Source organism: Kitasatospora sp. NPDC088351, from assembly GCF_040685575.1.
In the GTDB taxonomy this organism is placed as follows: Bacteria; Actinomycetota; Actinomycetes; order Streptomycetales; family Streptomycetaceae; genus Kitasatospora.
On the sequence record NZ_JBFBIL010000064.1, the window covers coordinates 1 to 40,952 of the forward strand.

Sequence of the window (40,952 nt, forward strand, 5' to 3'; positions counted from 1 at the left end):
TCCCTCAAACCCGAAAGATCATCGCGTCCAACAGCCACGGCCCTCGCAACTCCCACAGATCGCGGGTGTTGCGAGGACCGTTAGAACCCAAGGTCACCTGGCGGGGCCTCTGTTCGCTCGCGTTACAGCGTGATCGACGCTCTGCTACCGCGTCCAGGCGAAGCGTTGTGGCAGCCCCCCACACAGCGGGGCAGGGATGCGCTCGGATTGCGAGACAGGATCCGGACCGTAAGCCCCACGAAACAACGGGACTGACAAATCGAATCAAAAGTCCGGATAGGTGTTCACATATTCAGAGTTTAGGAATTCCGTAAAAGATCCCCAATGGCTCATTGGAGCGGCCTCCCCTTCCATGTAGAGGGACACGGGAGGATCTTGCAGGGATGTCGACTCCATCCAATAGACCTGATACCCCTGATGCATGGCAAATACAACAGCACCATCAGGCAGATCTATCCCTCCAGGATTATCGGAGAAAAAATCATCGCCAGCTCGCCGCATGTCGAGGATTACGGGGAAGAAGGCATCGGTTCCACGGAGGATCCCGCCAGCACCACGCCCCATCAGGGACAGGAACTCCCCATACTGTTCAGGGACCCTCCGAATGCCCCACAGGTCGCGAACGCGGTCAATTTCCGCATTGGTCATCCCTGCGACGGAATCAGGGGCAATCCGCCTTACGGTCGCAGCGATATCCGGGATAGAAAGCATCAGCCAACTCCCGTAGAAATATTAATCTGGATTCCAGGAAACGCCTTACTGAACTGACCTATTAGGCCCTCGCAGCTCGGGCAGACGATGCGCTCTGAGTACAGATCTATCGTGCCCTTGGATTCAGGAGTAAGGCGCTGCGCCAACGTTTCGAAAATGTGAGTCTCCGAATCATAAGGTCGAGTGCCGGGGTCAAACCTTCGCGTGACAGGCATGCCAGTCTCTCCAGGGTTTACATGCTTCCCGCTCGTCGCCGTCATGAAATCATTCGACCCATCGACCCGCACCCGCGCCACGGCGATATTCTTGTCCGCCTTAACGCCGAGGCCGTTATTTGCGTTGACCCGGTGATCAGCCGCCATTTCGGCAAGATCGCAGTTGTGGACGAGGACCGGCGTGGCCCCTGCCAGCACATAGTACGTGTGGAGCAGGCTGACGGTGAGGTTGTGGGTGGTGACGGCGTAGGGGTAGTTGCGGACGGACTGGATGGTGAGGGTGGTGCCGTCGGGCTGGCGGAGGTGCTCGCCGGGGGTGAGTTCGCCGGCGTCGACCCACTGCTGGCGGGTCTCGCTCCAGTAGGGGTGGTGGTGGGTGGAGGTGATCTTTGCCGGGTTGTCGGCGGGCGGGCCGCGGGGGCTGGCCTCGTCGGTGAGGGCGAGGTCGGTGAAGTCCTTGTCGTCGGGGGTGGTGATGGTCGCGGTGACGGTCTCGGGGTGGGTTTCGCCGGTCTGCGGGTCGGTGGCCATGACGACGTCGCCATCATGGATGTCGCTGATGGCCTTGATGGTGCCGTCCGCCATCAGCACCCGGGTCTCGGCCGGGAAGCTGTTGCAGGCTGTCGGCGTGGCCGGCGCATCCGCTTCGGCCTTGGTGGGCTTCGGATCAGTGCCTGGGGCATCAACAGCCGCTTCCTTGGCCGCCTTTTCTTCGGCGGCCTTGGCGGCGGCTCTCTCCGCTGCCCGCGCTTCGGCTGCGGCCGTATTGGCCCGGACGATGGCCTTCTCGGCGTCCGCCATGGCGCGTTCGCCGGAGCGGATCATGTCGTAGGCCTTGTCGATCTCCTTGTAGATCTTGAAGGCCTTGATACCGACCTTGACGGCCTTGAAGAGCTTGCCCCAGGGAACCGCGTTCAGAGCCGTGTTGACGCAGGCCATCACGTCGCCCTTGGTGAAGCAGTCACGGGCGTCGTTGAAGCCGATCAGGTCACCGATCAGGTCGACGACCTGGTGCACGATCTCGTCGCGCTTGCGCTTTCCCTCGTTCCTGACCTTCTCCGCCCCGGCCTTCTGCTCCTGGGCCTTCTGCTGGTCTGCGGTAGGCGGAGGGGTGGGCGCCGTCGAGGCCGGAGGACTGTAGATGAACACCGCATCAACAGCCTGGCCGTTGCTACGGACGTAATCGTGGTTGTTACTGCACTCGGCCGCGAAGTCACAACCGACCTTCAGGCCATTGGCGTCGGACTTGTTGACGGGGCTGTTGTTGGCGTACGCGTAGGCATTCCACTGCTGCGGGTCACCCGCGTCGGTGACGGGATCGGGGCTGATGAAACGGCCCGTCCTGGGGTCGTACTCCCTCGCACCGAGGAGGGTCAGGCCGGTGGCCGTCTCCTTGGTGCCGCCGACGAAGCCCTTGTCGCCGGCCCAGACGCCGGTACCCGGCTGGGCGCCGCGCTCGTTGCCGAAGGGGTCGGTGGGGCGGCGGACCTGAGCGAGGTTGTAGGCGTCGAACTGGACACCGTTGGTGCCGTGCGGGTCCGAGGCCTGATAGGCCAGGGTCGAGTTGCCATTGATGACGGTGCGGGTGATGGAGAGACCGTTGGGCGCCGCGTAGCTGCGGACGCCGGTGACCGCCTGGGTGTTGGTGTCCAGCGTGATCTGGTCGGCCCCGAGGTTGAGCGTGGTCTTGCCCGGGTCGCGGCGAATCAGCTGGTTGCCGGAAACGTCGTACAGGTAACTGGTGCCGGCACTCTGACCGGTACCGGTGATCTGGTCGAGCTTGCCCTGGGCGTTCCAGGTCAGTGTCCTGGTGCCCGGGGTGTCGGTGATGGAGGTCGTATTGCCCGCGGCGTCATAGGTGTACGAGGTCACCGCCGGGCCGGCCGGGCCGGCCCTGGTGGACTTCATCAGCGCGTGCGGGCCACCGGTGCCGCCACCGGTCTTCGGGTCGGAGGACGGGGTGTTCGGACCGCTGCCGAACGTCTGGGTGGTGGTGACGTCCTTGCTGGTGTCGCCGTTGACGTCCTTCTGGACCAGCTTCGTCCGGTTGCCGATCAGGTCGTACTCGTACTGCTGCCAGTACGGAGCCGGACCGCCGACACTCGGCTTGCCCGCGCTCACGGCCGGGCCGTTGGCGTTGGTGCAGGCACCGATGCCCGGGACGCTCGGCTGCGGGGCCGTCGTCTGGGTGCCGGTGTCCGTCCACGCCTGGGTGAGCCGGCCGAGGTAGTCGTGGTTGAAGCACTGCAGGTCTGCGACCAGGCCGTCCTGGGCGTTGCGGGCCGAGGTGACCTGGCCGAGGGCGTTGTAGGTGTAGTCGGTGGCGTCGACGTGGGCGGTCGGCGCGTTCTCCTTGTCCAGGATCGAGCGGGTGACCCGGCCGGTGGCGTCGTCGATCACCATGGTGGAGACGACGTTCGCTCCGGCTCCGCCGATCGTGGTGCGGATTGGGCTGCCGTAGGGGCTGTACCGAATATCGGCGATGAAGGTGGTTGACGGGTCGAAGCCGAAGACACTGGTCAGGCCGGCAAGTTGGCCAACGTTGTCGGTAGTGAAGGTCAGCTTCTCGCGGCCCATACCGGCCACCGCCGGCAACAGGCTGCTCGCCAACCGACCTGCCTGGTCGTAGGTGTTCTCGGTCAGATAGGTGCCCGCAAGCTTGCCCTCGACCGCAGGGATCGTGGTCTTGGAGCCGAGCTCACGGTAGCCGATGTCGTAGCCGGTGATCTCCGACTTGTAGGCCGCGCCGTTCGCACCGCCGACGTACCGGGTCGCGGACGTCGGCTTGCCCAGGACGAGGCTGTCGTAGGTCCAGCCCGCGACCTGCTTCGCCGGGTCGACCGCAGTCCCCTCATAGGCGGCGACGGTGCGGCCGAGCAGGTCGGAGACGCTGGTCGCGCTCTTGCCCCGCGAGTCCGTGACCGTGACGAGGTTCTTGCTGTCGTCGTAGACGGAGGTGCCGGTGCCCGAGTCCGGGTCGGTGCCCTTCACCGAGCGGCCCAGCAGGTCGTACTCGTACGTCCAGCGGTTGCCGGCCGCGTCCTTGCGCCAGGCCTCCTTGCCCTCGGGCGTGTAGCCGTAGGTGGTCTCGTCGTACGGGCCGGTGGGGGTGTTGGACTTGTACTGGCGCAGGGCAAGGGTGTTCCCGCGGCCGTCCATGATGGTCGCCGTGGCATACCCGCCGGCCGGCGGGATGGAGCGGATCTCGTCGGCGCCCGCGTACTCGGTACGGCTGCGCCACTGTTCGACGCCGTAGGACTGGAAGATCGAGTCCGTCACGCGACCCATGCCGTCGTACTTCCGCACCGCCTGCGCGGGGATCTTGCTGTCCGGGGTCACCCCGCCGTTGGGCAGGAACACCTGCCCGCTGGGCGCCCCCTGGTCGTTGTAGTACGCGGCACTGGTCTTGATCTGCCAGTTGTGCGAGTCGAACAGGGCGTCGGTGATCATACGGCCGGTGGCACCCGACGGGGTACTGGCCTGGGTCTGGCGGACCCGGCCGAGGCCGTCGTAGATGGTGTAGCTGGAGGTGTAGGTCTTCAGGTCGCCCATCAGCGCCTGGGTGAGCACCTGCGAGGGCGCGTTGGTGCCGTTGACCGCGTAGGAGAACTTCCGGTTCGGAAAGTTGGGGTTCTTGCTGCGCTCGTTGCCCGGGCTCCAGCCGGCGACGGAACGGCCGAGGGCGTCGAAGTCCTGCTCGGCGACGCGCCCGTTCTCGTCCTTGATCTTGAGCGGCGAACCGCGGCCGACATCCAGGGTGGAGACGGTCTGCCAGCCCAGTGGGTTGGTGTGGGTGACCTGGGTGGGCAGCTGACCGGTGGCCGGCGAGTAGGCGGTCCTGGTCTCCGCACCGGTGGGGTGGGTGGCGTCGGTGCGGCTCGGGTTGACGGTGCTGATCACGCGGCCGTAGACGTCGAAGCTCGCACGGGCCGTGGTCCGGTAGACCGGCTGGCCGGAGGCGTTGTAGCTCTCCAGCACCTCGGTGGAGGTCTGTTCGGCCTTCGCGCCCGACTGGCCGAACGGCAGACCGTCGAAGTACGACCTGGTGTCGGCGACCGTGTTGTCCTTGGTGGCCGTCTGGCCGCAGGCGCCCTTGAGAACGAGGGTGCGCGAGGCCAGCTGCGTCACCGCGCCGTTGGGGCCGGTGGCGTAGGTGAAGGAGGTGCAGAGCAGTTGCTCGGGGTGGGCCAGGTCGCCGTTGTCGTAGACGACGGTCGGACGGGCGACCAGCGTGGTGTCGTACTGGGTGGAGCTCTCGCTGGTGCGCCAGCCGCTGACCAGCTTCTCCTTCGAAGTGACCTTGGCGGTGTTGACGGCCTGCGCCGTGATCGGGGGCATGCCGCCGGACTGGTTGCGGGTGGCCGTGACGGCCCCCAGCCACGGGTCCGACACCACGGTGGAGACGGCGTTTCCGTTCTCGGCGTCGTAGTTCACCGTGTCCCGGATGTAGCCGGCGAGGACGTTCTCGTCCTTGATGGTGCCGCCGTGCACATCGGCGACGGTCACCTGGCGCTTGGCGGTGCCGTTGGCCAGAACGTCGCCGTCCATGCCGCGCAGGAAGGTGGAGACCGTCTTGGTGCGCGGCGCCTCGATGTCGCCGCCGCCGCCGGAGATGGTGGTCACCGTGGCGTAGCCGCGGTACTGGTCCCAGGTGCGGCTCTTCGGGTCGGCCATCTCGGAGTCGTTGCGGTGCCAGGCCGCGCCGCCGCCGTACTCGTAGGTGGTGACGACGTTGGTCGCCCCGGCCACCTTGTCCTGCTGGGTGACGGACTGAACGATGATCTTGTTGAACCAGTCGTTCACCGGATCCGGCGCCGACTGCCCGGGCAGGTACCACTTGACCGGCATGCAGGCCATCGTGTTGCCGTCCTCGGAGGACGGCATCCGGCCGGCGGTGCGCGAGCACTCGGCAGGCTTGTAGACGACGTTGATCAGCCCACCGGTCTCGGTGGTGATCTTCTGGATGCGCGGACGGTTGAACGGTTCGATCGACGCCGAGGTGCCGTCCGGCCGGACGATCTTGCCATCGACGCGGTTGGAGATCTGCAGCGGCTGGAAGGAGACCGGCGGAAGCTCGATCGGCGTCTTGCCGTTGGTGCCGGTGCGCCGGACGGAATCCAGCCAGAGGGAAGGCGAGGTGCCGTCACCCGGGTCCTGGAAGGACTGGTTGAGGGCGAAGGAGTCGACCGGGCGGAACTTCGCGCCGTCCCAGACCTCGGTGTCGATCTTCGTCAGACGCTTGGTGGTCCAGAAGGTGGGCGAGTAGACGGTGCACTCACCGGTCGCATCGCAGTTCTGGTCGATCGGGGTGTCCGGCCACGACTTCGCGTTGGCCTTGGTCCGCTGGGACGGGTCGCAGGTGATCGAGCCGTTCGGCAGGCAGCGCTCGGCCGTACGGAACCACACCTGGGCGGCCGGGTTGGCCTTGCCCTTGGCGGCGATCTGGTCGGGCAGGCGCTGGCCGTAGCCCACCCAGACCGGATAGCTGCCGCGCTGGTACTTGGTGCGGGGGCCGCTGCCGTTGTTCTGACCGCCGCCCTGGACGTAGTAGTTGTCCTCCTGCTCGTAGCGGTACGAGATCAGGTTCTGGTGCGGGTCGACTACGTAGTCCAGCGACCACTGCCAGCCCATCTGCGACCAGGAGTTGGTGGCCGGGGAACCGGACTTCAGGCACGGGTCCTGCCCGCCCGGCCAGTAGATCGGCACGGTGGAGACCGACTTGCTGGCCTCGTCAGTGCCGTCACCGCCGGGCAGGTGGTTGGCACCGAAGTAGAACTGGCTTCCGTCGAGGGTGGTGATCCGCCAGGCCTCGCCGTTCCAGGCGCCGTTGCTCTGGTTGGTCAGGCGCTCGACCTTGGTGCCGTCCTCGCCCTGGAGGTGCCACTCGCAGGACTTGTCGTCACGGACCAGCTGGCCCGCGTGGCCGGCCAGTGAGAGCTGGAGCAGGTCGCCGCCCCAGCACTGGTCGCCCGAGTTCTCGACACCGGCGTCCTTGCAGCCCTTGTAGCCGCGGGTGATGGAACCCGGGTGCCACTCCCAGCCCTCGCCGATCCAGGACGGCTGCGCGTTGGTGGAGGCGGTCTTGCCGTCCACGGCGGCGGAGTCGTAGCCGAGCGAGACGCTGGGCGCCGCCCCGGCGAGCGCGGAGGGCAGCTCGACGGTGTAGCCGTAGGTGAAGTTGCCCGCGTTGGCGCCGGCCTGCCAGGAGGCCGAGGGGGTCAGCGCGGAGGCGGCGAAGTCGCCGCCGCTGCCGGAGGCGCCGGCCTCCACCGCCAGCGCGACGGCCGGAGCGGCCGACTGCGGACTGGCGAACGCGCTGGACGAGAGCGACCTGGCCGCGCCGGAGGCGGCCTGCGGGACCTCCACCTCGGCCACCAGCCGGCCCGACTGGTCGTCACGGTGGGAGGGGACGGGCGTGCGCGTGGTGCAGCCCGGCGCTCCGGGCGTGGTCAGCGCACAACCGGGCAACTGCACGAAGCGCGCCCGGGACGACCAGTTGGCGCCGGCGTTCTTCGCCCAGGACGTCGGGTCGACCGCGACCTGGACCCGGCCGGCCGCACTGCCCTCCCCCGTGTCGGTGAGCGCGACCAGAGCACCGTTCACGCCAGCCGCGCTGGTCAGGTCCTGGTCGGCCACGTCAACCTGGAGCTGGACAGGGCCGCCCTTGGCCGGGGCGAGGGGTGTGGCCTTCGCAACAGCCTTCGGCGCCTGCGTCTGGGCGATCCAGACCGGCAGCGAACCGGCCTGCACCGGTGATCCCACCGAGTCGGCCGGGGCGGCGGCCTCGGCGGCCGACCGCGACAGCGCCGCCTGCGCGGCCGCGCCGCCCAGGACGGCGGCGCCTCTACCGGACGGTGGACTGGAGTCCGCGGGTGGCAGCCACTTCACACCGGGATCCGCCCGGTGGCCCTCCACCGTGGCGTTGGACCCCTTCACCGGCTGCGTCTGCGGCAGCGGGGTGTTCGGAGGCACCCAGATCTTCTCGTCCACCGCGTTGGCGACGGCCTCGGCCGAGGGAATCGTCACCACCGACATGAGGACTGCCAGCGCTGCGGCCGCCGCCATACGTGAGCGGCGTTGGCGCGTGAACAAGCGGGAACGGCGAGACAACTGACTCCCCCACAGAGTTCTGAACTCGGTACGGCCACGAATCGGCCCAGGTCACGGGGCACCCTACGGGTCAGGGATCAACTCAAGGTAGGGAAAAATTAAAAGTTCATTATGTGATCAAAATCACTCCATTGACCAATCTGCCACCAGGTGCGACAACTCGGACACCTTGTCGATAAAACGCTTTGACAGTGAAGTGGACGCGACGGCAGCGTGCGACTGACCTCTGCTCATGTCAGATCACACGACAGGTACTTCATGTCCGGAGCACAACCCACCGCCTCCCCGCCCCGCAGACGAACCACCGCAAGCCGGGCGTTCGGCGCGGCGCTTCTCCCCCTCGCCTGCACCGCGGTCCTCTCGCTCGGCGCCGGTCTGTTGACCGCGCCCGGCGTCGCGGCGGCCGCGCCCGCCGACCGTAACCACGGGCCGGCCGACCCCTCCTGGCCCACGCCACCGGCCAAGCCCTCCCAGTCCGCCGAGACCCAGGCCGTCCAGGCAGCCAAGGCCAAGGCCAAGAGCACCGGAAAGCCCGTCGTCATCGACGCGTTGACCACCGCGGGCAGCCTGACCTCGGCCAACCCCGACGGCACGCTCAGCACCGAGTCCAGCCCAGTGGCGGAACGGGTCAAGAACGCCGACGGCACCTGGCGGAACGTCGACGCGGCCCTGCGCGCCAACCCCGACGGGACACTGGCGCCGACGGCCGTCCCGTCCTCGCTGACGCTCTCCGGCGGCGGCAGCGGCCCGATGGCGACCATGACGACCTCGGACGGCAAGAAGCTCGCGGTCAAGGCGCCGTTCGCCCTCCCCAAGCCGGAACTCGACGGCGACAGCGCCCTCTACCGGTCCGTCCTGCCCGACGTCGACCTGCAGTTGAGCGCCACCGCGGCCGGCGGCTGGCGTCAGGTGCTGATCGTCCGTACGACACAGGCCGCAGCCGATCCCGCGATCAAGAAGCTGCACCTGGACGTCACCGGCGACGGACTGACCGTCAAGTCGGACGCGCACGGCAACCTCTCGGCCGAGGACGACTCGGGCAAGGCCCGCTTCACCGCGCCGGCTCCCGTCATGTGGGACTCCACACCGGCGCCGGCCGGCGCCTCGGCACTCGCACAGCCGAAGACCCGCGGCAAGTCCGCCGAAGCGGCGCCTCCCGACAGCGCGCTGGAGCCGGTCGTGTCCAGCGCCAACGCACCCGGTGACTACGCCAAGGTCACGCCGATCGCGACCACCGCAAACGGCACCGGCATCGACCTGGTACCCGACGCCTCGGCGCTCGGCCAGGGCACCGGACCGTGGTACATCGACCCGGGCTGGAACCCGAGCGTCGACAACGGCACCCAGGCCTGGGCTCAGGTCCAGGAGGCCTACCCCGAGACCATGGAGTACAACGGCACCCAGTACGACCAGGACAAGCCCGCCGCCGGCTACTGCGGTTACGTGGACGCGGCGAACCCCTGCGAGAAGGTGGGGCGCACCCGCGCCTACTTCCAGATCGGCCTCAACTCGCAGTTCTGGAACTCCACCGTGCTGAGCGCCAGGCTCTACGCCAACGTGGTGCGCTCGTCCAGCCCCTCGACGTCCACCCCGATGGGCCTGTACTCGACCGGGTCGGGGAACAGCAACCCGATCAACCAGTGGACCCGGTGGAACGCCCAGCCCTGCCAGACCGGCGCCGTCATGCAGAACTGCGGCAAGGTCGGCATGACCTTGAGCAAGGGCACCGGCGGTATCGAGTTCGACGTGTACAGCCAGATGACCCAGGCCGCGCGCGAGCACTGGGGCGGCTGGACCTTCGGCTTCGCACCCGACGACGAGTCGAACAAGTACTACCGTCAGCGGTTCGCCAACAACCCGCACGTCGTGGTCGTCTACGACATCGCACCGTACGTCGGGTCACCGGCCACCAGCCCGACGCCGGGCTTCGCCTCCAACAGCGACTACAACAACCCGTGCAGGACCCCCGGCACCACCAACCCGTGGGACAACCCCGGCTGGATCGGGGCCAACACGGACATCAATCTGAGCGTCGACACCCGGTCCCCCACCAATGAGCAGCTCTGGACCACGTTCAAGATCTGGGACGACGACAACGGCGGCTCGGCCGCGTTCTCCGAGACCGGCTGGGCTGCCAGCTCGGGCAGGGTCACCAGGAGCGTCGGTTCGCTGATCGACGGCCACCAGTACGGATGGTTCGCCGTCACCGACGACGGAACGCTGCACAGCGACTACAGCGACATGTGCTTCATGCGCATCGACCGGACGCCGCCGACCGCCCAGGTCACGTCGACGGACTTCCCGGAGTCCGGCACCCTCGGTGGCCACCCGAAGGCCGTCGGCGAGGAGGGCAGCTTCGTCCTCACCGGCACCGACCCGGCCCCGGCCGCTGGCGGCCGCTCCTCAGGGCTGGCCTGCGCCCGCTGGACCGCAGACCCCGTCCAGGCGGCCGCCACCGGGTGGAACTGCAACGACGGCGGCAACGTCGTCAAAATGAACGCGAACGGCAAGTACGTCCTGAAGGTCAAGCCAGACCGCTGGGGCACCCACTTCCTCTACCTACAGACTCAGGACAATGCCGGCAACATGTCCCAGCCGGTCGTCTACACCTACTACGTGCCGAGCAACCCGAACGCGCCCGCGCCGATCATGGGTGACATCGACGGCGACAAGAAGGCTGACGTACTGCTGCCCGACGGCGCCGGCAACCTCCGTCTGGTCGGCGCCAACGCCGATCCGTTCGCGGCACCGAACGCCAAGCCGGAGTCCGCTCCCAACACGACAAGTTGGGGCAACGTCCAGGTCACCCACCGGGGCTCGTTCAGTAGCCGCAACGTCGACGACATGATCGCGCACGCACCCGGTGCTGCGGAGCTCTATCTGTACGCCAACGACGAGACAGCCGCTCACCTCGACGGCCAATCCTCAGTGCAGCAACCGAAGTCGAGGCAATGCGCCCTGCCTGACACCACGCCGATCACATGCGCAGACTACGGCAACATGAACGACTGGTCCGCCGTCACCCAGATCTCGGCGTTCGGCTCTCCGTCCGGTGACAGTCCTGAGCCCACAGGCACCGGGCTTCCCCGTCTGCCACGCTCGTCCATGCTCTTCATCGAGAACGGCAGGCTCTGGCTCGCCATGTCGTCGAGCGTCAAGCAGCTCGACGGCCCGGCCGTCCTGCTTTCCCAGAACAACCAGGACTGGAACTCCTACGACCTGATCACCCCCGGCCCGGCCAAGGGAACGGACATGCCCACCGTGTGGGCTCGTTCCAAGAACGACGGATCCATCCACGCCTACCAGCTGAGCAGGAACGCATCGGGCTTCGACACCGCCGCGTTCGCCGACCCCACCAAGGGCTGGCTCGCCAACGGCGTCGACCCCAAGCTGTACCCGAAGGTCGGCTCCAACGGCGACCTCACCGGCGACGGTGTCCCCGACCTCTGGGCCGTGGACAACAATCAGCAGTTGGTCGCTTGGGCCGGTATCGGCACCAAGGCCCCCGGCACCGACAAGAGCGGCCCCACCGTGACCGGTCTGGCCTCGGCCCCGGTGGTCCTCGGCAACCTCAACCGCCCGGTCGGCAACTGGCTGGCCGCGCCGAACGGCGGCAACAGCGTCGTGGACGGCCAGGGCAAGGCCAACGGCACTGCCTCCGGCGTCGGCTGGGTCGCGGACACCGTGGGCGGCAGGCCCACCACCGTCGCGGCGTTCAGCCCAGGCAACGGCTCGAACATCACCATGACCGGCCCCGTGGTCGACACCCGCAGGAGCTTCACCGTCTCCGCCTGGGCCAAGTCCGGCCCCGCCGGAGGTGTCATAGCGAGCCAGAACACCGGCCGCGCCAGCAGCTTCATGCTGTACAGCGACGCCGGACGGACCTGGACGTTCGCGCTGGCCAAGGGGGACGACGACGGCTGGCCGTACGACTGGACGAACACGGTCAACACCAACGCGGCGGTCCGGACCGGCGTCTGGACCCAGCTCAGCGCCTCCTACAACGCGGACACCGGGCTGATGTCCCTGTACGTCGACGGCGTGCTCGCAGCAACGGGCTACCACAAGAAGTCCGTCAGCCCGCCGTCGTCGGGACCATTCGTGCTGGGCCGCTACCAGTACCAGGGCAAGCCGAGTTCCGCCTTCGACGGCAGCGTGAGCAGCACCGCCGTCTACCCGTTCGCGGTGAGCCCGGCGGCGCCCGGCACCAGCGGCCTCATCCGCTCCGGTGTGGATCAGGGGATGTGCGCCGACGACAACGGTTTCGGCACCGCCGACGGCACCGCGATCCAGCTCTGGACCTGCCACGGGGACACCTCGCAGCAGTTCTCACTGGGCAACGACGGCTCCGTCCGGGTGCTCGGCGGCTGCCTGACGCCGGTGAGTGCCGGGCGCGACAACGGCACGAAGATGGAGTACCGCACCTGCAACGGCACGGAGTCGCAGAAGTGGATTCCGCTCGCCAACAACGCGCTCTTCCACCCGGACTCCGGCCGCTGCCTGGACCTGCCGGCCTGGAGCGCGGTCAACGGCAACCGGCTGCAGCTCTGGGACTGCCACTTCGGGGCGTCCCAGCAGTGGGTCACCTCGACCCTGCGGACGGCCGTCCTCCCTGCTCCGCCGCGCTCGTGACGGCCGAGCCACGACCGGGAGCCTGACGGTTCACCCCGGGCCCGCGACGCCGGTCGGTGTCGCGGGCCCGGGGCGTGTTCGGGGGCGGTCTTTACAGATGATCAAATAGGACAAACTTGGCATAGCCGTCGGTGACATTGACACCGGAACACCCAGCTGGTGGGCTTTGGCCGCGATGTGGTTCCAGCCCGGCGAGGAGGCTCCTGTGCAAGCCCGAGTATCCGTCTTCGCCGGGCGGCGGCTGCGGCAGCAGGTGGAGCAGAGTGCCGCGCTGCGGGATGTGCTCCAGCATCCGGCGGCGGTCTCGGCGCGGCAGGTGACGGCGCGGACCTGCCGCCAGCTGGCGCCGCGGACGGCGGACCGGCTGATCGCGGATCTCAAGGGGACGGAGCCGTTGCTGGCCTCGGTGCGCGCCGAGCGGGCGGCGGCCGACCGGCCGGGGGCGCCGGGCCGGCGGACGCTGCGGCTCGCGGCGACGCTGTCGGCGGCGGCCGTGGTCGGCGGGCTGCTGGCGGGGTCCGTGCCGTCGGTGGCGTACGCGGCGGCGCCGGGGCCGGATGTGGTGAGCAGCGCGCCGCAGACCCCGCTGGGCAGTGTGAGCAACCCTCAGGTGTTCCCGCGGCCGCAGGAGCAGAGTGTGGCCGGGAAGCCGGTCGCGGTGCCGGCGGCGGTGACGCTGGTGGTCGCGCCGAAGGCGGACCACGGTGCGGTGGACGCCGTCCGGGAGGTGCTGGAGATCGCCGGGGCGACCTCGGTGACGCCGCAGGAGGAGGCCGACGCGCCGGCCGCCGGTTCGCTGGTGGTGTACGTCGGCGGGCCCGCCGAGGGCGCGGGCGGCGCGGTGGACAGGGTGCTGCGCGGGCTGACCGCGGCGGCCGGCGGCAAGGACGTCGCCGCGCCCTCGCCCGACGGGCTGCCGGCCGGCGGGTACGTGCTGTCGGCCGGTCAGCTGCCGGCCCAGGGCGGCGGGACGTACGGCGCGGTGGTGCTGGCCGGCACGGACGCGGCCGGGACGTTCTACGCCGCGCAGAGCCTGCGCCAGCTGCTCGCGGCGGTGCCGGCCGGGCAGGGGCAGGCGCCGGGTGCGGCCGGTCTCGGCCTGCCGGGCATCACGCTGCGCGACTGGCCCTCGGGCGCGCCGGTGCGGGGCACCGCCGAGGCGTTCTACGGCACCCCGTGGAGCCAGCAGCAGCGGCTGGACCAGCTGGACTTCCTCGGCCGTTCCAAGCAGAACTTCTACCTCTACGCCCCGGGCGACGACCCGTACCGGCTCTCCCGCTGGCGCACCGCCTACCCGCAGGCGCAGACCGAGGAGCTGCGCGCGCTGGGCGCCCGGGCCTGGCGCAACCACGTCACCCTCGGGTACTCGATCGACCCCGGGCAGTCGTTCTGCTACAGCTCGGGCCGGGACGCGGACGCGCTGGTGGCCAAGCTGGACGGGCTGCGCAAGCTCGGCTTCACCGCCTTCCAGCTGCAGTTCCTGGACGTCAGCTACGACGAGTGGCACTGCGGCGACGACCGCTCCAGGTACGGCACCGGGCCGGCCGCCGCCGCCAAGGCGCAGGCCGAGCTGGTGGCCAAGGTGCAGGACCGGCTGATCGCGAAGAACCCCGGGCTGGCGCCGCTCACCGTGGTGCCCACCGAGTACCACCAGCAGGGCACCACGCCCTACCGCAAGGCGCTGGCGGCCGCGCTGCCGGCCGGGGTACAGGTCGCCTGGAGCGGTGTCGGGGTGATCCCGGAGAAGATCACGGGCGCTCAGGCCGCCGAGACCGGGGACCTGTACGGGCACCCGCTGGTCACCATGGACAACTACCCGGTCAACGACGCCACCCCGGACCGGCTCTTCCTCGGCGCCTACACCGGGCGCGACCCCGGGGTCGCCACCCGCTCCGCGGCGATGCTCACCGGCGCGATGCGGCAGCCGGTCGCCTCCCGGATCGCGCTCGCCACCGCGGGCGACTTCGCCTGGAACCCGTCCGGTTACAAGCCGGACGAGTCCTGGCAGGCCGCGCTGCGCTCGCTGGCCGGCCCGACCGGCGGCGGCGCCACGCCCGCCGGGGCGGCGCTCGCCGCCGTCACCGCGCTGGCCGGCAACAGCTCGTCCTCGCCGCTGTCCAAGCAGGAGTCCGGCTACCTCACGCCGCTGCTGGAGCGGTTCTGGGCCACCGCCGAGCCGAACGCCGGCGCCGCCCCCGACCTCGCCAAGCTGATACAGGCGGCGGCCCCGCTGCGGGAGGCCTTCGCCGCTATGGCGGACGCCCGGCAGACCCTGGCCGCCACCCAGGCCACCGCCCCGCTGGCCGCCGAGGCCGCCCCCTGGCTGGCCCCGCTGCACGACTACGGCCTGGCCGGGCAGGCCGCACTGGACATGCTGCTGGCCCAGCACGGCGGCGACGGCCCGGCCGCCTGGAAGGCCCGGGTCGAGCTCAACAAGTTGCGCGAACAGCTCGGGCAGAGCCCGGCGACGGTCGGCGCGGGCGTGCTCGACCCGTTCCTGGAGCGCGCCGTCGCGGCCGCCGACACCTGGGCCGGTGTGGCCGGTGGCGGCGTCACGCCGACCACCACCCTGGGCACCGCGCACGACCACCTGCCGGCCCTGATGACCGACGGCGTCGCCGACACCTTCTACTGGAGCTCGGCGCCCCCGCAGCCCGGCGACTCGGTGGGCCTGGACCTCGGTGGCGGCCGCCCGGTCGGCAGCGTCACCGTGCTGATGGGCTCCTGGGGCAGCGGCCCGGACGGCGCCAGCGCGATCGACGACTACATCCGCGACGGCGTCCTGGAGTACTCCACCGGCGAGGGCGGCTGGAAGCAGCTCGCCCAGGTGAAGAACCAGAAGAGCGTCACCGCGCAGCTGCCCGCCGGGACGGTCGTCCGGGCCGTGCGGCTGCGCGCCACCGCCGCGCAGAAGACCGCCGTGGCGGTGCGCGAGTTCTCCGTCACCGCGCCGGACGACGCCCCGGCCAGCGTCTCCGGCGGCCCCGGCGCCCTGCCCGGCTCCTCGCCGTCCGCCGTGCTGGACGGCAACCCGGACACCGCCTACCGGGCGGCCACCGCGCCGACCGCGACGGACGAGCCGCTCACCGTCGAGCTGGGCGCGGCCCGCCCGCTGGACCGGCTCACCGTGCTCACCGACCCGGGTGTGCGGGCCACCGCCGCCGTCTCGGTGCGCCATGCCGACGGCACCTGGGTGCAGATCGGCACCGTCCAGCCGGGCTACAACGAGCTGTCGGCCGGCGGCCAGGTCGCGGACGCGTTCCGGCTGGCCTGGAAGCCCGGCGGGGAGCCTCCGGTGGTCAACCAGGTGATCCCCTGGTACGCGGACGCCCCGGCGGCCCGGCTGAGCCTCTCCGACCCCGCGCTGGACGTGGTGACCGGCGCGGCCGCCCCCACCCAGACCCGGGTGACGGTCGAGGCGGGCCGCCCGGAGGGGACCGCCGGCGAGCTGCGGACCGAGGTGCCGGCCGCGGCCAAGGGCCTCACGGTGGCCCCGGCGGCCGGGCTGACCGTGCCGCGCGGGGGCCGGGTGGGCGTGCCGCTGCTGGTCACGGCCGCGCCGGGGACGCCGTCCGGGACGTACCAGGTGCCGGTGCTGTTCGTGGCCGGCGCGACCACCGTGCGGCAGGTGCTCCAGGTGCACGTGGTGCCGCCGACCGGCGGCCCGGACCTGGCCGTCGGCGCGCAGGCGACCTCCTCGGGCGACGAGACCTCGTCCTTCCCCGCCTCGGCGGTGGCCGACGGCGACCCGAAGACCCGCTGGTCCTCGCCGGCCCGGGACGACGCCTGGGTGCGGCTGGAGCTGCCGCAGGCCGCCCACCTGGGGGCGGCGGTGCTGCACTGGCAGGCCGCGTACGCCTCCGCGTACAAGATCCAGACCTCGCCGGACGGCGTCACCTGGACCACGGTGGCGACGGTGGACGACGGCAAGGGCGGTGACGAGACGGTGCGCTTCGACGCGCCGGGGGCGAGGTTCCTGCGGGTGCAGGGCGTGGCCAGGGCCACCAAGTACGGCTACTCGCTCTGGGGCGTCGAGCTGTTCGCCGTCACTCCGGAGGCCCCGCCGGCCGGTCAGCCGAACCAGCCCGGTACGCCGGGTGCGCCCGGCACCCCCGCCCAGCCGGTGACGCCGCCGGTGGCGCCCGGCACCCCGCCGCAGAAGCCGTAGCGGAGTCCGCGGCGCAGTCCGTCGCGGAGTCCGCGGCAGGCCCCGGACGGCGGGCCGCCGCGCTCCCCGGGGCGGGGTGCGCGGCGGCCCATGAGGCGTACCGGAGATATGACGGGCAAGCCCTTGTGGAGCGGGATCAGGCGGAGAGCGGTTCGGGATGCTCACCGCGGCGGACGGGGGGCTGGTGGGCGGAGTGCGCCCGGCCGAGGGGCACGGGGTGCGCGGCCTCGGTATGGTCGTGGTGCTCGTACTCGCCCCACTGCGGGGCGCGCATCAGGTCGCCGCCGCCGTAGGGCTCCAGATAGGGCCGCCAGCGCGGGTCCTTGATCCCGGTGCCGATGATGCGCCAGGCCAGCCCGCTGGGCGGGGCCGGTGGGCGCTTCATCCGCCAGCCGAGTTCGGTGAGGTGGCGGTCGGCCTTGGTGTGGTTGCAGCGGCGGCAGGCGGCCACCACGTTGTCCCACCGGTGCTGGCCGCCCCGGCTGCGCGGGATGACGTGGTCGACGCTGGTGGCGGCGGCCCCGCAGTAGACACAACGGCCGTGGTCACGGGCGAACAGCGCCCGGCGGGTGAGCGGGACGGGCCCGCAGAACGGGACCCGGACGAAGCGGGTCAGACGGACGACGGACGGCGCCGGAAGGGCGCTGGTGGCGCTGTGCAGAGTGACTCCCGAGTCCTCCAGGCTGACCGCCTTGTGGTTGAGGACCAGGATGAGTGCGCGGCGCATCGATACGACGCCGAGTGGCTCGTAGGACGCGTTGAGGACCAGGACATGCGGCACGGATGCCTCCTTGGACGCCTGCGGCGCGTGGCTCGCGCCGGGACGAGCGGTTGGATCACACAGCGGGTGCGTGATCTCCCCCAGTGTCGCCTTACGCCTTTGTACGGCGCCACCACTCCTGTGTAACGGACCTGACGTGAACTCCGGGTGTGGCTTCTGTCATACCCGGTATGCCCGGGCGAAGGACGGGTTGCACCCGGGCGCCCTCCCGGGGGACGGCTCGGCCGGTCGGAGCAGCGGCGTGACCGCCGCCGACGGGGTGGTGTGGGGGGCGCGACGGTGCGTTGACGGGGCGTCCGGGCCTGGTCCGCGCGCCGTCGGCGTGTCCGACGGGTGGTTCGGCGGCGGATAGGCTAAGGCGGACGGTCCGCAGGCCCCGGGGCGACCACCGCCACTGCCGGCGGGCCCGCCACGCTCCCTGCAGGAAGGTCCCGCACGTGTCCTGGTCCGGTGCCGCCGGCCTCCTCGCCGACGCGTCCACGAAGCTCACGGCCGCGGCGCTCTCGGCGACCACAGCCTCGTCCACGACGCCGAGCCCGTCCCCGAGCCCCACGGCGCCCGAGCTGCCGCAGCTCGACCTCAGAATCCCCACCAGCGCGCAGGAGGTCAGCGACACCACCAGGCAGGCGGCCGGCTGGCTCGACTCGCACTGGCAGGACTGGCTGGCCGGCGGGGTGCGGATCGTCTTCATCATCGTGCTGGCCCTGGTGCTGCGGGCCGTGGTGCGCAAGCTGATCACCCAGCTGATCGCCCGGATGATCAAGCCGGGCGAGGCCGACGACGAGCCGGGCCGGCTCGGCGGGCTGCTGGCCAACACTGGGGTGGTCAACCCGGAGCGCCGGCAGCAGCGCTCGGAGGCGATCGGTTCGGTGCTGCGCAGCGTGGCGTCGTTCTCCATCCTGGGCACGGCGGCGCTGATGGTGCTCTCGGCGCTCGGGGTCAATCTGGCACCGCTGCTGGCCAGCGCCGGTGTGGCCGGTGTGGCGATCGGTTTCGGCGCGCGCAACCTGGTGACGGACTTCCTCTCCGGGGTCTTCATGATCATGGAGGACCAGTACGGCGTCGGCGACGAGATCGACACCGGGGTGGCCTCCGGCACGGTGCTGGAGGTCGGCCTGCGGGTGACCAAGCTGCGCGGCGCGAACGGCGAGATCTGGTACATCCGCAACGGCGAGGTGAAGCGGATCGCCAATATGAGCCAGGGCTGGTCGACGGCCTCGGTGGACGTGCAGGTCGGCTACCGGGAGGACCTCGTCCAGGTCGAGGCGCTGATCCAGGAGACGGCGGAGGCGCTGGCCAAGGAGGCGCCGTTCGACGAGCTGGTCTGGGCGCCGGTCTCGATCCTGGGCGTGGAGTCGGTGGCGGTGGACTCGGTGGTGCTGCGGGTCGAGGCCAGGACGGCGCCGGGCAAGGCGCCGATGGTGGCGCGGGCGCTGCGGCAGCGGCTGAAGACGGCCTTCGACCTGGCCGGGATCAAGGTCAAGGAGGAGGTCCCGGCGGCGGCCGCCGACACCGGAGCGGCCACCGGCACGGCCGCCGCCGCGGTGGTGCTGACGACCGCCTCGGCGACCACGCCCGCCGATGCCGCGCCGCCGTCCGCGCTGGCGGACCCGGCGTCGCCGCGCTCCCTGGCGACGGCGCCGATACCGGCACCGGTGCGGCCCGCCGAGGACGGCGCCAAGGCGCCCTGACCGGCCGCCCGGCTCCGGGCCGGGTCCGTTCGTACACCGCCGAGCCCCGCCCCCCTTCGCCCAGGGGGAGCGGGGCTCTCGCGTGTGCGGGCACGGCGGACCGGGGCGGGGCGCGAGCAGGCCCCGCGTGCGCGGGCTCACGCTTCGACGCGCCCGGGTAACGGTCCCGCGCGCCCGGGTAACGCTTCGGCATCCACCGGCCGGAGGGCCATTGACACCCCTCTGGCGGGGTCATACGGTCCTGTCACAAGCGAACTGGAAAGTTTCCTAACAGTTCGCCCGACGGTTCGTCCCGGGCACCGGCGCGTCACTCGACCGCGCCCCCCGGACACCCGCCACCACCGGCCGAAAGAGGAGGATCGAGGCGTGACCAGGACCATCGGCTCCGCCCGAACCCCCCTCGCCGGCACCCCCAGCCTGCTGCGCGCCATCAACGACCGCGCCGCCCTCGAACTGCTGCTGGAGAACGGGCCGCTCTCCCGTACCCAGATCGGCACCCTGACCGGCCTCTCCAAGCCCACCGCCTCCCAGCTGCTGGCCCGCCTGGAGGCGGCCGGGCTGGTGCTGCCGGTGGGCACCACCGCGGGCGGCCCCGGCCCCAACGCGCAGCTGTACCAGGTGAATCCGGCCGCCGGCTACGTCGCCGGACTGGACGTCACCACCAGCCATGTCCGGATAGCGGTCGCCGACATCACCGGCACCACCCTCGCCGAGCACGTGGTGCCCACCAAGGGCTGGCCCGCGGCCGGCGTCGTCCCCCGGGTCGCCGAGGCGGTCGCCGGGACCGTCCACGCCGCCGGGCTCGCCGAGGACAGCCTGCGCGCCGTGGTGATCGGCGTCGGCGGCGCCCCCGACCCGGTCACCGGCAAGCTCCGCTACGCCTCCCACCTGCCCGGCTGGCACTCGCCGAGACTCGTCCAGGAGCTCTCGGAGGCGATCGGCGCGCCGGTGTCGATCGAGAACGACGTGAACCTCGCCGCCGTCGCCGAGCAGGCCTCCGGTGCGGCGCTGGGCTTCGAGGACTTCGTCCTGCTCTGGGCCGGCGAGGGCACCGGCGCCGCGATCGTGATCGCCGGCCGGCTGCACCGCGGGTTCACCGGCGGCGCCGGGGAGGTCGGCTACATGCCGGTGCCCGGCTCACCGGTCGTGCGGGACGTGCGCCGCCGCAACTCCGGCGGGTTCCAGGAACTGGTCGGCGCACCCGCCGTCCGGGCGCTGGCCCGGGAGCACGGGCTCGGCGCGCCCACCGCGGAGGAGTCGCTCGCGCGGGCCCTGGAGACCCCGGGCGCCGGCGACGAGTTCCTCGCCGCCCTGGCCGGCCGGCTCGCCGTCGGACTGGCCGTGATCGTCGCCGTCGTGGACCCCCAGCTCGTGGTGGTCTCCGGCGGTGTGCCGAGTGCGGGCGGCGAACGGCTGCGCGCGCTCGTCGAGGAGGAGCTGGCCCGGATCTCGATCGCCCGGCCGGAAGTCCGCAGCAGCGCCCTGCCGGGCTCGCCCGTCCTGCTCGGCGCGCTGCAACGCGCGCTGGCGGCCGCCCGCGAGGCGGTCTTCTCCACTCACTGACCCGCCCACTGGTCCACCTGCCGACCCACCCTCTGATCCGCCCACCGACGCTCCCGCCCGCACCAGGCACCACCGGCACCACGCACCACCCGGCACCACCCGGCACCGCCTCGCACCACCACCAGCACTGCACCTGAAACCTCTCCCCCAACCCCCGAACGCGGGACCCGAGGCAATGACGCCTGCCCGCGCACCCCCAGGAGGACCTCGAAGTGCACACCACCTCCCGCAGAGGACGCCGTACGTTCGCCGCCGTCGCCGGCAGCGCCGTGCTGGCCCTGCTCGCCACCGCCTGCACCGGCAGCAACGACGACGGCGGCAACGACGACTCCGCCAGCGGCAAGGACGTCACCATCACCTTCTGGCACGGCTGGAGCCAGGACTCCGAGGTGAAGGCGATCAACGACAACATCGCCGCCTTCGAGAAGGCCCACCCGAACATCCACGTCAAGGCCGTCCCCAACATCGCCGACGACAAGGTCAACCAGGCCCTGCGGGCCGGCGGTGACGAGGCCCCGGACGTGGTCTCCTCCTTCACCACCAACAACGTCGGCATGTTCTGCTCGACGAAGGCCTTCGCCGACCTGAAGCCCTTCCTCGACAAGGACAAGATCGACACCGCGAAGACCTTCCCGGCCGCGATGCTCAACTACACGCAGTTCCAGGGCAACCAGTGCTCCCTGCCGCTGCTCGGTGACGCCTTCGGCCTGTACTACAACAAGGCCGCGTTCACCAAGGCCGGCATCACCACGCCGCCGAAGACCTTCAGCGAGTTCGCCGACGCCGCCGTCAGGCTGACCATCGCCGACGGCGACGGCTTCAAGCAGCTCGGCTTCATGCCGACCTACCACGGCTACGAGACCACCGTCGAGCACTTCCTCGGCCAGTACGGCCCGACGTACTTCGGCACCGACGGCAAGTCCAGCATCGCCACCGACCCGAAGGTCGCCACGATGCTCAACTGGCAGAAGGGCCTGGTCGACAAGCTCGGCGGCTTCGACAAGCTGGAGAAGTACCGCTCCACCTTCGGCGAGGAGTTCAGCGCCAAGAACCCCTTCCACACCGGCCAGGTCGCGATGGCCCTGGACGGCGAGTGGCGCACCGCCTCGCTGGCCGCCGACAAGCCGGACTTCGAGTGGGCCACCGCGCCGTTCCCGGTGCCGGACGACCAGGCCGACAGCTGGGGCCGCGGCTACCAGACCGGCACCATCGTCGGCATCGCCAGCAGCAGCAAGAAGCAGGCCGCCGCCTGGGAGCTCGTCAAGTACCTGACCACCGACACCGACGCGGTGGTCAGCTTCGCCAACGCGATCCACAACGTGCCGAGCACCTTCGCCGCGCTCGACTCGCCGAAGCTGATCAGCGACGCCAACTTCAAGACCTTCCTCGACATCGCCAAGAACGCGCACTCGGGCACCACCCCGGCGAGCGTCAACGGCGGCGGCTACATCGTGTCGCTGCAGAACCTCGGCTACGCGTACGAGTCCGGCAAGCAGAGCGACCTCCAGGCCGGCCTCACCGCCACCGCCAAGGAGATCGACGCCGCCATCGCCCAGGCCAAGTAAGGGCCGGACGGAGCTCCCATGTCACTCGCGTTCGGCACCCGCAAGGGCACCGGACCGACCGACCCGGCGGCGCTCTCCTCGCAGCACCTGCTGCGCCGGAAGCGCCGCCGGGAGGCGGCCCGCACCCTCGCCTTCCTCTCCCCCTGGCTGATCGGCTTCTGCGTCTTCTTCCTGTACCCGCTGATCTCCACCGTCTACTTCTCCTTCATGAAGTACAACGGTTTCGGGGCCCCCACCTTCAACGGCCTGAAGAACTGGGACTACGTCTTCAACGACTACCCGTTCTTCTGGCAGGGCCTGCGCAACACCCTCTGGCTCGTCGTCATCATGGTCTCCCTGCGGGTGGTGTTCGGCCTCGGCATCGGGCTGCTCATCACCAAGGTGAAGACCGGCGCCGGCTTCTTCCGCACCGCGTTCTACCTGCCGTACCTGGCCCCGCCGGTGGCCGCCACGGTGGCCTTCGCCTTCCTGCTCAACCCCGGCACCGGCCCGGTCAACCACTTCCTCGGCGAACTGGGGCTGCCGCAGCCCGGCTGGTTCGCCGACCCCGACTGGTCGAAGCCCGCGCTCACCATGCTCGCCATGTGGGGCATCGGCGACCTGATGGTCATCTTCATGGCGTCCCTGCTGGACGTCCCCAGGGAGCAGTACGAGGCGGCCGAACTCGACGGCGCCGGACCGTTCCAGCGCTTCCGCTACGTCACGCTGCCGAACATCTCGCCGATCATCATGTTCTCGGTGGTCACCGGCGTCATCCAGAGCATGCAGTACTACACCCAGGCGATCGTCGCGGGGAAGGTCGCCGGCGGCATCGCGGGCAACTCCGGGCAGCAGTTCGAGCCCGGCTTCCCGCAGGGCTCCACCTGGACCCTGCCGCAGATGGTCTACAACCTCGGCTTCCAGCGCTTCAACAACGGCGCGGCCTGCGTGGTCGCCCTCGTGCTGTTCGCCATCGCGATGGCCGTCACCTCGCTCCTGCTGCGCCGCAAGTCCGGCTTCATGGCGAGCGACGACTAGCGGACCAGTGAGGACCCCACCATGACTCTCAGCACCACGCTCACCAAGCCCCGTACACCGTCTGGCACTTCGGGCACCTCAGGCCCGCGCGGCGCCGCCGCCCGGGCCGCCCGCCGCCGCGCGGCGCTCAACTGGGTCGCCGTCCACTCGCTGGCCATCGCCGCCACGCTGTTCTTCCTGCTGCCGTTCGTCTTCGCCTTTCTCACCTCGGTGATGACGGACAGTCAGGCGCTCACCACCAACTACTGGCCCACCTCCTGGGAGTGGGGCAACTACCGCACGGTATGGGAGACCCCCGGCTTCCTCACCTGGTGGCGCAACACCCTGCTGTACGCCGGTCTCGGCACCGTCCTGACCATCGTCTCCAGCCTCCCGGTGGCGTACGCGCTCGCCAAGTTCCGTTTCAGGGGCCGCAATCTGGCCCTGATGGCCGTCATCTCGATGATGATGCTGCCGCCGCAGGTCACCATCATCCCGATGTACCTGTTCTGGTCGAAGCAGATGCACCTCACCGGCACCCTCTGGCCGCTGATCATCCCGATGGCCTTCGGCGACGCCTTCTCGATCTTCCTGCTGCGCCAGTTCCTGCTGACCATCCCCAAGGAGTACATCGAGGCGGCCCGGATCGACGGCTGCGGCGACCTGCGCACCCTGCTCAAGGTCGTGCTGCCGATGGCCAAGCCGGCCATCGCCGCCGTGGCGCTGTTCCAGTTCTTCTACGCCTGGAACGACTACTTCGGCCCGCAGATCTACGCCAGCAACAAGCCCAGCGCCTGGACGCTCTCCTACGGGCTGGAGTCCTTCAAGAGCGCCCACCACACCAACTGGAACCTCACCATGGCCGCCACCCTGCTGGTGATGGCACCGGTGATCATCCTCTTCTTCTTCGCACAGAAGGCCTTCATCGAAGGCGTGACACTGACAGGGGTCAAGGGCTGATGTCCGCACTCAAGCTGGCCATCGTAGGCGGCGGATCGACGTACACCCCGGAGCTGATCGACGGCTTCGCCCGGTTGCGCGACACCCTGCCGATCGGCGAACTCGTCCTGATCGACCCGGCCGCCGACCGGCTGGAGCTGATCGGCGGGCTGGCCCGGCGGATCTTCGCCAAGCAGGGCCACGGCGCGGTCGTGACGACCACCACCGACGTCGAGGCCGGTGTCGCCGACGCCGACGCGGTGCTGCTCCAGCTGCGGGTCGGCGGACAGGCCGCCCGCAACCGGGACGAGACCTGGCCGCTGGAGTGCGGCTGCGTCGGCCAGGAGACCACCGGGGCCGGCGGCCTGGCGAAGGCGCTGCGCACCGTCCCGGTGGTGCTGGACATCGCCGAGAAGGTCCGCCGCACCAACCCCGACGCCTGGATCGTCGACTTCACCAACCCCGTCGGCATCGTCACCCGGGCCCTGCGGAACGCCGGGCACAAGGCCGTCGGCCTCTGCAACGTGGCGATCGGCTTCCAGCGCCGCTTCGCCGGACACCTCGGCGTCGACCCCGAGCTGATCCGCCTGGACCACGTCGGCCTCAACCACCTGACCTGGGAGCGCGGCGTCACCCTGCTCGACGCCCCGGGCGCGTCCACCGGGCGCGAGGTGCTGCCCGAGCTGCTGGGCACGTACGGCAAGGAGATCGCGGCCGACCTGCACCTGCCGCAGCCCGTCATCGAACGGCTCGGCGTCGTCCCGTCCTACTACCTGCGCTACTTCTACCAGCACGACGTGGTGGTCCAGGAGCTCAAGGAGAAGGGCTCGCGGGCGGCCGAGGTCGCCGAGATCGAGCGGCAGCTGCTGGAGATGTACGCCGACCCGGCCCTGGACACCAAGCCGGAGCTGCTGGGCAAGCGCGGCGGCGCGTTCTACTCCGAGGCCGCGGTGCAGCTGATCGCCTCCCTGCTGGGCACCGACGGCCGGACCTCCGTCCAGGTCGTCAACACCCGCAACGACGGCGTGCTGCCGTTCCTGCCCGACGACGCCGTCATCGAGGTGCCGGCCGAGGTGGACGCGGCCGGTGTGCGCCCGCTGCCCCAGCGGGCCGTCGAGCCGCTGTACGCCGGCCTGATCGCCGCCGTGACCTGCTACGAGCACCTCGCGCTCGACGCCGCCCTGCGCGGCGGTCGCGACCGGGTCTTCGACGCCCTGCTCGCCCACCCGCTGGTCGGCCAGATCGAACTCGCCGACCAGCTGACGGACCGGCTGCTCGCGCACAACCGCGAGCACCTCGCCTGGGCCTGAGGCGCCCGCGTGCCCGGCCCGCGCCCCCACCGGGGCCACGGGCCGGGCCGCGAGGAGACCGACCACCCCCGGCCGGGGACAACGGCCGGGCCACGTACGAGCCGCGGGGACCTGATGACCCACCAGCCCGAACCACTTCTGCCCGGCGTTCTCGCCATCGACGCGGGCAACTCCAAGACCGACGTCGCCCTGATCGGCGCCGACGGCACCGTCCACGGCTCCGCCCGGGGCGGCGGCTTCACACCGCAGAAGACCGGCGGCGCGGCGGCCGTGGCCGGTCTCGCACCGCTGGTCGAGGAGGCGGCCGCCGCGGCCGGGCTCTCCCTGAACGGCATCCTGACCACCCACGTCAGCGCCTGCCTCGCCAACGCCGACCTCCCGGTGGAGGAGGAGGCGCTGCGCACCGCCCTGGAGTCGCACCCCTGGGGCGTCAGCAACACCGTCGCCAACGACACCTTCGGCCTGCTGCGGGCCGGCACCGACGGCCCGCGCGGCGTCGCCGTCGTCTGCGGCGCCGGCATCAACTGCGTCGGCCTGCTCCCCGACGGCCGCACCGCCCGCTTCCCCGCCCTCGGCGAACTCACCGGCGACTGGGGCGGCGGCGCCGGCCTCGCCGTCAGCAGCATGTGGCACGCCGTCCGCGCCGAGGACGGCCGCGGCGGCCCGACCGCGCTCGCCCGGGCCATCGCCGAGCACTTCGGCCTGCCGAGCACGGGCACGGTCGCCGAGGCCATCCACCTCGGACACCTGCCGTCGGCGCGGATGCACGAGATCGTCCGGGTGCTGTTCGCGGTCGCCGAGGAGGGCGACCCGGTGGCGCTGGAGCTGATCGACCGGCAGGCCGACGAGATCACCCGGCTGGCCGTCGTCGCGCTGCGGCGGCTCGACCTGCTGGACTCGCCCACGCCGCTGGTGCTGGGCGGCGGCGTGCTCGCCTCCCGGCAGCCGCTGCTGCTCGACAACCTGACGGCCCGGCTGGCCGCCGCCGCCCCGCTGGCCGAGCCGCGGGTCGTGGTCGCTCCGCCCGTCCTGGGCGCGGCGCTGCTGGGCCTGGACCACCTGGGCGCCGGCGCCGGGGCGCAGTCCCGGCTCCGCGAGGCGTACGACACCGCACGGCCCGTCGCGGCGTAACGCCCGTCCGGACACTCCGCCCCCGACCGGTCCGCACACCCGTCGGGGGCGGCCCGCGTGGAACCGCGGCCGGGGCGGGCGTCGTGTACGGAGGTGCCGAATCCGGTCACGCCCCAGGGAGACTTGCGTCATGACCGCGCCCCGTCTGCTGCTCGCCGCCCTGCTGCTCTGTACGGCCGCCCTCTGCCTCTCCGCCTGCACCCCGGTGGACGAGGACCCGACGGTGGCCGCCGCCGGCGAGTTCGACGACGGTGACGACGACGGCGACGGTGCCGACGGTCCGGCCGTCGCCCTGGTCTCCCCCGCGGCCGCCGCCTGCACCACCGCCGCCGAACGCCCCGGCCACCGCGTCCTCCAGGTGGTCACCGTGGCCCGCGACCAGCTCACCGCCCGCCCCACCCGGTTCGTCTGCGGCCCGGACATCCCCGACGACGGCTACTACGAGCCCACCGGCTCCCCCGCCCGCTACACCTTCGCCGCCACCGCGACCGCCACCCTGGTCGATCTGGAACACGCCGAACCGGCGAGGCCGGTACCGGTGCCGGAGCTGGTCGACCACCTCGACGACTGCCTCGCGGACCGCGAACCCGAGCCCCCGTACGGCTGCTACGGCAGCGACTACGACGTGGTGCTGGACTCACGCGGCCGGATCATGCGGATCGGGGAGCTGTACCACCCCTGAGGGCTCATGAGGTCCTGCCCCGGGGACGGCGTCCCGGGCCGGTGGAGCGGTGGGCTTCTCCCCATGGTGCGACCGGTGGTGATGCCCGATCAGTGACGCCGGCCAATGATCATCTCGCCGGGCGGCTTTGTATCGTTGGTGGACGGAACGTGTCGTAATCGATCCCATCGCGCGCCGCGTGAGGGAGGACGGAGATCGCCGATGACCACCGACGCCACTCGAAGGATCATTGTGGTCCGTCATGCGCGGGCCGAGCGGGAGACACAGGTCGACCACGAGCGCCACCTGGACGACCAGGGCCGCACGGACGCGCCGCTCGCCGGGCGGTGGCTCGCCGGGTCCGGCCTCACGCCCGGTCTGGCGCGTGTCTCCGACGCCGTCCGCACCAGGGAGACCTGGGAGTTGATGGCCCAGGAGTTTCCGGAGAAGCCCGCGGCCGGCTACGAGGAGGCGCTCTACACGCCCGGCCACGACGAGGGCGGGCTCGGCGGGCTGATCGCGCTCGTGAACGGGACCTCCGACGAGGTGAACGACCTGCTCGTGGTCGGCCACAATCCCGAGATGCACGCGCTGGCCGACACCCTCGCCGGGGAGGCGGAGGGAGACCTGCGCGCCCGCATGGAGCGGTCGGAGTTCCCCACCGCCGCCGTCGCCGTCCTGGCGTTCAGCGGCTCCTGGAAGAGCCTCGGGCCCGGCAGCGCGCGGCTCGTCGGCTACTGGACCCCGCAGGGCTGACGCCCAGCGGCCCTTGCCGGGTACGGAGTCGGGCCGGCGGTGCTACACCGCTGCCGCCGTGCGCGGGCAGGGGCCGAAGACCAGGCGGTCGCGGGCGGTCGCGGGCGGTCCGGTCGGCCTGGGCTCGGGCCGGGGTCGCCGACCGCCTCGGTACCCAGGACGCGGCGGCCTGCCGCTCGTCCGGCACGGGGGCGTGCGGGGAGAACGGCATGCCGCCGGGGCCCGGGTGCGGGTCAGTGCCCGGTCGTGGTCGTGAAGCCCTCCGGCGCGCGGAGGTCGATCGCCCCGGTGTGGTCGGTCGACACCTCGATCGGCAGGCCCGCCACCGTCAGACCGGTCACGCGCAGTGCCTCGTACCCGGGCGTGATGTGGGAGCGGACCCGCAGCCGCCGGTTGGGCGCGTCGGCCTCCAGGCCGAGCAGTGCCTGGAGGACCAGCACGGAGGAGGCCGCGGCCCAGGCCTGGGGCCGGCAGGACGCCGGGTACGGGACCGGTCGGGCGTACTGGCCGCGGGGGTGGCCGGCGAACAGCTCGGGGAGCCGCTGGTCGAAGGCCGCCGCGGCGCGGACCAGACCGGCGGCCAGCGGCGCGGCGGCGTCGTGCAGGCCCGCGCGGGCCAGGCCGTGGACGGCGATGGCGCTGTCGTGCGGCCAGACCGAACCGGTGTGGTAGCCGAGCGGGTTGAAGCCGGCCGCGTCGGCGTCGAGGGTGCGCAGGCCGAAGCCGCTGTCCATGCCCGGGGCGGTGAGCCGCCGGGCGACCAGCGCGCTCTCCTCCTCGTCGAGCAGGCCGGTGCCGAGGAGGTGCCCCATGTTGGAGGCGATGGAGTCGACCTTCCGCTTGTCCCGGTCGAGGGCGACGACCGGGTACGGGCCGTGGGCGTCCTCGGCCCAGAAGTGGGCGCGGAAGCGCAGCCGCAGGTCCTCCGCCCACTGCCGCCAGCGGTCGGCGCCCGGCCGGCCGAAGGCGTCCAGCAGCGTGGCCGCCGCGACGGCGGCCTCGTGGGCGTAGCCCTGCACCTCGCTGAGCGCGATGGGCGCGTCGGCGATCCGGCCGTCGCGGAAGCGGATGCTGTCGGAGGAGTCCTTCCAGCCCTGGTTGGACAGGCCGGTGCCGGAGGTGTCCACGTACTCCAGGAAGCCGTCGCCGTCGGCGTCGGCGTGGTGCTCCAGCCAGGTCAGCGCGGATTCGGCGTACGGCAGCAGTTCCTCGACCTGGTCCCCGGGCAGGCCCCAGCGCCAGGCGTCGTGCAGCAGGGTGATCCAGAGCGGGGTGGCGTCGGCGGTTCCGTAGTAGCAGGGCGGCAGTTGGGAGCCGGCGTCGAGGTGCTGCTCCTCGCGGCGGACCTCGTGGAGGATCTTGCCGGGCTGCTCCTCGGTCGCCGGGTCGACGGCCCGCCCCTGCCGGCGGGCCAGGGTGCGCAGCGTCCCGGCGGCGAGGTCGGTGCCGAACGGGAGCATCATCCGGGCCGCCCAGAGGGGGTCCCGGCCGAACAGGGTGAGGAACCAGGGTGCTCCGGCGCCGAGGAAGTGGTCCTCGGGCCGCAGCGGGTCGGAGAGCAGGAGTCCGCGCAGGTCGCGGTGGGAGCGGTCGATCCAGTGGGCGAGGTGGTGGTCCCGTCCGGTCACCTCGGGGGTGTTCCACGGGGCGGCGCCGGCGGAGGGCGCGGGGAAGAGGTCGCCGTCGCGGTGTTCGGCGGTGCACTCCAGGACGGCCTGCCAGCTGGCGCCGGGCGCGAGTTCGAGGTCGAAGCCCAGGACACCGGTGTCGGTGGCGCGGTGGTCGGGTGCCGGTGAGACGGTGAGGGTGGCGGTGAGCGGTCCTTCGGACCAGCGGAGGCCGTCCTGGTGGGCGGCGGGCGCGGTGGCGGGGACGTCGCGGCCGGCCTTGACCTCGTCCATGGCGGCGAAGTCGCTCTCCGCGCGCAGGTCGAGGCGGAGCCGGGCGGTGAGGCCGCCCGCGTTGCGGACGGTGTAGCGCTCGGTGAGGCGGCCGGGCCGGAGCTCGCGGCGGCGTTCCAGGGTGACGGCCGGGTCGGCGGTCAGCTCGGCGAGGCCGCGCAGCACGGTGACGAAGGTGGTCTGTCCGTCGTCGCCCTGCGCGGTGGCGACGGGTGCGTTGGGAACGCCCGGGACGCCGATCTCCAGGCGCGAGAGGAACCGTCGGTCGCCGTGGTAGAAGCCGTCCGCGCCGCCGCCGACCTGGCCGTCCGAGCGCGAGGCGCAGAAGCTCGGGGCGGCCACCGAGAGCTGGGCGTCGTGCAGAAACGGCTGCAGGCTGATCTCTGACATGGCCTCGGCATCCTCGTTTTGGGGCTTGACAGTTGCTTCCATCCGGGCGCAACCTTTCTGTCATTGGAGCGTTCCAAAACACTAACCCCCCTGGTGGGGCTAATGGAACACCGTCTTGGAACGCTCCAAGTAATTCGCCGAACGAGACCGAACCCCGGGACCACCGCCATGCCTGCAAGCTCCTCCCCCGCGCCGAAGGCGGGCTCGTCGGTGACGCTCGAGATGGTCGCCGCCCGGGCGGGCGTGGCCCGTCAGACGGTCTCCAACGCCATCAACTCCCCCGAACTGCTCCGCCCGCAGACGCTGGAGCGGGTCCAGCGCGCGATCGACGAGCTCGGCTACCGGCCGCACCGGGCCGCCCAGGCGCTGCGGACCAGGGCCAGCAAGCTCATCGGCTACGGCATCCGGCCGAGCCTGGCGGGCGCCCCGACCCCGGTGCTCGACCAGTTCCTGCACTCCCTCTCCGAGGCCGCCGACCAGGCGGGCTACCGGGTGGTGCTGTTCGCCGCCACCCCCGGGGACGACGAACTGGGCTGCTACCAGCGGCTACTGGACGAGCACGGGGCCGACGGATTCGTCCTGAGCGGCACCGATCGCGGCGACCGGCGTCAGGGCTGGCTGCACGACCGCGGCGTCCCGTTCGTCGCCTTCGGCCGTACCTGGTCCGGCCGGGACGTCGGCGACTGGGTCGACGTCGACGGTGCGGCCGGCACCGCGGCGTCCGTCCGCCGACTGGCCGGGCAGGGCCACGAGAAGATCGGCTTCCTCGGCTGGCCGAAGGGCTCCGGCGTCGGTGACGACCGTGCCCGCGGCTGGCAGACCACCATGCGCGAGCTGGGCCTCTCCGTCCGGGGCCGCCGGGTCGAGAGCCTGGACGACCCCGCGAGCGCCACCGAGGCCGCCGAGCGGCTGCTCGCGGGCGGTGCGACCGCCGCGGTGGCGGCGAGCGACACCCTCGCCGTCGGCTGGTACCAGGCGCTCCGCCGCAGCGGCCGCACGCCCGGCCCGGACGCGGCCGTCATCGGCTTCGACGACTCCCCCATCGCCCCGGCGCTCTTCCCCGCGCTGTCCAGCCTCGCCCAGCCGCTCGACGCGGTGGGCCGCGAGTGCATGCGGCTGCTCCTGGAACGCCTCGGCGACGCCCGGCGCCCGACCGAGCACGTGCTGCTCGCTCCCACGCTGGTCCTCCGCGACAGCGTCTGACCGCCCGGCCCGGTCCGCTTCGCCCTCCATCCCCCCTCCAAGCACCCCCCACCCTCGCAAGGAGAACCTGCATGGCCACCACTCGCACCCTCGCCGCGGCCATCTGCGCGGTCGTCGCCCTCGGCGCCGTCACCGGCTGCTCCTCCTCCGGCGGCTTCAGCGACTCACCGGCCACGCAGGCCTCCGGCGAAGGCCAGAGCCTGAACGTGCTGATAGCCACCTCCGGCGACGCCGAGACCGCCGCGGTCAAGGCCGCCACCGCCGACTGGGCCAAGCAGACCGGCAACACCGTCACGGTGCAGATCGCCAGCGACATCAACCAGCAGCTCGGCCAGGCGTTCGCCGGCGGCAACCCGCCGGACCTCTTCTACGTCAACTCCGACCAGTTCGCGAACTACGCCAAGGGCGGCTCGCTGTACGCCTACGGGGACCAGATCCCCGACGCCTCGGACTTCTCCGAGCAGCTGCGCAAGGCGTTCAGCTACGACGGCAAGCTCACCTGCCTGCCCAAGGACAGCTCCACCCTCGCGCTGGCGATCAACACCACGCTCTGGCAGCAGGCCGGGCTGACCGAGGCCGACTACCCCACCAGCTGGCAGCAGCTCTCCGACGACGCCGCCAAGCTGACCAAGGACGGGACGACCGGTCTGGTCGTCGCCCCGGACTACCAGCGGCTCGGCGCGCTGATGAAGCAGGCCGGCGGCTGGATCACCAACCCCGAGCAGACCACGATGACCGCCGACAGCCCGGCCAACAAGCAGGCCCTGGAGTACGTGCAGTCCATGATGAAGGCCGGCTCGGCCAAGTACGTGGCCGAGGTGGACGCCGGCTGGGGCGGCGAGGCGCTCGGCAAGGGCAAGGCCGCGATGACCATCGAGGGCAACTGGCTCAAGGGCGCGATGGCCGCCGACTACCCGGACCTCTCCTACAAGGTGCTCCCGCTGCCCGCCGGCCCGGCGGGCCAGGGCACCCTCGCGTTCAGCAACTGCTGGGGCATCGCCGCCAAGAGCCAGCACCAGGCCGCCGGCGTCGACCTGGTCAAGCACCTGACCTCGGCGAACCAGCAGATGAACTTCGCCGACGCCTTCGGCGTGATGCCCTCGCGCACCAGCGCGCTGGCCACCTACGCCGAGAAGTACCCACAGTCCAAGGCCTGGGTCGACGGGGTCGCCCACTCCCAGGCGCCGGTGACCATCCCCGGCTTCAACCAGGTGCTCACGCAGTTCAACACCGATCTGCAGTCGCTGAAGACCGGCGACCCGGCGACCATCCTCGCCAACCTCCAGCGCAACGGCGAGCAGGCCCTGAAGAATGCCAAGTAACAGCACGCCGGGCCGACGAAGCCTGCGTGAGGGAGCATGGGGCTGGCTGTTCGTCAGCCCCATGGTCCTGGTCCTCGGCCTGTTCCTCGTCCTGCCGATCCTGATGGCGCTCTGGGTGAGCCTGCTGCACTGGGACGGCCAGTCCAACCCGTTCAGCGGCCAGGCCGACTTCGTCGGACTGCAGAACTACCGCAACCTGTTCACCGAGGACGGGCTGGACCGCGCCCTCTTCGCCACCTCGATGCGCAACACGCTGTACTACGTGGTGCTCACGGTGCCGCTCCAGACGGTGCTGGCGCTCTTCCTCGCCATCATGGTCAACCAGCGGATGCTGCGCGGCAAGGGAGCGCTGCGGACGGTCTTCTACTTCCCCTCGGTCACCAGCTCGATCGCGATCTCGACGGTCTTCCTCTTCCTCTTCCAGGGCAGCGGCGCCGTCAACCGGATGCTGGGCTGGCTGGGCGTGAAGGGCCCGAACTGGTTCGCCGATCCACGTGGCATCGTCTGGGTCGTCCTCGGCTGGTTCGGCGTCTCCGGCCCCGCGCAGGGCGGGGGTTCGGCGGGCCACGGCCCGCTGGGCCTCTCCTGGTCGGAGTGGTTCTCCGGTCCGTCGGTGGCGATGTGCACCCTCATCCTGATGGCCGTCTGGACGACCTCCGGCACCTTCATGCTGATCTTCCTCGCGGCCCTGCAGAACATCCCCCGCGAACTGGAGGAGGCCGCCGCGCTGGACGGCGTCAACCGGCGCCAGCTGCTGCGCCACGTCACGCTGCCCGCGCTGCGGCCGGTGCTCTTCCTGGTCCTCACCCTCGGGCTGATCTCCACCTGGCAGGTCTTCGACCAGGTCTATGTGATGGGCAAGGGCGCCCCCGGCAACACCACGCTGACGCCCGCGTACCTGTCCTACTCGGCCGGCTTCGACAACGCCGACTACGGGCAGGGCGCCGCCATCGCGTTCGTCCTGCTCGCCATCATCCTGCTGCTCACGGCCCTGCAGCGCTGGGTCCTGCGCGAGCGGGACGCCAAGCCGAAGCGGCAGCCGAAGGGAGCCGGCCGTGCCACACGCTGACAAGCCCGAACAGGAGCAGCCGGTCCTCGGCCGCTTCCCGAGGCCGGTACGGATCCTGGGCTACACGGCCCTGGCCGGGTTCGCGCTGCTCTATCTGCTGCCGTTCCTCCTCCAGCTGGCGAACAGCTTCAAGACCGACCCGGAGGCGGCCGCCAACCCGATGTCGCTGTTCCCGGGCGACGGGACGCTCGCCGCGTACCGGCGGCTCTTCGGTCTGGCGGACGGCGTCGCGAACGTCCCGTTCCTGACCTGGCTGGGCAACTCCACGGTGATCGCCGTCCTGGTCACGGCCGGGCGGGTGCTGTTCGACTCGATGGCGGGCTACGCCCTGGCCCGGCTCCGGTTCCCCGGCCGCCGGCTGCTGTTCGCCTTCGTGCTCGCGGTGATGGCCGTCCCGGGCGTCGTGCTGCTGATCCCGAAGTTCCTGGTGCTGAAGAGCTTCGGCATGTTCGACACCTACAGCGGCATGATCCTGCCGCTGCTCGTCGACGCCGCGGGCATCTTCATCATGAAGCAGTTCTTCGAGTCGGTGCCGCGCGAGATCGAGGAGGCCGCCCGCATCGACGGCGCCGGTGTCCTGCGCGTCTTCTGGTCCGTCGTCCTGCCGATGTCCCGCCCCTCGCTGATCACGCTCACCGTGCTCTCCTTCCAGGGCTCGTGGAACGAGTTCACGCACTTCCTGGTCTCCACCCAGTCCAGCGAGCACGACACCCTGACCACCGGTCTGGCGCACTTCGTCTCCGGCGGGCTCGGCTCCGGGACGCAGTACCCGCTCAAGCTGGCGGCGGCGCTGGTCTCCACCATCCCCGTCGCGATCCTCTTCTTCTGCTTCCAGCGCTACTTCGTGCGCGGCGCCAACTCGGGCTCGCTCAAGGAGTGAACCCGGCCGCCCGTCCGCCGTACCGACCGACCCCTGAACCATCCTGGAGAACCACGTGGCCGCCCGTATCGAGGACTACGCGCTGATCGGCGACATGCAGACCGCCGCCCTGGTCGGCCGGGACGGCTCGGTCGACTGGCTCTGCCTGCCCCGCTTCGACTCCCCCGCCGTCTTCGCCGGCCTCCTGGGGACGGACGAGCACGGCTTCTGGCGGATCGGCCCGGCCGGCGCGCCGTCGGCCGACGCACCGCCCGCCGGCCGGCGCCGCTACCGGGGCGACTCGCTGGTGCTGGAGCAGGAGTGGGACACCGCCGAAGGCACCGTCCGGGTGGTCGACTTCATGCCGCCGCGCGGCACCGCCCCGCAGCTGATCCGGATCGTCGAGGGCGTGGCCGGCACCGTCCGGATGCGCTCGGCGCTGCGGATGCGGTTCAGCTACGGCCGGATCGTGCCCTGGGTGCGCAAGGTCTCGGACGGTGACCAGACCCGTACGGTCGCCGTCGCCGGGCCCGACTCGGTGTGGCTGGACGGCGAGGCCGAGACCTACGGCCAGGACCTCACCACCTACGCCGACTTCACCGTCACCGCCGGTGAGCGGATCGCCTTCGCGCTCACCTGGCAGGCCTCCCACCTGGACGCGCCGAAGGCCCCGGACGCCGAGGAGGCGCTGGCCGTCACCGAGGAGTTCTGGCGCGACTGGGCCGGCCAGTGCACCTACCAGGGCCCCTACCGCGAGGCCGTGATCCGCTCGCTGATCACCCTCAAGGCCCTCACCTACGCCCCGACTGGTGGCATCGTCGCCGCCCCCACCACCTCACTGCCCGAGTCCATCGGCGGCGTCCGCAACTGGGACTACCGCTACACCTGGCTGCGCGACGCCACCATCACCCTCTCCTCACTGCTGCGCACCGGCTACCGCGACGAGGCCCGCGCCTGGCGCGAGTGGCTGCTGCGCGCGGTGGCCGGGGACCCGGAGAACCTGCAGATCATGTACGGCATCGCCGGGGAAAGGGAGTTGGCCGAGTCCGAGCTCGACTGGCTGCCGGGCTACGAGGGCTCCCGGCCCGTCCGGGTCGGCAACGGCGCGGCCGGGCAGCTCCAGCTCGACGTCTACGGCGAGGTCGTCGAGGCCCTGCACCTCGCCCACAGCACCGGACTGGCCCGCGACGACCACGCCCACCTGCTGCAACTCCGGCTGATCTCCTGGCTGGAGGAGCACTGGCGCGAGCCGGACGAGGGCATCTGGGAGGTGCGCGGCCCGCGCCGCCACTTCGTCCACTCCAAGGTGATGGCCTGGGTCGCCGTCGACCGCACCATCAAGCTGCTGGAACAGACGCCCCACGAGGGCCCGTTGGAGCGCTGGCGCACGCTGCGCGACACCATCCACCAGGACGTCTGCACCCACGGCTACGACGCGGAGCGCAACACCTTCACCCAGTCCTACGGTTCGCGGGAGCTGGACGCCTCGCTGCTGCTGATCCCCCAGGTCGGCTTCCTCCCGCCGGACGACAAGCGCGTCATCGGCACCGTCGAGGCGATCCAGCGCGAACTCTCCACCCCGGACGGCTTCGTGCTCCGCTACCCCACCAGCGGGGGCGTGGACGGCCTGCCCGGCGACGAGGGCGCCTTCCTGGCCTGCTCGTTCTGGCTGGCCGACGCCCTGGCGATGATCGGGCGGGCCGACGAGGCACACGAGCTCTTCGACAAGCTGCTGGCCATCCGCAACGACCTCGGCCTGCTCGCCGAGGAGTGGGACCCGCGCGAGAAGCGCCAGGTCGGCAACTTCCCGCAGGCGTTCAGCCACGTCCCGCTGATCGACACCGCCCTGCGGCTCAGCTGAGCCCGGCCTGGAACGAGCGCGCGGAAGGGGAAGTCGGCCGGTCCGACTTCCCCTTCCGCGTTTCCGGCGGAGTCCGGGGGTGTCAGGCCGACGGGTCCACCAGTCCGGCGCGGTAGGCGGTGATCACCAGTTGGACGCGGTCCCGGGCGGCGAGCTTGGCCAGCAGGTGCCCGACATGGGTCTTGACCGTGCCGGTGCTGACGTACAGCTCCTCGGCGATCTCGGTGTTGGTCAGCCCGCGCCCGATCAGCGTCAGCACCTCCGCCTCCCGCCCGGTGATCACCCGCAGCAGCCGCTCCTGTTCACCGCCCCGGGCACCGGCCGGCGACGGCGTGGGCCGGGTGGCGAACTCGCGGATCAGTCGGCGGGTGACGCTGGGGGCGAGCAGGGCCTCACCGGCGGCGACCACCCGGATCGCGGCCAGCAGGTCCTCCGGCGGGGTGGACTTGAGCAGGAAGCCGGAGGCCCCGGCGCGCAGCGCGCCGTAGATGTACTCGTCGAGGTCGAAGGTGGTGAGGATCAGGATGCGCACGCCGCTGTCGGCGGTGATCAGCCGGGTGGCCTCCAGACCGTCCGTGCCGGGCATCCGGATGTCCATCAGCACCACGTCCGGGTGCTCGACGCGGGCCAGCCGGACGGCCTGGGCGCCGTCGGCGGCCTCGCCGACGACCTCGAAGCCGTCGGCGGCGGCGACGATCCCGCTCAGGCCGACGCGCACCAGGGTCTGGTCGTCGGCGACGACGACGCGGATCGGCGGACCGTCGCTCATGCCGCATCCGCCCCGGGCGCACCGGCCGGCCCGGTCAGCGGGAGGACGGCGCGGACCCGGAACCCGCCGCCGGGCAGCGGACCGGCGTCCAGCGTGCCCTCGTACAGCCCGACCCGCTCGGCCATCCCGGCCAGGCCGTGCCCGCCGGCCTCGACCGGCCCGCCGCGCCCGGCGTCGGTCACCTCCAGCGCCAGCGCCTCCTCCCCGTAGTCGACGTTCACCCGGGCCGACGCGGCGTGTGCGTGCTTGACGACGTTGGTCAGCGTCTCCTGGACGATCCGGAACGCGGACAGCTCCACCCCCGCAGACAGCTCCCGGACTTGGCCGCGCACCCGCAGCTCGACCTTCAGCCCGGCCTCGGCGCAGCTCGCCACCAGCCGGTCCAGGTCGGCCAGGCGGGGCGCGGGGGGCGGCACGGCGGCCTCGGCACCGGCGTCGCGCAGGACGGTCAGCAGTCCGCGCATCTCCACCATGGCGTCCCGGCTCACCGCCTGGATCGCGGCCAGCGCCTGCTCGGCCTGTGCCGGGTCCCGGCCGATGACGAAACGGCCGTAGCCGGCCTGGACGTTGACCACGCTCATGCTGTGCGCGATGACGTCGTGCAGCTCCCTGGCCAACTGGATCCGCTCCTGGGCGAGTTCGGCCTTGGCGACGTCGGCCTGGTGCTCGCGCAGCGCGGCACTGTACGAGCGGTAGCGGGCCAGCGCGGAGCCGAGCGACCAGGCCGTGACCACCGCCAGCGCGGCCAGCACCAGGTTGTTCCACAGCTCCCGCGAGCCGAACTCGCTCAGCCCGGCGCCGACCAGGCCGAGCACCATGACGGCGGCGCCGAGGCGCGGCGGGCGGGTCGCCGCCACCAGGTAGACGGTCGTCATCGCGGCGATCTCCACCTGGAAGCCGGCCAGGTTGGCGATGGTCAGCTGCCCGGCCACCACGACGACGACCGCCCACGCGGCGAAGACCGCCCCGGCCGCGAACAGCGGGCCGAGCCGGCGCAGCCCCATGGCCACGCCCACCGCCACCACGCACCCCAGCACCGTCACCAGCTCGGCCGGGGCCGGCTTCGGGTATCCCCGGTGGTGCGGGTCGAACACCCGGTAGGCGTCCAGCACCCGCACCCAGGTGATCAGGGTCAGGACCAGGGAGAACATCACGTCGATCGCCACCCACTGGCCGCGACGCAGCCTCTTGGTCACCGGCGGGTGCGGGGCGTTGGACATTTCCCCAGGCTATCGGCGGGCCCGCGGTCGCGGCATCCCCTGGCAGGCCTATGACCACGGGCAGAGGCCGGGCCCCGCGGGAGGCGGCGGTTCCGCCCGCGGTGGGACGACCGGGCCGGGCGTGGACGGGAGCGTGGAGCCGTCAGGGGAGCCACGTCAGTGGAACCACGTCGACGGAAAGGCACGACGATGATCGAGGTACGCGACCTCACCAAGCGCTACGGGGACGCCGTCGCGGTGGACGGGCTGTCCTTCACCGTCCGGCCGGGGCGGGTCACCGGATTCCTCGGGCCGAACGGCGCGGGCAAGTCCACGACGCTGCGGATGATCCTGGGCCTGGATGCCCCGACCCGAGGTCGGGCACTCGTCAACGACCGGCCGTACGCCTCGATGCGGTACCCGCTGCGCGAGGTCGGGGCGCTGCTGGACGCCGGCGCCGTCCACCCGTCCCGCTCGGCCTACCACCACCTGCTCGGGATCGCCGTCACCAACGGCATCGGCGCCCGCCGGGTCCGCGAGGTGCTGGCCCGTACCGGTCTGGAGCAGGTGGCCCGACGCGGGGTCGGGCGGTTCTCCCTGGGCATGAAGCAGCGCCTCGGCATCGCCGGCGCCCTGCTCGGCGATCCGCCGGTCCTGCTGTTCGACGAGCCGGTCAACGGCCTCGACCCCGAGGGCGTCCACTGGATCCGCGGCCTGATGAAGGACCTGGCCGCCGAGGGCCGGACGGTCCTGATCTCCAGCCACCTGATGAGCGAGATGGCCGTCACCGCCGACCACCTGGTCATCATCGGCCGCGGGCGGCTCGTCGCCGACCAGCCCACCGCCGAGTTCCTCGGCGACAACGCGCGCACCGACGTCCTGGTCCGCACCTCGCAGCCGGCCGCGCTGGCCGGGCTGCTGCGCGGGGCCGGGGCGGCCGTGGCGGAGGAGCCCGGCGGAGCGCTGGCCGTCAGCGGACTGGAACCGGCGTCGATCGGCGACCTGGCCGCCACGCACCGCCTCGGCGTCCACGAACTCACCGTCCGGCACGCCTCCTTGGAGCAGGCGTTCATGGACGTCACCGGCGACGCGGTCGACTACCGCGCCGCCCGGACCGGCGCCGCCGCGATGTTCAGGAGGAAGCAGACATGACCGCCCCGACCACCCGTGGCGCCCTGGCCGGAGAGTGGGTCAAACTGCGCAGCGTCCGCGCGACCTACCTGTCCGCGCTCGTCGCGCTGGCCGCCGCACTGTTCATCGGCCTGATCGACTACGGCAGCGCCGCCGACAACTGGGACGCCTGGACCGCCGAGCAGCGCGCCCGCTTCGACCCGGTCCGGTACGGCTTCTCCGGCGGCTTCTACGTCGCCGTCCTGGCGATCGGCACCCTGGGGACCCTGGCCGCCTCCAGCGAGTACACCACCGGCCAGATCCGCACCACCCTGGCGGCCGTGCCCCGGCGCGGCCAGGTGCTCGCCGCCAAGGCCCTGGTCGTCGGCGGCGCGTCCACGCTGCTCGGACAGGTCCTGGCGTTCCTGACCTTCCTGCTCGGTCAGCGGGCCATCGACGGCAAGCACCTCGCGGTGTCGCTCTCCGCCCCCGGCGTGCTGCGCGCGGTCGTCGGCTGCGGGGTGTTCCTGTCGGCGTTCGCCCTCATCGGCCTCGCGCTCGGCTTCGTCATCCGGCACACCGCCGGCGCGGTCGCGGCGCTGTTCGGCCTCTTCTTCCTGTCGCCGATGCTGCTCGCGCCGTTCGGTGACGGCGTTTCGAGGTTCGGCCTGCAGAGCGCCTTCGAGGGTCTGGGCACCACCGTCGCCTCGGCCGGCGGCGACACCCGGCTCGGCGCGGCCGGCTGCTTCGCGGCCCTCGCCGCCTACCTCGCCGCCGCCCTCACCGCGGCCGCCCTCACCCTCAGCCGTCGCGACGCGTAGCCGGCCGGCCGGCTGCTGCCTGGAGGGGCCCCGAACGGGAAGTCGGACCCGCCGACTTCCCGTTCCGCGTTTCAGACGGCTCGCCGGCCGTGGGGGCGGAGGAGTTCAGCCCTGGCCGGCCTGTCGCTCATGGAGCAGGCCCTTTCGCAGGAGTTCGGTGATCCGCAGGACCTGGGAGGTACGGGCCGAGCCGAGGTTGATCAGGTAGGCACCGGTCAA

24 protein-coding genes are annotated in these 40,952 nt (G+C 71.5%); 18 read left to right on the forward strand and 6 right to left on the reverse strand.

Features of this window, described 5'->3' with window-relative positions:
• Positions 1–264: 264 nt before the first annotated feature.
• Both AB0P06_RS31125 and AB0P06_RS31130 read right to left on the reverse strand, forming a co-directional pair.
• Positions 265–648, reverse strand: coding sequence for an SMI1/KNR4 family protein (locus tag AB0P06_RS31125; RefSeq protein WP_363613232.1), 384 nt, complete (start codon positions 646–648; stop codon positions 265–267).
• A gap of 62 nt (positions 649–710) precedes the next feature.
• Positions 711–7,952 carry an RHS repeat-associated core domain-containing protein gene (locus tag AB0P06_RS31130; RefSeq protein WP_363613234.1) on the reverse strand — a complete coding sequence of 2,414 codons (7,242 nt, stop codon included), beginning with the start codon at positions 7,950–7,952 and terminating at the stop codon, positions 711–713.
• 342 nt (positions 7,953–8,294) lie between these two features.
• Between AB0P06_RS31130 and AB0P06_RS31135 the strand changes: the two genes are divergently transcribed.
• Entirely contained in the window at positions 8,295–12,668 is a 4,374-nt protein-coding gene (locus AB0P06_RS31135; protein WP_363613237.1) for a ricin-type beta-trefoil lectin domain protein, read from the forward strand.
• Between the two features lie 205 nt (positions 12,669–12,873).
• Positions 12,874–16,836 carry a beta-N-acetylglucosaminidase domain-containing protein gene (locus AB0P06_RS31140; protein WP_363613239.1) on the forward strand — a complete coding sequence of 1,321 codons (3,963 nt, stop codon included), beginning with the start codon at positions 12,874–12,876 and terminating at the stop codon, positions 16,834–16,836.
• Between the two features lie 136 nt (positions 16,837–16,972).
• Here the strand turns inward: AB0P06_RS31140 and AB0P06_RS31145 are convergent, their stop codons facing one another.
• Positions 16,973–17,617, reverse strand: coding sequence for an HNH endonuclease (locus AB0P06_RS31145; RefSeq protein WP_363613241.1), 645 nt, complete (start codon positions 17,615–17,617; stop codon positions 16,973–16,975).
• A 437-nt stretch (positions 17,618–18,054) separates the two neighbouring features.
• On the opposite strand from AB0P06_RS31145, the gene AB0P06_RS31150 reads away from it, so the two are divergent.
• The 9 genes from AB0P06_RS31150 to AB0P06_RS31190 all read left to right on the forward strand — a co-directional run bounded on the left by AB0P06_RS31150 (position 18,055) and on the right by AB0P06_RS31190 (position 28,229).
• The gene (locus AB0P06_RS31150) at positions 18,055–19,308 is read left to right on the forward strand and encodes a mechanosensitive ion channel family protein (RefSeq protein ID WP_363613243.1); all 1,254 of its coding nucleotides are present in this window, start codon (positions 18,055–18,057) and stop codon (positions 19,306–19,308) included.
• A gap of 366 nt (positions 19,309–19,674) precedes the next feature.
• Positions 19,675–20,871: an ROK family transcriptional regulator gene (locus AB0P06_RS31155; RefSeq protein ID WP_363613245.1), complete on the forward strand. Its 1,197-nt coding sequence runs from the start codon at positions 19,675–19,677 to the stop codon at positions 20,869–20,871.
• Positions 20,872–21,083: 212 nt separating this feature from the next.
• Entirely contained in the window at positions 21,084–22,436 is a 1,353-nt protein-coding gene (locus AB0P06_RS31160) for an ABC transporter substrate-binding protein (RefSeq protein WP_363613247.1), read from the forward strand.
• 18 nt (positions 22,437–22,454) lie between these two features.
• Complete coding sequence (locus AB0P06_RS31165; RefSeq protein WP_363613249.1) at positions 22,455–23,453, forward strand: sugar ABC transporter permease; 999 nt, start codon at positions 22,455–22,457, stop codon at positions 23,451–23,453.
• A gap of 21 nt (positions 23,454–23,474) precedes the next feature.
• Complete coding sequence (locus tag AB0P06_RS31170) at positions 23,475–24,392, forward strand: carbohydrate ABC transporter permease (RefSeq protein WP_363613251.1); 918 nt, start codon at positions 23,475–23,477, stop codon at positions 24,390–24,392.
• Positions 24,392–25,681, forward strand: coding sequence for a 6-phospho-beta-glucosidase (locus AB0P06_RS31175; protein ID WP_363613253.1), 1,290 nt, complete (start codon positions 24,392–24,394; stop codon positions 25,679–25,681). The genes AB0P06_RS31170 and AB0P06_RS31175 overlap by 1 nt, the downstream gene beginning before the upstream one ends.
• A gap of 114 nt (positions 25,682–25,795) precedes the next feature.
• Complete coding sequence (locus AB0P06_RS31180; protein WP_363613255.1) at positions 25,796–26,812, forward strand: BadF/BadG/BcrA/BcrD ATPase family protein; 1,017 nt, start codon at positions 25,796–25,798, stop codon at positions 26,810–26,812.
• A gap of 130 nt (positions 26,813–26,942) precedes the next feature.
• Entirely contained in the window at positions 26,943–27,494 is a 552-nt protein-coding gene (locus AB0P06_RS31185) for a hypothetical protein (protein ID WP_363613257.1), read from the forward strand.
• A gap of 201 nt (positions 27,495–27,695) precedes the next feature.
• Positions 27,696–28,229, forward strand: coding sequence for a histidine phosphatase family protein (locus AB0P06_RS31190; protein ID WP_363613259.1), 534 nt, complete (start codon positions 27,696–27,698; stop codon positions 28,227–28,229).
• A 233-nt stretch (positions 28,230–28,462) separates the two neighbouring features.
• On the opposite strand, the gene AB0P06_RS31195 is transcribed toward AB0P06_RS31190, so the two are convergent.
• Positions 28,463–30,520, reverse strand: coding sequence for a glycogen debranching N-terminal domain-containing protein (locus AB0P06_RS31195; RefSeq protein WP_363613261.1), 2,058 nt, complete (start codon positions 30,518–30,520; stop codon positions 28,463–28,465).
• Between the two features lie 210 nt (positions 30,521–30,730).
• Between AB0P06_RS31195 and AB0P06_RS31200 the strand changes: the two genes are divergently transcribed.
• The 5 genes from AB0P06_RS31200 (at position 30,731) to AB0P06_RS31220 (ending at position 36,834) form a co-directional block, all read left to right on the forward strand.
• A complete protein-coding gene (locus AB0P06_RS31200) occupies positions 30,731–31,723 on the forward strand; it encodes a substrate-binding domain-containing protein (protein ID WP_363613263.1) in 993 nt (330 codons plus the stop codon).
• A 71-nt stretch (positions 31,724–31,794) separates the two neighbouring features.
• A complete protein-coding gene (locus AB0P06_RS31205) occupies positions 31,795–33,045 on the forward strand; it encodes an extracellular solute-binding protein (RefSeq protein ID WP_363613265.1) in 1,251 nt (416 codons plus the stop codon).
• Positions 33,035–34,114, forward strand: coding sequence for a sugar ABC transporter permease (locus AB0P06_RS31210; protein WP_363613267.1), 1,080 nt, complete (start codon positions 33,035–33,037; stop codon positions 34,112–34,114). The genes AB0P06_RS31205 and AB0P06_RS31210 overlap by 11 nt, the downstream gene beginning before the upstream one ends.
• Positions 34,101–34,994 carry a carbohydrate ABC transporter permease gene (locus tag AB0P06_RS31215; RefSeq protein WP_363613269.1) on the forward strand — a complete coding sequence of 298 codons (894 nt, stop codon included), beginning with the start codon at positions 34,101–34,103 and terminating at the stop codon, positions 34,992–34,994. Before AB0P06_RS31210 ends, AB0P06_RS31215 begins: the two co-directional genes overlap by 14 nt.
• Positions 34,995–35,049: 55 nt before the next feature.
• Positions 35,050–36,834: a glycoside hydrolase family 15 protein gene (locus AB0P06_RS31220; RefSeq protein WP_363613271.1), complete on the forward strand. Its 1,785-nt coding sequence runs from the start codon at positions 35,050–35,052 to the stop codon at positions 36,832–36,834.
• An 82-nt stretch (positions 36,835–36,916) separates the two neighbouring features.
• On the opposite strand, the gene AB0P06_RS31225 is transcribed toward AB0P06_RS31220, so the two are convergent.
• Both AB0P06_RS31225 and AB0P06_RS31230 read right to left on the reverse strand, forming a co-directional pair.
• Positions 36,917–37,603 carry a response regulator transcription factor gene (locus AB0P06_RS31225; RefSeq protein ID WP_363613273.1) on the reverse strand — a complete coding sequence of 229 codons (687 nt, stop codon included), beginning with the start codon at positions 37,601–37,603 and terminating at the stop codon, positions 36,917–36,919.
• On the reverse strand, positions 37,600–38,823 hold the full coding sequence (locus AB0P06_RS31230) for a histidine kinase (protein WP_363613275.1): 1,224 nt from the start codon (positions 38,821–38,823) through the stop codon (positions 37,600–37,602). The genes AB0P06_RS31225 and AB0P06_RS31230 overlap by 4 nt, the downstream gene beginning before the upstream one ends.
• A 189-nt stretch (positions 38,824–39,012) precedes the next feature.
• Here AB0P06_RS31230 and AB0P06_RS31235 point away from each other — a divergent pair, with 189 nt between their 5' ends.
• Both AB0P06_RS31235 and AB0P06_RS31240 read left to right on the forward strand, forming a co-directional pair.
• On the forward strand, positions 39,013–39,954 hold the full coding sequence (locus AB0P06_RS31235; RefSeq protein WP_363613277.1) for an ATP-binding cassette domain-containing protein: 942 nt from the start codon (positions 39,013–39,015) through the stop codon (positions 39,952–39,954).
• Positions 39,951–40,733, forward strand: coding sequence for an ABC transporter permease (locus AB0P06_RS31240; protein WP_363613279.1), 783 nt, complete (start codon positions 39,951–39,953; stop codon positions 40,731–40,733). The genes AB0P06_RS31235 and AB0P06_RS31240 overlap by 4 nt, the downstream gene beginning before the upstream one ends.
• The last annotated feature ends 219 nt before the right edge of the window (positions 40,734–40,952 follow it).

Coding starts and splice junctions, on each gene's coding strand:
- AB0P06_RS31175 (WP_363613253.1), top strand. CDS start 24,392: ATGTCCGCACTCAAGCTGGCCATCGTAGGCGGCGGATCGACGTACACC.
- AB0P06_RS31190 (WP_363613259.1), top strand. CDS start 27,696: ATGACCACCGACGCCACTCGAAGGATCATTGTGGTCCGTCATGCGCGG.
- AB0P06_RS31195 (WP_363613261.1), bottom strand. CDS start 30,520: ATGTCAGAGATCAGCCTGCAGCCGTTTCTGCACGACGCCCAGCTCTCG.
- AB0P06_RS31135 (WP_363613237.1), top strand. CDS start 8,295: ATGTCCGGAGCACAACCCACCGCCTCCCCGCCCCGCAGACGAACCACC.
- AB0P06_RS31170 (WP_363613251.1), top strand. CDS start 23,475: ATGACTCTCAGCACCACGCTCACCAAGCCCCGTACACCGTCTGGCACT.
- AB0P06_RS31240 (WP_363613279.1), top strand. CDS start 39,951: ATGACCGCCCCGACCACCCGTGGCGCCCTGGCCGGAGAGTGGGTCAAA.
- AB0P06_RS31165 (WP_363613249.1), top strand. CDS start 22,455: ATGTCACTCGCGTTCGGCACCCGCAAGGGCACCGGACCGACCGACCCG.
- AB0P06_RS31210 (WP_363613267.1), top strand. CDS start 33,035: ATGCCAAGTAACAGCACGCCGGGCCGACGAAGCCTGCGTGAGGGAGCA.
- AB0P06_RS31225 (WP_363613273.1), bottom strand. CDS start 37,603: ATGAGCGACGGTCCGCCGATCCGCGTCGTCGTCGCCGACGACCAGACC.
- AB0P06_RS31180 (WP_363613255.1), top strand. CDS start 25,796: ATGACCCACCAGCCCGAACCACTTCTGCCCGGCGTTCTCGCCATCGAC.
- AB0P06_RS31230 (WP_363613275.1), bottom strand. CDS start 38,823: ATGTCCAACGCCCCGCACCCGCCGGTGACCAAGAGGCTGCGTCGCGGC.
- AB0P06_RS31185 (WP_363613257.1), top strand. CDS start 26,943: ATGACCGCGCCCCGTCTGCTGCTCGCCGCCCTGCTGCTCTGTACGGCC.
- AB0P06_RS31205 (WP_363613265.1), top strand. CDS start 31,795: ATGGCCACCACTCGCACCCTCGCCGCGGCCATCTGCGCGGTCGTCGCC.
- AB0P06_RS31235 (WP_363613277.1), top strand. CDS start 39,013: ATGATCGAGGTACGCGACCTCACCAAGCGCTACGGGGACGCCGTCGCG.
- AB0P06_RS31125 (WP_363613232.1), bottom strand. CDS start 648: ATGACCAATGCGGAAATTGACCGCGTTCGCGACCTGTGGGGCATTCGG.